Raw genomic sequence first — 57,671 nt, 5'->3', positions numbered from 1 at the left:
TGTTATAAGGAGTTACATCAATATCCATCTCGGCAAGCTTTTTACGTAGAAATTTATGATCTCTCTTTGGAGTTGCAATGATATATCCGCGTATTAATAACTCTTGCGTAATGGATTTAGCTTTTTCTTCTAAAGCCAACTGTCCTATTTTCCCTGCTATTTTTTGTTTCGCAACAGGTCTGAATAGATCTGGAACTGGTGTAACTAATTCGTTGAGCAGATGCTTTTGCTCATCATTCCAAAGATGGATTGTTTGATCTACATAATATTCTTCCCAATCCAAATCTGATTTCCCGTCTTGCTTAGGCAGTGACTTACCAAACTTGCGGAACATAAAGAAGCCGCCAATTCCCATAAGTACCACTAATAGGACAACCCAAAAAAGAATAAACCATAAAAACCAACCTTCTAGCAAACTATTCACCTCATTCTCTAATACTCAGTATAAGTTGTTCCGTAAAATATTTCATCCTCCATGTATCCTTTCTGTTAAAAAAGTTCTATCTACTAATTGAAAGGAGGGGATAGACATGGCAAACCTAGAGTATAAACATGCAGTTTTAAGACTCATTTTTGAAGGAGGAATAACTGAAGAAGGTAAGATGATTTTAAAGTCAAAAACCTATCGTAATGTTCGAGCAAATGTAACAGCAGATCAACTTGATACTGTTGCATTAACACTTAGTTCCTTTTCCGAAAGACCATACATCGGAGCTGAGAAAGTAGAAACTATGCAGGTAATCTAATAATGAGAGAGGAGACTGGAGAAAATGAGTAAAACACTACAACTACAGTTCGAAACAGCGCGTGGAAAAAATGTTACATTAACAATAGATGAACCGAGAAGTAATCTAACAGAAGCAGAAATGCAAACAGGTATGGAAACAATTATTTCAAGTAATGCTTTTCAATCGGATGGTTCTCCTTTGGAGGTTATTAAAAGTGCCAAGATAGTGGACCGAACAGTAACCGAAATTATTTAACTTTTGAAGACTCTCCAGAAATGGAGAGTCTTTTTAAAAGAATAAAATGGATGGGTGTGAATAATATGGAGCAGTGGCTAAGTGTAATTCAAGATGTTGGCTTTCCCATCTTTGTATCATTTTATTTGATGCATAGAGTGGAAACAAAGCTAGAGGAGATTAAAAACGTCCTGTTATCGTTAAATTAATGCATTTATTCACAGAAATGTTGGAATAAATAAGACAATGTAGTTGAAGGTATAAAATTGTTTCGTTAAGATGAGGGTATGAAGAGAAAAGCGAGGTCTCAGGAATGAAGAAGTTATTTATATTATTATGTATTTCGGCAATTGTTCTTGTTGGCTGCGGTAGCAGCGGCAATTTTGAAGCACAGACTAACTGGGAAGTTTCCGAGTTCGATTATGATAATCAGCGTGGGGAAACTGTTTCTTTAGAGGATTTAAAAGGCACAGTCTGGTTATCCACATTTATTTTCACAGATTGTGAAACTGTATGCCCACCAATGACATATAATATGAGCGATATTCAAGCGATGTTGAGTGAAAAGGGTATTGAGGATTACAAAATTGTAGCATTTAGTGTGGACCCAGAAGTAGATACACCCCAAAAGCTCCAAGAATATATCGCAAATTATGATGTAATAGATGAAAGTAAATGGGAACTTTTAACTGGCTATACGCAAGAGCATATTAGTGGCTTTGCAGCAGATTCTTTTAAGACCTTAGTTCGAGATGATCCGAATACAAACCAAGTTATTCATGGAACTTCTTTCTATTTAGTCGACCAAAACGGGATAGTCGTAAAAAATTATAGTGGCAATACAGAAGTGCCAAAAGAAGAAATTGTCATTGATGTGGAAACATTAATTGAAGATGGTAAGTAAAAATCAGCCTTTCCAAATGGAGAGGCTGATTTTTATTTAGGCATTATTTTGCTTTTTTAACAAATCTCTAATCTCTTCCAACAATACCTCTTTCGAGTCAACGGGAGGAGCCTCTTCTGTAATAGCTACAGCATCTTCTTTACGTTTAAATTTAGATATTAATCGAACAAACATGAAAATAGAGAATGCTATTACTAGGAAGTCAAAAACACTTTGTATAAAATTCCCGTATAAAATTTCTGTGTCCTTATACTTAAATGACAAGGAGGTAAATTTAACACCATTTAAAAGTAGGCCAACTAAAGGAGTAATAATATTTTCAACTAATGATGATACAATTTTCCCAAATGCTGCTCCTATCACAACGGCTATAGCTAAATCTAGCACATTTCCTTTAAAAGCAAACTCTTTGAAGTCTTTCCACATATTTTTCACCTCCGTATTGTCATACTACAAAAGAATCGCTTATTTGTATATATCGACAAACTTCGCATTTTTACTATTGTTTGTAGGGATATTGTGCTATTGTTATAATCTATGTAATAATCAGTTAGTTGGGAATACTGGATGAATATGCTCTCTAAAATGGTTAGTAGTAGTCTTTTACAGCAATATAAGTAGAATAGGTGAATAAATAGATGAAGAAACAAAAGGGAATATCTTATAAAACAAAGGTTTGGATGATCGTATTACTTCTTCCAATTACGATAACTATCTATATACTAGCAATTATTGGTTGGCAACAATTGGTGAAAATACCTGTAGTCCAAGAATGGGCAGAAATTATTAATAGTGGCACTGCAAAATTGGATGTGCCTACCGAATATATTGAGTTGTATAAAAAAGCAGAAGACAATTATGGGGTGCCATGGACTTTATTAGCCGCTCATCATCGGATTGAAACTAGATTTTCTACAATGGATCCGTTACTCTCTCCAGCCGGCGCTGAAGGGCATTTGCAATTTATGCCATGTACGTTTGTTGGTTGGTCACACCCAAGCTGTGGGGGACTAGGCAAGGGGGATATCCCGGAAAAAGATAAAATCAGTCCAGCGATTATCGAACAATACGGTGGGTACGGGGTAGATGCTAATAACGATGGGAAAGCAGATCCATATGATCTAGAGGACGCTATATTTAGTGCTGCCAATTATCTCGCAGCAAGTGGGGCGGCGGATGGGGAAATAGAAAAAGCCGTTTTCAACTATAATCACAGTGAGAAATATGTGGAAGACGTTCTTCACTTTTATCATTTGTACGAGAGTCAGGTAAAAAATCTCCAAGCAGCAGCATATTCTTCGCAGTAAAAAAGGAAGCACTCAATTGAGTACTTCCTTTTTTGGATTATTACGCTTTACGCATAGCTTTTAAAATAAAGCTTAAGATCAGTACTAAAATAATTGCACCGATTAATGCTGGAATAATTGCCATATCCCAGATAACTGGACCCATGTCAGGGAATATTAATCCACCGATCCATGCACCAATGATACCTGCGATGATGTTACCAATAATTCCTCCTGGTATATCTTTACCTAAAATAAGTCCTGCTAACCAACCGATGATACCACCGATTATTAAGTATAAAATGAATCCCATCTTTTCCATCTCCTTATGAATGTATTATTGCTTCACACTCTTTATATATCCATCCTACACAACTAATAAACCTAAGTTTATTATTTTTATTTATAATACTGCATATGGATGTTAGAAGTGCCTTAAAAGTCAGTGATATCAAGATATCCAGATGCAAGTAACGCTTCTACAAATTCAACATTTTTACAAATTAAGTCCTTTAAAAAATTAATTTAAATTTTCTAAATGTTTTGCGTTCTACAGGGTTTTGCATTATAATTTAAAAAAGGAGTGGAGATCATGGATATTCGATTAAACAAAAGATTAAACAAGCAAGGGGTAGTCATTGCAATTCTCCATACAATCATAATTTTAAACTTAACAATTGACTTTTTCTTCATCCATTAAACTTATGTAAAGGGTAGTTTGCAGCTGCCCTTTACAATGTACTCTATAGTAGTTTGAACTAAATTTATCAAAAAATGCCTTGCATGTTAAAAAACATGCAAGGCATTTTCTTATTTAACAGATCCACTCATAAACTGTTCATCTTTATAATACATATTCTTCACTAAAATATTTGGCCCTAAGCATTTTACAGCTGGACAATGGCAATTAAGTGATTTAGAAAGAGGCGAAGCAAGCCATTTCTCAAAAATATCAGGAAGCGTATCCGTTTGAATATTCCCTAAAGCTGGTGCGTCTCCAAAATCAGTGACAATCACCTCGCCAGTAAATATGCTTACATTCAACCGGGAACGACCATCAGGATCATTTCTAGTGGAAACATTTTTTGAATGACGCAGTCTCTCTAAAAGCTGAATACTTTTATCATTTTGGCTACATGGATAAAATGGTAAGGTTCCAAATAACATCCACACATTGTCATCACGGAAATCTAAAATCTGTTCAATTGCTTCATGCATTTCTCCTAGAGTTAAGGTAGTTAACGCACTGGCGAAGTCGGATGGGTACATAGGATGTATTTCGTGCCGTGCACATTTCATCTCTTCTACTACTTGTTTATGTATATGCTCTAGATAGGGAAGAGTTTTTTTGTTCAACATCGTTTCTGCTGAAACCATCACTCCCGCTTCTGAAAGCATACGACTATTTTCAATCATTCGTTGAAAAAGTTTAGCTCGCTGTTCATAGGAAGGTTTTCTCTCCATCATGGCAAATCCCGTTTCGACAAATTCATCTACGGTTCCCCAGTTATGAGAAATATGTAATACATCTAAGAAAGGCGCAATCATTAAGTAACGTTCAGGCTCCAGCGTAAGATTTGAATTCATCTGCGTTCGAACGCCTCTACTATGAGCATACTTTAATAGAGGAAGGACATAATTATTAATGGACTTTTTAGACAGCATAGGTTCTCCACCAGTGATGCTTATCGTTTTTAAGTGGGGGATTTCTTCTAAACGTTGGAGGATTAGTTCTATTGGAATTGCTTCGGGATCTTTCGTTTGTAATGTATATCCTACTGCGCAATGGGCACAGCGCATATTACATAAAGTAGTTGTAGTAAATTCAATATTACTTAAAGTTAGCTTTCCAAACTGCTCCATGTCTCGATATGCTTCCCATGGATCATTCATTGGATTCATTATTTTCTTGGTTTTCATTTCAATCATTATTTAAACTTCCTTTCAATAGTGTATTGTCGCATATTTTAAGGAAAAAGAAAATAACGGACGATTGTTGCTTGTTTGTCACTTATAATGGGTATAAAGAAAGTACAACGCAGGGAGTGGAGGAATTATATGTTTATAGAAAAAATTAATGAAATTAGAAAGAACTTATTCAAACAAATCGATTCACTAACAAACGAGCAATTTAACGAAAAACCGGATAAAGACTCATGGTCTCCTAAAGAAATCGTCGATCATTTAGTGAAAATGGAAAAAACCATCATTACAGGCATACAACAAGAGCTTGCAAACCCGACAAGCCCTAAAGCAAAGAAAAAACCAATAAAGCTATCTACATTAAGAATAGTTAAAGTGAAGGCTCCATCCTATACAGTTCCGTCTAGTGACTATAAAAGGACAGAAGAAATGAAATCGCAGCTACATCAAGTGAGAATGGAACTACTAGCTCTCTATAAATCGAACAATTCTACTGTATTAGAAGAAAAATCATTAAAACACCCTATTTTTGGACAAGTTCCACTCATACAGTGGTTTGAATTTACGGGTTTACATGAAAAAAGACATGCAAAGCAATTAGAAAAGACTATTGAAAAAATAAAAGGTCATTAATAATAGTTATGACTTATAATAATTTTAATCTAATTTACTTATCAAGTATATTCTTGTATGATTAGTAGTGGAGAAAAGTCACTTAACAAACACTTTTCAATAGATCTTAGGAGGAATACAAATGGCAAAAAGTAATTTACACAATAGCCGTACTTCGTTTTCTCTAAATGGTAAAGAGTATAACTACTATCGTTTAGCAGCACTAGAAGAAGCTGGCATCGCAAAAGTTTCACGCCTTCCTTATTCAATCAAAGTATTATTAGAATCTGTTTTACGTCAATATGATGGCTATGTTATTAAAGAAGATCATGTAAACCAATTAGCAAAATGGGGTAAAGATGCTAATACAGAAGCAGAAGTACCTTTTAAACCTTCACGCGTTGTACTTCAAGATTTCACAGGAGTACCAGTAGTTGTAGATTTAGCATCACTTCGTTCAGCGATGAATGAAATGGGTGGAAATCCAGACAAAATCAACCCTGCTATTCCAGTAGATCTTGTAATTGATCACTCGGTACAAGTAGATAAATACGGTACTGCATCAGCTTTACAAGCTAATATGGATCTTGAATTTGAGCGTAATGCAGAGCGTTACAACTTCTTGAAATGGGCTCAAACTTCATATGATAATTTCCGTGCTGTACCTCCAGCAACTGGTATCGTTCACCAAGTTAACTTAGAGTACTTAGCACCAATCGTACATGTTAACGAAGGTACTGACGGCACTTTGGAAACCTTCCCAGATTCAGTAGTAGGTACTGACTCCCATACAACAATGATCAATGGTCTTGGCGTACTTGGATGGGGTGTAGGTGGTATTGAAGCGGAAGCAGGAATGCTTGGTCAACCTTCATACTTCCCAATTCCCGAAGTAATCGGCGTTAAATTAGTTGGAGACCTTCCAAACGGAACTACTGCAACTGACTTAGCACTTAAAGTGACGCAAGTATTACGTCAAAAAGGTGTTGTAGGTAAATTTGTTGAGTTCTTCGGACCAGGTGTATCTAAATTACCTTTAGCTGACCGTGCAACAATTGCGAACATGGCTCCTGAATATGGTGCTACATGTGGTTACTTTGCAATTGATGAAGAATCTATCAACTATTTACGTCTAACGGGACGTGATGAAGAGCATATTGCTGTAGTAGAAGCTTACTTAAAAGCAAATGATATGTTCTTTGATCCAACTCTAGAACCTGTTTATACAGACGTTGTAGAGATCGATCTTGGAGATATCGTAGCAAACCTTTCTGGACCAAAACGTCCACAAGATTTAATTCCACTTACAGATATGAAAGTTCGTTACCGTGAATCAGTTGTTGCTCCACAAGGCACACAAGGTTTCGGTCTATCTGAAAAAGAATTTGACAAAACAGCTACTGCTAAATTTGCAGAAGGTGATGTAGAAATTCCAACAGGGGCTGTAGCAATTGCTGCAATCACTTCTTGTACAAATACATCTAACCCATATGTAATGTTAGCTGCTGGTTTAGTTGCTAAAAAAGCAGTAGAAAAAGGACTTACAGTTCCAGCTTACGTTAAAACTTCTCTAGCTCCAGGATCTAAAGTAGTAACTGGTTATTTAGAGGATTCTGGTCTAAACGTGTTCCTTGACAAAATCGGATTCAATACAGTTGGATACGGTTGTACAACTTGTATCGGTAACTCAGGACCATTATTACCTGAAATTGAAAAAGCAATTATTGACGAAGATCTTTTCGTAACATCTGTTCTTTCTGGTAACCGTAACTTTGAAGGTCGTGTACATCCACTTGTGAAAGCAAACTATTTAGCTTCACCACCATTAGTAGTTGCTTATGCACTTGCTGGAACTGTAGATATCGATCTAGAAAAAGATTCATTCGGTACGGACAAAGATGGCAACGAAGTATTCTTTGCTGATATCTGGCCGTCAACAGAAGAAGTAAATGAAGTACTTTCAACAGTTGTTACTCGTGAATTATTCCAAAAAGAATATGCACGTGTATTTGATGAGAACGAAGCTTGGAATGCTATTGAAACGTCAACTGAATCTTTATATTCATTTAATGACAAGTCAACATACATTCAAAACCCACCATTCTTCCAAGGATTATCTAAAGAGCCTGGTGCTATCCAATCACTAGATAAAATGCGCGTAGTAGCTAAATTTGGGGATTCGATTACAACAGACCATATTTCACCAGCTGGTGCAATTGGTAAAGATACTCCAGCAGGTAAATACTTGCGTGAAAATGGTGTTGAAATACGCGACTTTAACTCATACGGCTCACGTCGTGGTAACCATGAAGTAATGATGCGTGGTACATTTGCAAACATACGTATTCGTAACCAAGTAGCTCCAGGTACAGAAGGTGGATATACAACTTACTGGCCAACAGGCGAAATTATGCCTATCTATGATGCAGCTATGAAGTATCAAGAAACGAATACTGGTTTAGTAGTTCTTGGTGGAAAAGATTACGGTATGGGATCTTCTCGTGACTGGGCTGCTAAAGGAACAAACCTATTAGGTATTAAAGCTGTTATTACAGAAAGCTTTGAGCGTATTCACCGTTCTAACTTAGTTATGATGGGTGTATTACCACTTAACTTCTTACCAGGAGAAAACGTTGAGTCATTAGGCTTAACTGGTAAAGAAGAAATCAGTATTAATATTGCAGAAGGTGTTAAACCTCGTGATATTTTACAAGTTACAGCTAAAGCTGAAGACGGAACTGAAAAAGTATTCAACGTACTTGCTCGTTTCGATTCAGAAGTAGAAGTAGACTACTACCGTCATGGTGGTATCCTACAAATGGTATTACGTAACAAAATGTTAGAAGCATAAGAATTACCTTAAAAGAGACTATTCCTTCTTAGGATATAGTCTCTTTTTCTTTTTATAGGGAATTCTTCATCTCACATCTAACGCAATGCCTTACAACCGATTGTGCTTTTACACATTAAACAAGGTTAGAAATTTAGTTTATAATTAAAGAAATGAAGGAGGGGTTATGAATGTTTGGTAATTTGTTTAAAAAGAAAGATCCAATTGAGAAGTTTTGGCAGTACTTTATCGATCATGAGAAAAAACTTTATAATTTAAGGGAGGACGACATAGAGAAAATATACGGAGATTTATATAGATTAATAAATAAAGTAAACAATCAACTAACTTTTTCTACCCCTGTCGCACTGATCAACGGGAAAAGAGAATTTACTATTAAAGCTTCGTCTATTGGAAAAAACTTTCCTGATGTAATTCGGCTAGTAGATGCTGCTCCCGCAATGGAAAAGTTTACAATCATCGCATTTGAGCAACGAAATGATGGGGAAGATGGAACAACAGTAAATGATATTATGCTCACTCGTGATGATGTCTTTTTCAACTATACATATGATCAGGAATATACAGCGTTCTATTTAAAGTTATATATTAAAGGGTTTGAGGAAGAAAATGATGATTATTACCAAGTAACTTTTGATTTGCTTGAGATAGTCATAGGGGAATATGTGCTTGGTACAGAAATTACAGAAATCGAATTTAATAAGTTTTATACAGCAGATGACCTCTTGCCAATTAATGATTTAGCTAAAATATTAGCTAAAATTAAATTAGGAAAGTAATGATTTTTATCTACAAAGTAGTGCGTAACAGTATTTTTATCAGCTATTTAGTATAATTACCACTGAGGTGACTTTAATGTTTTTAAGTGAAAAAGAAATTGAAGTACGATATGCTGAAACCGATCAAATGGGTGTAGTATATCATGCGAATTATGTTATTTGGTTAGAAATAGGGAGAACCCAACTAATCAAAGACTTAGGATTCTCCTATGCTGGACTAGAGCAGGATGGATACCTTTCGCCGGTAACAAATGTGAACGTAAATTATAAAACTCCTGTGAAGTACGGGGAGACTGTAGTGATTAGAACCTGGATTGAAAAACATAGTAAGCTACGAACAACCTATGGTTATGAGATTATACATGAAGACGGTACAGTTGCTTCAAACGCAACATCTGAGCATGTAATAGTGAAGAAAGACAACTTCCGACCCGTATCTCTGAAACGAGTTCATGCGGCATGGGATGCAAAATATGTAGAAATAGCCAAGGAGAATGCTTAATGGCATTTGGTATTAAACGTCATGAGTTAAATGAATGGAAACGAGATGTCCTGGAGGGGAATATAGCTTTCTTAACGCATTATTGGATTGATGAACGATTTCCTGGTTGTAACACGGTCACCAAAGTCGGCTGTAGTGATGTGCCCAAGCTAATTGAATGGGGTAAGAAATACAGCTTAAAGGCCGAATGGATCGACTATAAAGAAGCTTATCCTCACTTTGATTTATTTGGTAAACACGAAATGGATATCATGGTAAAAGAGGGATTGTTGGAGCAGTTAGAGAGATTTAATAGGAATTCGTAAAAACAGCTAGAGATTATTGAAATCTCTAGCTGTTTTTATTTGTAATTCAGTTATAATTAAATGAAAAGTCTGGATATTAGGAGGAGTAATAAATGGTTTACAAGTTAGTAACAGCAAAAAGCCCAATATTCCTGGTTTTACCCTATGGAATGTTCTTTTTTTTCTTAAGTATTGGTGAATCTGGAGTATCTATATTCTGGTCCATTTTTCTCCTGCTTTTTGGTGTTATTAGCTTCTTTATAAAGACTAAATTCATTATTAACCAAGATAACTTGAATTATCAGACCATGATTTTTCGTTTTACAGTTTTTCAAAGGAATTTGTCTCCAACCGATATAAATAAAGTTGTCTTTAAACGCTATGGGTGGGCGACTAAAGGAGCAACACTTAAACTGCATAAAGGATTTAATATAAGAATTGTACAGTTTACCCCCAATGATGTAACAACCCAATTAGAAAAATTTGCTATTAACAACACTATCTCTATTACCAAGTCAAAGGACTATTTGTTGCTGGAAAGAAGAGAAAAATATAGGTAATTGGATTACTCTAAATAAGTAAATCCATTTTTAGTTTGAGTAGATTTAGCAATTGTGGAATTGGCTAGCTTATCCTCATCCATGGGGGAAGTGGAGTTATCTATTATAGGATCACCATATGCAGAAGTATCATCTTTTTTGGTGTCCCGATTAATCCTTCCGCTGCTCATATTTTGAGTACTCTTTGCAATAGGAGAAGTTGCTTTAGTATGCTGATCATTTAGAGAAGGATGCGTATCATTGATAGGGTCCCCATAAGCAGTAAAGGTAGAAGGATCTTTTTTGTCTGACTTAGCGCTTTTATTTTGGTCTGTCATTTATATCAACTCCCTAAGTAGTCTTTAAATATCAACCTTATCATCTCCGATAGAATGCAGATTATACATATACCCGTGAAATACTAAATAATTCTCCAAATAAAAAAAGCGCATCCTAAGTGGATTACGCTTTTTTGTATACATAGGATAATTCATCCCTAGTAGAATCTAGCTCTACGTGCAAATCATGCCCATCAAAATACCATTCATCCGTTTCTTCTATAAAAAATAAGATATCCTCTTTTTTATAGGTTACAGCAGGCTCGAATGGCGTGTCCTTCGTAACTCCTAAAGAAAAGCCTTCATGAATAGGACTTGATCCTCCGTAACGTGCAAAAAAGCGAATGTTATCGCCTTTTACTGCTTCCATTTCCTTGTGAAACCAATGCATTGCATCGGAAGAAATAAGTATTTTCATACGTACCACCATACTTTCATCAGATTAGATCCAAGACACTTTTGGTTCGGTACCAGCTTTAATGCGTTTAATATTTGTACGGTGACGATAAAATATGAATGTTGCCAACAATAGGACAATTACTACAAGTGGCCAGTCCTTATCTACCGTAAAGTAATAAATGACACTGTACACTACAGCAATTATGGCTAAAATCATGGAAGTGAGAGATACCATTTTTGTCATTTTTAAAATGATAAAAAATCCTATTACTAATATGACAAAGATTGGCCAATTATACCCTAGCAATAGCCCACCAGAAGTTGCTACTGCTTTTCCACCTTTAAATCCTGCAAAGATCGGGAACATATGACCTACTACTGCTATAACACCTAGGATTAACGGATGAACATTTACCGTTTCGAATATAGCCAAAGAACCTAGCAGAGTTGCTGCAGTCCCTTTTAGAATATCCAAAATCGTAACAACTAAGCCCGCTTTTTTTCCTAGTGTTCTAAATGTGTTTGTACCGCCTAAATTTCCACTACCATGCTCTCGTATATCGATATTATAGAATAGTTTTCCAACCCATAGTCCAGATGGAAGGGAACCTATTAGATAAGCGAGTAAGAGTAAAAGAATTATGATCATAGTATACTCCTTTGTTATGAATCTAAAATTATATTTATCTTTTTTAAGTGTACCATGTATATTTATAAGTATTCAATGCTCTTGAGAGAAAGGTTTTTCAAATATTTTATTTAGTCGTGATACAATTGAGAAGATAAAAGATCTAAACTTACATAAAATCCGTTTTACTAGTATTATTAGGTTATAATCAATGGAAGTTTCACTTTGTCAAAAGAGGAGCAAATGGAGTAGCCGTTGTGCTAACTCCAGTTTTTTATTCTCCATTTCTTTAAGTCAAGAAGGAATACAGTAACAATATCTAGAATGCTTTAAAAAGGAGTTTGCAATCTAATACATCTTTCCTTACAATTAAATTCTGGCATTAACTACTGAAAAAAATTGACATAATGAGGTTCCATTTGTAGGCTAAAGGAAGAGTAAAGAACAGATGTTTTGTTTTGGAGGGAAAGTATTTGAGTAAAGTTGGAGCAGTAAATAGTTATAGTGATGATGATATTCAGGTCTTAGAAGGCTTAGAAGCCGTTCGTAAAAGACCGGGTATGTATATTGGTTCAACAGATGCAAGAGGTTTGCATCATTTAGTATATGAAATCGTAGATAATGCAGTAGATGAAAGCCTTGCCGGTTTTGGTAATCATATCCTCGTGACTATTCATGCGGACCAAAGTATTACTGTCCGTGATTTTGGTCGGGGGATGCCTACTGGTACACATAAAACAGGAATACCAACTGCCGAAGTTATTTTTACTGTTTTACATGCTGGTGGTAAATTTGGACAAGGTGGTTATAAAACAAGTGGTGGTCTTCATGGTGTAGGTGCATCTGTTGTAAATGCGCTATCTAGCTATGTGGATGTGGAAATTCATCGCGACGGCAAAAAATTCCACCAGAGATTTGAAGATGGCGGAAAAGTTGTTCAATCGTTAACACAAATTGGAACAACAAAAGAAACCGGGACTTCTGTTCGTTTTTTACCGGATGAATCTATCTTCTCCGTAGTTAAATACAATTACGAAACTTTATGTGAGAGATTGAGAGAATCTGCCTTTCTGTTAAAAGGATTAAAAATTGAATTAAAAGATGAGCGGACAGAAGCACACGACATATTCTTCTATGAAACAGGTATAGAAGCATTCGTTTCTTATCTTAATGAGGAAAAAGACGTCTTGCACCCTGTGTTTTACATGGAAGGCATACAAGATGAAATTGAAGTTGAATTTGCTTTTCAGTTTAACGACGGATATTCGGAAACGATTCTGTCTTTCGTAAATAACGTTCGTACACGTGATGGTGGTACGCATGAAACCGGAGCTAAAGCCGCTTTAACACGTGTCTTTAACGAATATGCTCGTAAAACCAATCTTTTAAAAGAAAAAGCCAAAAACTTAGAAGGATCCGATATTAGAGAAGGTATATCTGCCATTATTTCTATTCGAATTCCAGAGAATATATTACAATTCGAAGGACAAACGAAAGGAAAACTGGGTACAAGCGAGGCTAGAAGCGCTGTAGATTCGGTTATTTCTGAGAAATTGCAATATACTTTAGAAGAAAACTCAGAGTTAGCTTCTTCTCTAATAAGAAAAGCACTTCGTGCGCAGCAAGCTCGTGAAGCCGCGAGAAAAGCTCGTGAAGATGCTCGTAACGGGAAAAAACGCAAACCATCTGAATTGTTATCTGGGAAGTTAACACCAGCTCAATCGAGAAATGCTGCGAGAAATGAACTATATTTAGTCGAAGGAGATTCAGCAGGAGGATCTGCTAAACAAGGTAGAGATCGCACGTTCCAAGCAATCCTTCCACTACGTGGTAAAGTTATTAATACAGAAAAAGCAAACCTCGCGGATATTATGAAAAATGTTGAAATTGCAACGATTATTCATGCTATTGGTGGTGGGGTAGGAGCAGAATTCCAAATTGCGGATATTGCATACGACAAAATCGTTATCATGACAGATGCTGATACGGACGGTGCACATATTCAAGTACTATTATTAACATTCTTCTATCGCTATATGAAACCTTTAATTGAAAATGGTAATATATATATCGCTTTACCTCCGCTTTATAAAATTTATAAAGGTGTAGGAAAAAAAGAAGTTTCTGAATATGCATGGACAGAAAAGGAATTAGAAGCTGCTTCCGGACGAATTGGAAAAGGGTACATACTCCAACGCTATAAAGGTCTTGGGGAAATGAATGCTGACCAATTATGGGACACTACGATGAATCCTGAAACTAGAACACTTATTCGAGTGACTATAGAAGATGGTGCCCGTGCAGAAAGACATGTGACCACACTTATGGGAGACAAAGTAGAACCACGTCGTAAATGGATAGAAGCCAACGTAAACTTCGGCTTGGAAGATGACTCAAATATATTAGAAAACGACAGATTACACACGGAGGATGACTTAGCATGACACAAACCGAACGTTATCAAAATTTGCCATTAGAAGAGGTGATCGGTGATCGGTTTGGTCGTTATAGCAAATACATCATCCAAGATCGTGCACTACCTGATGCTAGAGATGGTCTTAAACCAGTTCAACGCCGTATCCTATTTGCCATGTTCCAAGAAGGCAATACAAACGATAAACCATTCAGAAAATCAGCTAAAACTGTTGGTAATGTAATTGGTAACTATCATCCGCATGGTGATAGTTCCGTTTATGAGGCAATGGTGCGTATGAGTCAAGATTGGAAGCTGCGCCATATGACCGTTGAAATGCATGGTAACAACGGTTCGGTGGACGGAGATCCGCCAGCTGCAATGCGTTATACAGAAGCCCGACTTTCTGCTATTTCCCATGAACTTCTACGCGATATCAATAAAAACACAGTAGACTATATTCCAAACTTTGATGATTCAGATTCAGAGCCAGTAGTATTACCAGCTAGATTTCCAAATTTAATCGTCAATGGATCTACAGGTATTTCAGCAGGCTATGCCACTGATATCCCACCTCATGCACTCCATGAAGCACTAGATGCCGTACTGATGAGAATGGAAAATCCAGCTGCCACTGTGGACGAGTTAATGACCGTTATCAAAGGTCCTGATTTCCCGACTGGAGGGATTATTCAAGGTGTAGAAGGTATAAAAAAAGCGTATGAAACCGGAAAAGGAAAAATTATCATTCGTTCCAAGACGGAAATTGAAACGATAAAAGGTGGAAAGCAACAAATTGTCATAACCGAGATTCCTTTTGAAGTGAACAAAGCAAATCTAGTCAAGAAAATTGATGAACAAAGACATGATCGACGTCTTGAAGGAATTGCAGAAGTTCGAGACGAATCTGACCGTACAGGTCTACGTATTGTCATTGAAATGAAAAAAGAAGTAGATGCACATGGTATTCTACAATATTTATTAAAAAACACGGATCTACAAGTGGCTTATAATTTCAATATGATTGCTATTCATAATCGTAGACCGACGATGATGACTCTTCCATTACTTTTAGATTCGTACATTGGCCATCAGAAGGAAGTTGTCACTCGAAGAACGATTTTTGATTTGAAAAAAGCACAAGATCGATTACATATAGTAGCGGGCCTTATGAAAGCTCTCTCTATTCTTGATGAAGTGATCAAAGCAATCAGAGCTTCAAAAGATAAAAGGGATGCGAAAAACAATTTAATTTCTTTGTTTGAATTTTCAGAAGCACAAGCAGAAGCAATTGTTTCTTTGCAACTATATCGTTTAACTAATACAGATATTACGGAGCTTCAAAATGAAGAAGAAACACTCAATAAATTAGTAAAAGAGTTAGAGAATATTTTGGCAAAGGAAACTGCACTATTAAAAGTGATTAAAAAAGAACTTTTAGCAGTGAGAAAACAATTTGCAGAGCCCCGCAAATCAGTATTAGAAGATGAGATTGAAGAGATAAAGGTAACGTTAGATGTTCTTATTCCTAGCGAGGAAGTATATGTAACTGTAACGAAGGACGGCTATATTAAACGGACAAGTACACGTTCCTACACAGCCTCCAATGGGCAGGATTTTGCGATTAAGGATTCGGATTATTTACTGTATAAAGCGCCTATCAATATGCAAAACCATCTACTAATATTTACTTCTAAAGGGAATTATATTTACCAACCAGTACATGAATTACCGGATATACGTTGGAAAGATCTAGGCCAGCATATTTCGAGTATTGTACCACTGGATTCACAGGAAAGAATTATCAAAGTAATGGGAATCGAGTCATTCGACCTGGATTTGAGCGTTTTAACAGCCACGAAAGATGGACAAATTAAACGTTCATTACTTTCCGATTATGTTGTACAACGATACGCAAGACCGATCAAGACGATCAACTTAAAGAAAAATGATGAACTAATCATGGCAGAACTCGTTGCTCCTTCTGACGATGTGTTAATCACGACGTATGCTAGTTATTCTGTTCGCTTCTCTCTAGACGAAGTGCCCATCACTGGTGTGAAAACTGGTGGAGTTAAAGCAATTAATCTAAAAGACGAAGATTATGTTGTTAGCGTCAACCCGATTTCTACACAAAACAAAGAAGATATCTTGTTAATCACCACTAGAGGTGCCATTAAAAAGATGGCTTTAAATGAAATCGAAGCTGGCGTAAGAGCTAAGCGAGGAATACTTACATTAAGAGAGTTAAAAACGAATCCTCATCGTGTATTCGACGTACTATTAGTGGAAAAAAATGACCAACTGATTATAGAAACAGAAAAAGGTCAGGAAACGATACTAGTAAATGCATACCGTCCATCCGATAGATATTCGAATGGTTCGTTTGTAATTGATACAGAAAAAGATGGCGATTTAGTTCGCGTTTGGAAGCAACCAAAAGAAGAGAACTAATACGCGTTACTTTTCAAACTAAAAATAGTCATAATAAAAAGCATTTCCATTAGGTGTTATACCTTCTGTGAAATGCTTTTTATATTTTGTATATTGTTGCTGTAATTTTTCTTTTTTTGATTTAGTCATTCGGACATGGGTACTAAAGTTAACCTCATTTCTAGCTAATGATACATCTTTGCCTATATTACGTATTAGGTGGTCTCTTTTACGTCTTGCAGTGGATTTTGCCATTAAAATCTCTCCTATATATTATATTTGACACATATAGAATATCTCAAAATTACGAAAAATACAAACTTCACACATTCTTCATGGCTTTATGGTATAAGTATAGTGGCATTAATATTTATGCACAAAATTTTGGAGGCTTATTATGAAAAAAATATTATGGATGACAATTGCTTGTGTACTTTTGTTTAGTAATAACGCGCTAGCACACACTGGCTTAGAAAGCTCTACTCCGGCACAAGGGAGTACTGTTACAGAAAAATTAAATGACATTACACTTTCATTTTTAACAAAAATTGAAGAAACTAGCTCCTTTACACTAACGAATTCCTCTGATGAAGAAATAGAAGTAGAAGACATTACTGTAAATGACCATTTACTAACTGGGAATGTTACGGAAAGCTTGGTAAACGGAGCTTACCATATCAATTGGAAAATAATTGGAGCAGATGGTCACCCGATAGAGGGGGTTATTGATTTTGTTTTAGATGCTCCTGAAGAGGTTGAAGCAGTTGAACAAACAACTGAACCCCTTGATGAAGTAGAACCAGTAGAATCTAATACGGAAGAAATAGATATGACAGTTGAAACAGAACAAGAAGAGAAAAGCTCTATTTCAACAGTAGGAATTATTATTGTCTTAATCATTATCGTTGCACTAGCTGCTTGGTGGATGACTCGGAGAAATAAAAAATGATGTTTGTTTTAACCACTATAAGCGAGGCCCTTCTATATGTGTGCTTCGCTTTATTAATGGGGAGCTATATTCTTGCTTTATTCCCAGATGATTTAATACCTACTATTGTTGTTTCTAGAAAGGTAAAACTATTTGCTGTATTAGGTATAGCTATCTTTTCTTTTGTCCCGCTTATTAGCTTAGTCATCTACTTATCCGAAGACTATGGATTATTTCAATCTTTACAGTCCATTTTATTGACCTTCGAGGTAGGGAAATCTTGGTTATTCATGTTCGTTATAACGGTGTTTTTAGGAGTGTATATCCAATTCTTTCACGAAAAGAAAGCACCTTACTATTCAATTATAGGGATAATACTCGTTTTTCTACTTATCTTGGGTGTAAGCTGGTCAAGTCATGCAAACTCTATTGAAAGCTTAAAAGGATTCATCACGCATTTCCTTCACTTTGCATCTGTTGTCATTTGGATAGGGATATTACTTATAGTAGCTTGGTTTTCCAAAAATACGAAGAACTGGCTTTCCTTTTTAAAGTGGTTTCATATCTTGGCGTTGTACTGTTTTGGTATTATAATAATAACTGGTTTATCGTTGATGAGCTTCTCTACACCATTAGAGGCATATCCTGATACTTGGATGGTTTCTTATGGACAAAGCCTACTGATTAAGCATCTATTTATTATTCCACTAATTGCGTATGCTTTTATAAATGGTATTCTCATGAAAAAACGATTACTTAAAAAGGAGAATTTCGATCCTCGTCCTTGGGCAAGAATAGAATTCTTCATACTTCTCCTAATTTTTGCAGCAACGGGGGCTATGAGTCAACAATCACCACCACATAATATGTACGAAACAATAAGTAATGAAGGTTTTTCTTCGTTATTTATACTCTTTCATGATGAAGTTGTATTTTCGGACATAGCTGTTCAATTGGTATTTAGTATAGACGGAGTACTCCTACTATGTATAGCGGTCCTTTTTCTTGTAATGAGCCTATTCTCATTCGTTAAAAAGATGCCGGCCATATTTTCCTTTATCATGAGTCTATTCGTCGTCATAGCGGCTTATTTGGGCTTATTACTAAGTATTCAAATTGTATAATCGGGTTCTTTTAAAAGCATTTCCAACGGTGTATAATCCATCTTGGAAGTGCTTTTATTTATAGGAGAATGGGGAATACAAATGAACCAAGATATAGTGATAACTGAAATGTCCTTCGCTGATTGGAATTCGGTCAGAGAGATATTTGTAGAAGGGATTAGAACTGCGAATGCCACATTTAGAACAGAAGCACCATCATGGGATGAATGGAATGATGATCACCTAACGAATTGCCGATTTGTTGCCAAACAGAATGGTGCAGTAGTGGGGTGGGTAGCATTTACCTCTATTTCTACGATGTGTGCATTTTCAGGAGTTGTAGAAGTAAGTATATATATTGCTTCAACTGCAGCTGGAATGGGGGTGGGTAGTAAATTGCTTCAACATATAATTGATTCTAGTGAGCAAAAGCAAATTTGGACAATCCAAGCCATGATCTTCCCTGAAAACATTGCTAGCCTTAATTTACATAAAAAGTTTGGTTTTGAAGAAGTAGGTACGAGAAAACAAATTGGAAGATTAAATGGAATCTGGCGCGATGTCGTATTACTTGAGCGTAGAAGTAATATGGTCGGTGTCGGTGTTAAATAGCAGCTTGGAATTGGATACGAAAAAAGGGCCATCCCCCTTGAAGGGAACTGGTCTATTCTTCCACTTAGAAGTGATTGCATCTAAGTGGTTTTTTTATTGTTTACAAATTTTAGTATCCCATTTCATTTGTTACTCATTTGAAAAGAACAGGTTAGCCCTTGCTTTTAGCTTCCATAAATATTGGTAAATAATAGGGACTCATTTGTACCATTAGCCATAACATAAGGTACTTAAATAAGAAAAACAAAGGAGGGCCATACCTGAGTAAAAAAGTACTTCTATTCGGTGATATTGGCATCGACGATACGGTTGCATTAATCTATGCAAGTTTAAACAAAGATATAGAAATTGTAGGCATCGTAGCAGATTACGGCAATGTGTCTAGAGAAGATGCTGTATCGAATATATATTATTTAATGAAATTATTTGATTTTCCAAGGGGAATTCCAGTTATCCGCGGGGCGGAGGTACCGTTAACAGGGGAAGAGCCCACTTTCTATCCAGAAATACATGGAGAACATGGACTCGGTCCAATCATTCCGGATGATGAACAAACTGTAATTATCGAAAACTTCCTTGAAATAGTACAAATAATTGAAAATTATAAGGATGAGTTAATAATTGTGAATATTGGTCGACTTACTTCACTTGCCACGATGTTCATACTCTACAGAGACCTTATGACAAATGTGAAAGAATTTTATATTATGGGTGGGGCTTTTTGGATTCCGGGAAATGTCACAACTGTTGCAGAAGCTAATTTTCACGGAGACCCTGTTGCTGTGAATATTGTGCTGACGTACGCAAATAATGTAACGATTATTCCATTAAACGCCACACAGCAGGCAATTGTCACACCTGAGATGGTAGATTATATAGAACAATTCGGGCAAACTAAAATTTTCAAACCATTAATGGAATACTATACACGCTTCTATCAAGAAAGGGACCCGTCCCTACAAGGGAGCCCGGTCCATGATGCTCTCACCCTAATAGCAACGATCTATCCAGAGACTTTCATGTTTGGATCTTATCCAGTTATTATTGTAGATGACCTGGGTGGGCCTTCAAGAGGTCAAAGTATTGCTGATACTCGGCCGTATTCAAACAATAATGGGGAAAAGACTCATCGTATAGCAATTGATATAGATTACGAAAAATTCTTTTATCATTTCTTGTCTGTTATGACAGGTCAGCAAACAAATCGGAATACTAATTTATAAGATTGACTAAGATGAAGTTTTTAAGTCCTCACTCATTCAAAAACGCCACTTCTTAGTATGGTAAGGTCTACTTTAACATTTACTTTCATATTTTTGTATAATTCATGCCATTTTTCCTTTGTTAGTTTAGAGTTTCTTACCGAGCTTCGATACTTATCTCCGAAAGCAAAAATGTCTGATTCCACACTCTGACAGTATGCAATAACCCTAGATATCTCTCTTGACAGGTTTTTACTAATCGCTTCTTCGAGTTTCTTGACAGTTTTGGGATCTCCAATATTTACATCAGGATAAATTTCTGTTAGTCTCGTTTTTATTGTGATATTCAAATCAAATTCTGGCGTATTTTTGTTAATTAATTTCAGCTCTTTCTCAGAAGTAAGAGCATCGAATGCTATAGGAATTTCATCAGGTTTGTTTTTCATCAAATCATTTGGAATTTCCTCCTTTGTCAAAATAGTTTCAAATGTTCCAGATTTATATTTACCTCCAATTAGTTTCACATAAAAAGTATCTTCTGGTCGTAATGAACTTACCATTTTGCCGTTCTTAAAAATAGCAATTCCCGATAATTCCACTAATTCTTCCTCTTTTTTTATGATAGGCATAAATATATCTTCTCCTTCCGAATAAAGATCTCGGCCCACTTCATGGAGAGTAGAGGAAATCATATTTTCTTGTTCAATGTTTTGTTCCAATAACCTAAAAATATGTTGTCCTATATCGTCGATGTTTTGATATTCATATTCCAACAAAGGTGCCACTTCACCCTCCGTTACAGCCATATAAAGACTATTACTGACAGTTGGATTTTCCAGGTGTGCATCAATATAGCGATGAATATCGTCCTTTGCTAACTCTTCTCCAAATAAGACAACTCTCATTTGACCTACTACTACTTTTTTAGATAATTTTCGATTGGTTTTTACTCGATTGCCCTTGCTAGTTGAATTCTCCGTTGTGACCACTTCTACGTTACTTTGAAATTCTGGATTCACTTCACGAACAGCAGAGGTAGTGGCCATCCTTTCTTCTTTTCCGACATCATAGCCAACTAAGGTTACCAACCCAACTCTATCTAATATATTTGTCTCCACACACCCTATAAGGAGACTGGGAAGAAAAAGGATAATGAAATAAAATCTATAGTTTTTCATTGTTTTGCTCCTTTTGTGATGTGAATTTCTTCTTTAGCATCGTAATCAGGTATAACAAAACGGGATAAACAAACACGATATAAAAGGCGGCTTTACCTAGATATGTGTTCATCGTATTTATCTGTGGTCTAGTTTGCACCATCAAAGTACCAAAGAAAGCAAGGACTGAAAAGATCCAAACGAATTTCATGCTACTTACTTTTACTAACCGAATCATCCCGCGATATGCAGCCCATAGATATAAACAAAGATTTGGCAAAATGATTAACATCCAGAAACAAACCGCTACAAACTCAAATCGCTCCATAAAAGGAAAACTGATAAAACTAAACAATGTTAATGTTGCCCAGACAGTTTTAAGGAGCTTGCCTTCCGTGTAGTACGTAATTGAAACCAACATAACGGAAAGATAAATAAATGTGGTAGACAACAATGCTAAGTGCGTATATTTGCTCGTTTTTTTCTTATCTTTAATGAAAGGATAAACTATGTTTAATATTTCGAACCCTATAATGGTAAAGGTCATGGAATGTGCTCCTTTAAGTAAGGAGCTTATATTTGATTCCAAAATAGGAAATAAACTATCAAACGTTGAGAATTTCAGGGGAAACACTAACATTGGAATAATCCAGACAGCGAGTATGACACTAAAAAAAGAGATACCAACCATCACACGCAGTCCACCAGTAAATGCATATATTATTATTAATAGTAGGGTAATCGAAAGAAACCATGTACTAATTCCAGGAAATATCCATGCTTGAATTACTTCAATATAATTTCTCAATACAGAAAAAAACGCTACAAAACAATACAATATATAAATGGCATTCAAAAAATTCCCAATCCATTTTCCATAAACATCTTGCTGGATTCCATAGAGGTCATTAGAGCCATAAACTTCTAAAGTCTTAATCATACAAAAAGCAACTATATGTGTGGCAAATCCTGCAAGGAGAACCGAAATCCATGCATCATGTTTGGCATCTTGATACACAATACGTTGAAAACCATGTACACCAACGCCAATTTGAGCACTGTGAATGACAAAAAACAGCAAATAAGCATTTATCATATCTTTTGGGCTAAGTTGAATTGTATTATTCATTCTGTTCACCTTCAGTTCAGCTGTTTTCAGGTTTAATAGGTTCAGGTTTATATTTTTCTTTATCAACGGGTCTTGCTACCTCAGGCCTCTTAGACGTTAAGGGGTAAGGTAATCGGATAATACTATTTGCCAATCCTTTCAGCCTAGGAGGATAAAATGGCGATAGGTAAGGCGCACCTAGACTAGTTTGGCGCAGAAGATGTATGAGGATAAAACAAAATGCTAGCATAATTCCATAAAAACCCCAAAAGCCAGCAAGTATAATAATAGGAAATCGTATTAGCCTAATAACATTACCCATCATATAACTTGGAGTAGTAAAAGAAGCCAAAGCGCTTAAAGCAACAAATATGAGTAAAATATTACTTGTGATTCCTGCTTGAACAGCTGCTGTTCCAATTACAATACCACCAACAATACCAATAGTTTGTCCAATTTTCGTTGGTAATCTCGCTCCAGCCTCTCTAAGCAATTCAATAATAAATTCAAGTAACAACGCCTCGAATACAGGTGGAAAAGGAACCAATGCTCTCGATTCACTAAGAGGAACCAAAAAAGCCTGTGGAATTACTTCATAATGAAAAGTTAATGCCCCTACATATATAGGTGTCAAAAATACTGATAAAAGAATAGCCGTAAATCTTAAAAGCCGTGAAAATGTAGCAATTTGCCATCTAAGGTTTTGGTCTTCTTGACTTTGAAAAAATTCTATAAATGATTGTGGGCACACAATTGCCATGGAACTACCGTCCACCACTATACCTAATTTGCCGTTTAATAGACCATCACAAAACCGGTCTGGTCTTTCCGTCAGAAGCATTTGTGGGAAAGCTGACATAGAATTGTCGTCAATCATTTCTGATAAAACGGCACTATCGAGTAGTGAATCAACATCGAGATCAGTAATTCTTTGGCGCAACGTGTTAACCATCTGTTCATTTGCAATCCCATTAATATACAGAAGAGCAACGGAAATATTTGTCCTTCTTCCTACTATGAACTTTTCATTACAAAGATCTGGACTCACAATATAGCGACGTATCAAGGAAATGTTAGTAGATAGACTTTCATTGAACCCGACCTGAGCACCAATTACTTGTGATTCGTTTTCAGGTGTAGACAAACTACGAGATTCCAGTTTCGGAATATTAGCCATTATTACTTGAGTGTGCCCTTCCATATGGATAAGCACTGAACCAGTAACAATTGATTTTACGATCACGTCCAAACGAGTGGATGCATTTATCTCTGGTATGGAAAGTGCAGCCTTTATAGCATCTGGCGTATCAACTGATTTTTTTTGGAGATTGGAGATAACATGATCGTTTAACACTTGATCATTTACTAAATTGTCTATATATATGAGAGTAATATTAGGTGGAATGTCTTTCACGATTAAATCAGAAGGATCCTGAGTTGCATCTTTGATCAATTGAACAAAATCCATCTTCAGCGGTGTCATCATACCTATATCTTTTCGCGGAGCAGCTGTTTCTACGGGTGTTTTCTCCTTGTTGTGCTTACTTTTACTGAAAGGTAGTGGAAATTTCATGTTGAAACAAGGCTCCTTCCATTTCTAAACTTACTTTATAGAATGGGCTTTAACAGGCAAAACTATACTTTTTACATTTACTTTTAATAAATAATAAGTAGCTTAGTGAATTTAATTACTAAAAATCTATTTTGCAATAATTTTATAACGTATTTTAATAATTATATATTGATAAACGATAAATTAATGCTATTATGAATGTATATTAAATGTAGGAGGTACTTTTATGAAACGAGGATCAACAATTTTTCTAAAGTTAGCTGTTATTCTTATGGGAATCCCCGTTCTCGCAATGTGTATTTTTTTATTGCCCCAAATAGCTAGGGAAGCCAAGGAGGCAATAGAAAAAGGATCGGAATTAGCGTATGTGGTATACGGACTTTTAACAGTAATATATATTTCCGCAATCCCTTTTTACCTTGCTTTGTACCAATCTTTTAAACTATTAAATTACATTGATAAAAACTTAGCTTTTTCGGACTTTTCTGTTAGAGCCCTAAAGAAAATTAAAACCTATGCGATTATTATAAGTAGCTTATATGCTGTAGCTTTACCATTTGTTTTTATCATGGCAGAGGTGGATGATGCACCAGGTTTAGTAATAGTCGGGATGGTACCTGTTTTTGCATCCTTAGTAATTGCCGTTTTTGCTGCTGTCCTTCAAAGGCTTTTGAAAGAAGCGATAGATATAAAAGAAGAAAATGATTTAATAGTCTAAATCTGAGGTGAATAATATGGCAATTATTATCAATATTGACGTGATGCTCGCAAAACGAAAAATGAGTGTAACGGAACTTTCAGAAAGAGTTGGAATCACAATGGCCAACCTTTCCATATTGAAAAATGGGAAAGCAAAAGCAGTGCGATTATCCACATTAGAAGCTATTTGCAAGGCGTTAGAATGTCAGCCAGGAGATTTATTGGAATACAGAAGCATTGACGAAGATCCGCAAGTAAATAGTTCATTAAACAGGTAGAATATAGTACCAACGAAAGGCATCGAGAAAAATCTTGGTGTCTTTTTTTATTTGTTTGCTAGCGGTAATCATATAGCGATGTGCAACTATACCATACATATGGAGAAATAAAAAAAGTAAAGTTAATTAAACATAAAGTAAAATAAACTATACAAAATGACAAATCAACTATACAATAATTTTAAATGTTAGGAGGGGGAGCCATTTGTTAAAAAATCGGGTTAAGGAATTAAGGGCCAGATTTAATTTGACGCAAGGAGACCTGGCGGAAAAGACTGGCGTAACTAGACAAACCATTGTTTCTTTAGAAAAAGGAAGTTATACCCCTTCGTTACTGCTTGCTATGAATATTGCAGAGGTATTTAAAGAACCAATCGAACAAATTTTCTACAAAGAGGAGAACAAGTCCTAATTGTTTTAGTATATTTATGTATTTTAATGCTTGTAAAAAGAAAGGGGTTATATAATGAGAAACTTGTCCATATCCATTGTTTTACGTATATTACTTATTATTTCATTCGCTCTGGTCGCTTTTATGCAGGTAAAAGACACTCAGCTTTCTGATATGTTTTTAAATGATGAGATTAGTTTCGAATATTATAAGGAAAATGAGATTAATACTAGTATGTATGGTTTAATTTTTGTCATTTTAGCCTTGATAAATTCCTGGTACACTAACTATCTTTCGAAGAAACGGAATAATGGGAGAATTCTTATGAGGGAAATAGTTATTCCCGAAATGAACCTAAATAACGATGAAAGAGAAGCTGAAATTACAGCCAAATCGGCTAAAGCAGCATTCTCCGTAATCATTATAGCCACATTCATAGTGCTAGCATTTTTTGCGTTAGTCATTCCATATTTGGATAACCCTTTGCCATATTCTGTTTTTACTATTGCTGCACTACCGATAATTGGACTTCTCACATACTACATCACATATAGAGTATTGTATTTGAAGTAAGGAGGGAGAGGTTTAACTTAAATGGATAACACTTGGCAAAGGAGAGAGGGCCTTTGGGTTTGGTTATGGAAGGTTAGAAATGATGGAGACTTATCCATATCTAGATCAAAATAATTAAATTAAAAACCTCCATTGCTATCACACTGCAGTAGAGGTTTTATGCTATTCTGAAGTGGGACATAAGTTAATGTGTTGTATTATTCTTTATATCTTAATATTCAGTTTTTATAAATATTTTTAACATATCGGGGGAAGTATTAGTGACTATGGTTTTTAATAAGTTTTGCACAGAAGAGTTAACAATTAAAGATATTCAAAATGCCATGGAGAACGAAGATTTAACATCAAAGGAATTGGTAATCTATTATTTAGATAGAATTGCTAAGTTCGACCAAGATGAACCAAACTTAAACTCTGTACTAGAGATAAATCCAGACGCCATTTTTATAGCTGAAGCATTAGATCAGGAAAGAAAAAGAAAAGGTACTCGAGGACCTCTCCACGGCATTCCGGTATTTTTAAAGGATAATATTGATACGTGTGATTTTATGCATACTAGTGCAGGAACTCTTGCATTAGAGAATAATATTGCAAGCAAAGATGCATTTCTTGTTGAAAAACTGCGTAATGCAGGAGCGGTAATTTTAGGTAAGACAAATATGACAGAGTTGGCTAATGGTATGTCCACTGAAATGTGGGCCGGTTATAGTTCCAGGGGTGGACAAGTATTAAATCCTTATGGGAATCTCGAACTTTTTGTTGGTGGTTCTAGTTCTGGTTCTGCTGTTGCAGTTGCTGCTAACTTCACTGTTTTATCTGTCGGTACAGAAACAGATGCATCCATTCTAAGTCCGGCGATTCAAAATTCTGTGGTGGGTATTAAACCGACTGTAGGTTTAATTAGTCGAAGAGGGATAATTCCTTTTACATACTCTCAAGACACAGCTGGCCCATTTGCAAGGACGGTTACGGATGCTACAATTTTACTTAATGCTTTAACTGGACTAGATAGGTTTGATCCGGCAACATTTAAAAGTAAGGGTAAAATTGAAGAGGACTATTCCATTCATTTAGATTCTGATGGATTAAAAGGAGCTAAAATAGGAGTCTTTAATAACGCATCTAGTGATTTTCTTAACTCGGATGAGTACGATGACAAGTTGTTTAATGATTCCGTTGATTTGATAAGTAGCTTAGGAGCTATATGTAAAGATATTGAGATCCCTTCCGTCCATAGAGATTGGAAGTGGGGGGTAACTTTGTACGAGCTAAAGCACAGTTTAAATAATTACCTTTCTAAACTCCCGTCTAATGTACCAGTACACTCAATTACTGAGTTAATAGAGTTTAATAAAGGTCTGGAAGAAAAGACTCTAAAATATGGACAGAACAAATTGGAGCAAAGAGAATCATTCCCAAACACATTAAGAAACCCGGAGTATTTAGTCGCGAAAATAGAGGATTTATATTATTCACAGGAACAGGGAATTGACCTTGCATTAAAAAAATACGATCTTGATGCGATCCTTTTTCCATCTTATGTAGGTTCAACTATTTGTGCAAAAGCGGGATACCCATCAATTGCCATACCAGCGGGCTATATGAAAAATGGCAAACCTTTTGGTATAACATTCGCAGGGACTGAATTTAGTGAAGGTACATTAATTAAACTTGCATATGCGTTTGAACAGGCTACAAAACATAGACAAAGCCCAGTATTACTATACCCTAACCCATAAGAGGGAAGGGTTAAAGGAGGAAATATTAGTTTATGTAAAATATCATTGTTTGAACAGAATCACAAGGAAAGATAAAAAACTTTTCTTTCACAAGAAAAGTAAAGTGTGTTAAGTAATCAATCAATAAGAATGAGGTTGACGATTTATTTGAAAACCTAATTAACAGAAATATTGAAGTAAGAATACTACCTAATTTCGAGAGATCCGGGGAAAGAAAATTATAAAAACAAATTTTGATTATCCTTAAAAAATCTTTAATAATTCACTACAAGCTATACAGTGAGTTATTGTTGAGTATTAAAATTATTTGTGTCGTAAACAATTTTTCTCTGATATCTCACTATTACTAGTATACTTCAATAATGAAACGTAACTTAGTATAATATATATTATGACCACATCCCTATTTTATAATTTCGATTATGTACTCTTCTTTACTCTTTTTCTATTCTATATCGCCAATTTGCATTTTTTACATCCTCTATATTTATGTAGCTTTCGCTTGCCTCGATTACATCATTTAAATTTAGCTTATTACTCTTAGCAAACAATCGCAAACTCTCCAGTGTTTCCTTATCACAGGTTGTACGAAATTCTATGCGATCTTTCGGTCTGTTTTTCTTGTCGTACATTAATGCACTTTCGTTTAATATATTTTCAAACCCGTTTTCTAATAAATAACCAATATGCGAATTTGACTCTTTTGCCATTACTTTGAGCTTTTTTATTAAACTGGCACTTATACGCGTTTTATATTCAGTTCTCGTTTCATCGACAGTTTGTATTAACTTTCCATTTACTATTTTCCACATATTTTTCACACCTTTTCAAAGTTTGTATTTTATTGTGCTCTATTTCTTTCATAAAGGCCTTCTAAACTATTTTAAGACTTAATAATAAGTTTACCCCTATCCTTCTATTTAAACTGGTCTAAATAGCGATATAAAGTAGATTTACTAATGCCAGTTTCCTCTTTTATTTGCTGCAGTGTATATGCTTTGCTGTCATACATAGCAAAAGCTTTATTTAAATTATCATCTGACTTTTTCGGTCGGCCAATGATTTTCCCTTGCTTTTGGGCTTCACGGACCCCAAAAATGGATTGGTGACGTTTAATTTTCGTTTGTAAATTCGTCAATAACTCTAATAACTCTAGGAGCCTCATCGATAAAATATCTGTATTACTTAGATTTTCATCGATAAATGTGACAGTCACTTCGTCTCTTTCAAATACTCTTAATAAATCTTGGAATTGAGTGAGAGAATCCGCAAGCACTACGAAATTTTGTACATACAATTGATCCCCCTTTGAGAGCTGCATGACTACGTCTTCTAGTACATGTCTTTTTTTCATACAGGGATGTTGCTCTATATAGACTTCTGCATGTTTTATATCCACTAGCTGTAACTTAACATCTTCATCATTTATTAATGGTCTTTTGTATCCGAATTTCATTTTTCTCCTCCAATTTCCCAAAAGCATTCCTATTTAGGAAAAGACATGTTATGATATGACAGATTGTCCTAAAACACAGGTTTTTGGGACATTATAAATTGACTATATCCGAAGGAGAACCTATATGCAAACTATTCAACAACAGTGGTTTGGAAATATTCGAGGCGACATATTATCAGGAATTGTTGTCGCACTTGCACTCATTCCAGAAGCCATTGCTTTTTCAATTATCGCTGGTGTGGACCCTATGGTTGGTCTTTACGCTTCCTTTAGTATAGCTGTCATTATCGCTTTTGTCGGTGGTAGACCGGGTATGATATCTGCTGCTACTGGTGCCATGGCACTTGTTATGGTTAATTTGGTTGCTGATTATGGGTTGAATTATTTATTGGCTGCTACAATTTTGACTGGAGTCATTCAAATTTTCTTAGGGGTCTTGAAAATAGCAAAACTAATGCGTTTTATCCCTAATTCAGTCATGATTGGCTTTGTTAATGCATTGGCTATTTTAATCTTTATGGCACAGGTCCCTCATATCTTAGGGGAAGGCATATTAACGTATGTATTTGTCGCTGTTACATTAATAATTGTCTATACAGTACCACGATTTATAAAAGGGGTTCCTGCCCCACTAATTGCGATCGTTATTTTAACTGCAATAACATTTATATTTGGTATTGAATTAAAAACGATTGGAGATTTAGGTACGATAACGCAAAGTCTACCAAGCTTTTTCTTACCGAACGTACCATTCTCTTTAGAAACTATTCAAATAATACTGCCTTACTCTTTAGCACTAGCTATTGTTGGTTTACTTGAATCGTTGTTAACTTCACAAATAGTTGATGATATGACGGATACAAAATCAGATAAAAACCGGGAAGCACGTGGACAAGGAATCGCTAACTTTATCACAGGATTTTTCGGTGGTATGGCTGGTTGTGCGATGATTGGACAATCGATGATTAATGTGAAGTCTGGCGGACGTGGCCGTCTATCTACATTGGTTGCTGGGGTTTTCTTAATCTTTTTAATCATAGTTTTAGGTGATTTAGTAATTGATATTCCAATGCCCGTGTTAGTTGGAATAATGATTATGGTATGTATTGGTACATTTGATTGGTCTTCGTTTAAATATATTGTGAAAGCACCACGTGCAGATGCAGTTGTGATGATTGCGACTGTTGCAATCGTTGTCTACACGGATAACTTAGCTATCGGTGTGGTAGTAGGTGTTATATTAAGTGCCTTATTCTTTGTTGCTTCGATCTCTAGGGTGAAAATAACGGAACATGATGGCATATATATTATTGAAGGTCCCCTTTTCTTTGCTTCTACTCAACATTTTGTTCAAACAATGGAAAAAACAACAGCAAAAACTATTACAATAGATTTATCGAGTAGCCATTTGTGGGATGAATCATCCGTTGGAGCAATTGTTAAAGTTGTTTCAAAATTAGAAGAACAAGGAAAATCGGTATCAGTAATTGGGTTGAATCCAGCTAGTGAACTGCTATATCAAAAACTTTTAGGGATTACAACTTCACACTAAGGAGGACTAGTTATGTATGTATCCACACATTCTTTTAGCAACAGATGGCTCTGAAAACTCCGTTCGTGCCGCAAAAGAAGCGATTAAACTGGCAATGTGTTCAGCCAATTCTAAAGTCGAAGTAGTGATGGTCACAGATTTTGACAAATCAAAGCAAGATATTCTACATGCACAATCAGCAGAATCTTTGCTGCTAGAGCGCAAACGTAAAATTTCCAATGTAGAACAGTTACTAAAAGATGAACAAGTGAATTATAAAATTACTTTTTTAAAAGGATCCCCTGGTCCAGAAATTGTTCGATATGCAAAGGAACAAAAAGTTGATCTTGTAGTTGTTGGCAGTCGAGGTTTAAACACTTTACAAGAAATGGTGTTAGGTAGCGTCAGCCATAAAGTGATGAAGCGAGTCCACTGCCCTGCATTAATAGTTAAATAAGAATTATTTAACTATATTTTTTAAAAAATTAGTTGTATATAATAAACAAAGTTTGTTCATAATAAGTTTTGTAAGATATTTATAATTCCGTAGTAGCTCAGTGGTAGAGCAATCGGCTGTTAACCGATTGGTCGTAGGTTCGAGTCCTACCTCCGGAGTTCAGAGCTAAAAAAGAATGGTTGATCGTGACTTTAGTTCACGACCAACCATTCTTTTTGTTATCAGTGCCATTTATGTACTTCTTCCCTTTGCCTTAAGTAAATTAAAAAACCCCTTATAAAAGTGGGATATGAGGCAATACTTAGAAGAGCATTTTTGAATGGAGGATAAGGATGAATACTACTAACAGTAAAGTATCTATTTTTGCATTAGGTGGAGTAAATGAAATAGGGAAAAATATGTATGTCATTCAATCAGATGACGATATAGTGGTCATCGACTGTGGTTCCAAGTTTCCCGATGAAACCCTGCTAGGTATAGATTTAATCATTCAGGATATTTCCTACTTATTGGAGAATGAGGATAAAGTAAGAGGGTTAATCATTACACATGGTCATGAAGATCATATTGGTGGTATCCCCTACTTTCTGAAACAACTTAATGTACCGATTTATGCAACCAATTTAACGGTAGGCCTAATCGAAATTAAATTGAAGGAGCATGGGTTATTAAGAAATACACAACTATTTTTAATAGACTCCGACTCCAAACTGAGACTAGGAACCATTAAGACATCTTTCTTTCGAGTTAGTCACAGTATACCTGATTGCCTAGGTGTAGCATTTCATACTTCACAAGGAACAATTGTACATACAGGAGATTTTAAATTTGATTTAACACCTGTAGATGAACAATATCCGGATATTCATAAGATGGCCGAGCTTGGCAACAAGGGCGTGTTACTGCTCCTATCAGAAAGTACGAATGCCGAAAGACCAGGATTTACTGCTTCCGAACAAAAAATTGCTGCACAAGTCGAAGAAGCGTTTCGAAATGCACCAAGGAAGATTTTCATCTCTACCTTTGCCTCCAATGTGCACAGGGTACAGACAATAGTAAATGCTGCTATTAAGACCAATAGGAAGATTGCATTATTAGGCAGAAGTATGGTTAATGTAGTAGCTGTTGCGATGGAACGAGGGTATTTAACTATTCCCGAAGACATGCTAATCGATCAAAACGAAATTAATACGATGAATCCTGAGAATGTTGTGATCTTATGTACAGGGAGCCAAGGAGAACCGATGGCTGCCTTGTCTCGCTTAGCAAGTTCAAGCTACCGTAATGTAGAGGTGCTTCCGGAGGACACGATTATTTTCGCAGCTGGACCAATTCCTGGCAATGAAAAGAGTATTACAAGAATTATAGACAACTTATATACTTTAGGTGCTCATGTTATATACGGCTCCGGTAATGTTACTGGCATGCATGTATCAGGTCATGCTTGCCAAGAAGAACTCAAACTGATGCTTACTTTGATGAAACCAAAATACTTTATTCCTATTCATGGCGAATATCGTATGCTCCATCACCATCAGCTGTTAGCAGAATCTGTTGGTGTGGAACGAAATAATATATTTATCGTTCAAAACGGGGATGTCGTGGACATTGTAGATGAAAAAGCTGTTCAAACGAGAAATATAGAAGCTGGAAATGTATTTGTCGATGGGTTTGGTATTGGAGACGTCGGGGAAATTATATTACGAGATCGAAAATTGCTTTCAGAGGATGGGATGTTAGTAATTGTTACCACTCTAAGCAAAGCAAATAACAAGATTATTTCAGGACCGGATACAATTTCTCGCGGATTTGTCTATGGTCCTGAGTCCGAAGAGCTTATAAAAGATGTGAACCAAAATGTACGATCTACTATTTCGAAAACAAGGGATACAAACAAAAACCAACGTGTTCTAAAACAAAACATTAAAAAATCTCTAGAAAAGCTGTTATATAGTCGAACTAAAAGAAAACCTATGATACTTCCTATAATTATCGAATTGTAAACAAATTGGAGGTAACCCGATGGCAGATACAGAAGAAGATTTAATCAAACTAGGTTATAAAAAATATTACGGAGATGAATTAGATATATACTTTCATCCCATAAAATGTACACATGCTGCAAACTGCATTAAATACCTCCCTTCTGTTTTTGATGTAAACAATAAGCCATGGATTTATCCAAACGGAGCACTTAGAGAAGATGGGAAAAGAGTCGTTCAAAATTGCCCCAGTGATGCGCTACGATTTATCGATAAAAGAACCGTTCATTAGAATAATTTTCTAATGAACGGTTCTTATTTTTCAGAAAAAACATATTATTTTAAGCTGATTCGTTATATATTAATAAAGTGAGTTAATTTCACAATAGTAATAATATCTGGATTAGGTTGATTTTCGCTTTCCACGGCCCTTGGACAGCACTTATATCGACAAGAATATACTATGGATACAAAAGGAGCACTTATGCTAACTACTAAACAATTAGAAGATATCGAGGCACTGCAAAAAGAATGTGAACTACATGATAAACTTCAGCTGAAGTTAAATTGGGATATGCTGAAAACACGTACGGATAATCATTATGACTTCTTCCTGTATGACAACGATGTACTGATAGCTTTTCTAGGTTTATATCCTTTTGGTACGACAGTTGAGGTTTGCGGAATGGTTAAACCGACGGACCGCAGAAAACATCATTTCTCCAATTTATTTGAAGAAGCTATGACTGTTGCAAAAATACAGGGCTTTCATAAAATATTGTTGAACGCTCCTGCTGGTTCTGACGAGGCAAAAGCATTTTTGAAACACTATAAAGCAGTGTATTCCTTTTCAGAACATCAAATGAAATGGGAACCAAGAGAACTGGAAGAAGTATCTGGATTCACCTTACGGAAAGCTGAGCAAAAGGACCTTCCCTTACGTGTTCAGTTAAATATTGAATCATTTGGATTAGATGACAAAAGTTCCTTAGAAATAGAAAACCGAGTTGACTTAGAAATGGATAACAGCGTGTATATTATCGATACACATGAACAATCTGTAGGTAAAATAAGAGTTAAGGTTGAAGACGAGGAAGCTTGGATATACGGTTTTAGTATACTTCCCCACTTCCGTGGCAAAGGAATTGGACGAAAAGTATTACAATCTATCGTTAAGAAATATGCATCGCAAGGTAATTCTCTCCACTTAGAAGTCGAAACGGAAAATATGCATGCGTTAAGTTTATATGAATCTATTGGATTTCAAATAGTCCACGCACAAGATTACTACATATACAAATAATTCAAACCCTGATATAACGTTAACTTAGTTACATCAGGGTTATATTTTACTTTTTCCAATCGTTTGCGAGCATTCCATAAACCACATGATCCACATAATGGTCATATAGCCACTCTGCCTCCCTTACACAGCCTTCTTCCTGAAAACCTATTCTGTCTGGAATAGCCCTACTTTTTTTGTTTTCTACAGCTGCGCGAATTTCTACACGATTTAATTGTAATTCTACTAATGCATAATCCACAAAAGCCTCTACTGATTTTGTCATTAACCCTAATCCCACATAATCCTTTCCTAACCAATACCCAATACTCGTTGATTTGTTATTCCAATCAATTTTATGGAAACCGATTACTCCAGCAAGATTGCCTTCATACCAAATACCCGCTTGAAAGCCGTTATTCTCACTAAACTGCTTCATAGTCGATTGGATGAACATCTTCGTGTCTTCAGAAGTACGAGTAAAATCAATAAATGGTAACCATTCTCTTAACGTATCCTTCGATTGAACAGTTAATGCGAACAAATGTTCAGTGTCCCGTAAATCGAGCATTTTTAGGTAAGTTTGGTCATTAATTTTGTATGAAAACATGAATTTCCTCCTTTTTCACATCTTTTAGTTTACATAATATTATTATGTGAACATTTACACGTGTTTTTTTGTAAGTCGCTAAATATTCTGTCTAAATATAGATCTAGTTTGTAATATAACATATTCTCTTCAAACAAAACCACAGGATTTTTTCAAACAAGATTTCCTATTGAACTACATCTCTGTTTTCATTTTGCTGAATGGTCTCATATTAAATTATTATTGAAATATAATTATTATTTTGTATGTAATTGCATATAATTTAATATTAATAGAGACAATGAGGTGAGAAAAATAAATCATCTAAATACAAACAAGGAAAAGAGGACATTTTTTCAATGGCTTAACTTTTTGATTCCATACTTTTATACAGCGGGAATTACGCTTATAATATCGTGGATGGTTATTGCATCCATACTGATTGGTTTTAATATATTGAATGAAAATCCAAAAGCTTTTTTTCTTCAAAATGAAAATACTAGCCCAACAAATGCAAGTGGAACGGCGTTTTCGATTATTGTCCAGCCCTTTGTGGAATCCAATTTTAATCAAATCATTTTTCGGGGAATCTTTCTTCTTTTCATTTGGTTGCTTTTATTTCTCACAATACCCGTTGCTTTTAAGCGTTTAAAAAGATTTAAGTTCTTAAATCTTGAATTTGAGGTAGATAATATTGAACAGGCTGCTATAGAAACAGTTGAAATCAGCGGTACTAAAGCTAGACTTATGGCGTACTTCACTGGAGATGATGCATCAGGACGGGCCTTAGATTTTTTATCTCAATCTACTATAGATTTTAAGGAAGTACTAGAATATTTCCTAGCTGAAACTCAACTAGGATACAAAAATCATCCGATAAATGGTGTCTTTACGTATAAAATATACAATGGTACAGCACCTGAAAAATTGCATGTGTTAGTAGAAGAATCGAAAGAATCTGGGGAATCTGCGGTTTACAACAAAATCGATGAGGATAATTTATGGAAGAAAAGCTATCTTATTTTGTATTTCCCTTATAATCATACTGAGTACATTACTGTAATAGAAAGTTATTCCTATTCATTTGATATTTTAGACAAATATTTATTTGAACTGCTCCATAAAACTATTAGTAAAAACCTAGAAAATATTGAGTATATGGTCGCCTTAACAAATAATGATGAGGATACGAGCGTAGAAAACTCTTGATCAAAATTATGTATTATCGAGAAAGGACTGATAAATATCGTAAGTGTAAATACTCCGATCAATACCGAAGAAGTTAAAAAACGTGCAACAAAAAATTTAAGCCGATTTAGCGTAAGACAAAAAAATAAGAATATTAAAGCTATAACCGGTGATATAGTAAAACCAATACACATTAGTAAATCAGAGCCATTGGTTAAACGAATGACATGTTATCAAAGAAATAATTAATGATTACCCACTTTATTTAAAGCGGGTAATTTTTTTTATGTTTTAAACTTTTCGAGTGTTTTTTTGCTATTTCTTGCATAATTGGCGAAGATCCTACTAAATCCGCGGCCTGTTTTATCGGCAAGCTTCTTAGATTTAACTCACTAATGCTCTTAAATTTTTCTCCCTTTAAATACCTTTTATAAATTTCTGATATCTTCATGGTGTATATACCCCCTTCTATACCACTAAGTCCGTATGTTTATAGAGTAGTATATTCGGGGCTTTCAAAAAGAGCCTTCATATATTGCCTTTAGTCATAATTAGTTTACATAATATTATTATAAATTGCCTTTTGAATATGTACTGTATATAAATGTATTATTCTACATCCGGGGCAACATCACATGACTGCCTGATAACAAGTGTATGGGGAATTATAATTCGCTTAACAGGATCATTTTCATTTTTTAAGAGTTGGATTAAATTACTTGCTGCCTGGTAGCCAAGTTCTTTTATATTAATATCAATAGAAGTAAGTGGTGGCCTAGACATCTCAGCAAACAACGCATTATTAAAGCTAACAATAGAAACTTCAGTAGGGATTTCTATTTGCATTTCAGTAAGTGTATTCACTACTCCGACTGCCATTAAATCGTCTGTTACAAGTAAAGCTGTTGGTGGAATAGTTCTTCTAAGCAGTGCTTTTACAGCTTCCTGCCCACCTTCACGAAGAAAGTCCCCATGAATAATATAATCCTCATCTATATCCATGTCAGATGCCCTAAGTGCCTCTTTATAGCCATTTAGACGATCTAATGTAACTGTTAAACTCGGACTTCCACCTATAAAGCCAATTTTACGATGACCGAGCCCTATTATATAATCGGTAGCCTCTTTTGCAGCCATATAATTGTCGTTATCCACATGAGTAATCTTATCAACGAGGTCGTAAGGTTTTCCAATGACGACAAACGGAAATTTTCTTTTAGTTAAATACTCCATAATTTTATCGTCAATCATCGAATACAGAAGGATTATTCCATCTACTCTGCCACCTTGAACCATTTGTACGACCCCTTCATAAGAATCGAATTCTGTTTTACCACTGGTCATTTGCAATGCATAGTGATTATCATGTACACCTTCGCTTAATCCCTGTATAACCTCTGAAAAGAATGGATTTTGAAAAAACACGCCAGATGAGTGAGGTAAAACAAGACCTATCACTTTAGTCGACTGACTGGCTAGGCTACGGGCAATAAAATTCGGATGATATTTAAGTTCATCCATCGCGTCCCTTACTCGTGTCTTCGTGTCTTCGCTTATCCGGGGACTATTAGCAATCACCCGGGAAACAGTCGAAGGAGCAACTTTAGCTAGCTTCGCCACATCTTTAATTGTAATCGCCATTAGAAATTCCTCTCTCTCTCTCTTTCGCTAACCTTACATCGGTTATATTACTTGTATAAGTATACTCTTACTTCAAATGGATTAAGAGTTATAGTCTCGGATAGCTGCTCCGGTGCATTCTCATAATTATATAGTATAAGATCTGTGTTACGTTTCGGTAAATGTTTTAACTTAAGTTCCGTAATTTGTTGTCTAAAATTACATAACACAAACGCAAACTGATCTCCTATTGTTCGTGAGTAGACGTATACATCGGGATGCTCTTCTTGTATCACATCATATTCTCCATACACAAATAGAGGATTTTCTTTCCTTACTTGAATCATTTTCTTATAGAAATGATAAATAGAATTCTCATCTCCTAATTGATTTGCAACATTAATCGTTAAATAATTCGGATTGACTTTCATCCACGGCTCACCTACTGAAAATCCGCTATTTAAAGTACTATCCCACTGCATCGGAGTTCTTGAGTTATCACGGCCATTTCGCCAAATAACCTCCATTACCTCTTCATGCGACTTACCGTTCGCTATTTCTAAATCATAAAAATTCTTCATGCCAATATCATCATAGTCATGAATAGATGGAAACTGAACGTTTGTCATGCCAATTTCCTGGCCTTGATAGATAAATGGAGTTCCTTGCATCAAGAAGTAGCAGGCAGCTAGCATTTTGGCACTTTCATTCCAGTACTCTTTGTCATTTCCCCAGCTCGAAACACTCCGTGTCTGATCGTGATTTTCAAGGAATAGAGCATTCCATCCTTTTGAGTGTAATCCTTTTTGCCATTTAGTTAGAACTTGCTTTAAAGCAATAACATCTACGGAGTTATTTAGGTCCTTATTCCAGAGTCCGAGATGTTCAAACTGAAAGATCATATTAAACTTTCCATTTACTTCTCCAACCCACTCGTCTGCCTCATCGATTCCTACTCCATTTGCTTCACCAACAGTCATAATATCGTATTTAGCAAAAGTTTCTTCTTTCAACTCTTTTAAATACTCTTGAATACCTGGTTGGTTCGTATGCATATCAAAAGAGGAAACATATTTTTCAGCATTGGGATTTGGCATATCTGGTAACTCATCTCGTTTCTTAATATGACTGATCGCATCTACACGGTAACCATCGATACCTTTGTCGAGCCACCAATTCACCATATTAAATAGTTCATGACGCATCTCTGTATTTTCCCAATTTAAGTCAGGCTGTTTCGTGGCAAACAGATGGAGATAATATTGGTTCGTAAGTTCATCATGTTGCCATGCGCTTCCAGAGAAAATACTTTCCCAGTTATTCGGTTCTTGATCACCCTTACCATCCTTCCAAATATACCAATCCCTTTTAGGATTATCTTTAGAAGAACGAGATTCAATAAACCAAGGATGTTCATCACTTGTATGATTGATTACTAGATCAAGAATTAGTTTCATCCCTCTTGCATGAATTTCTTCTAATAACTCATCGAAATCATCCATATTGCCATACTGCTTTGAAATACCCTGATAATCGCTAATATCATATCCATTATCTGCATTAGGTGACTTATAGAAGGGACTGACCCATATAACGTCTACTCCTAAGTCCTTCAAGTAATCTAATTTGATAATGATTCCACGTAAATCACCTATTCCGTCACCATTGCTATCCATGAAACTTCTAGGATATACCTGATAACTTACTGCCTCTTTCCACCATTTTTCGTTCATGTCTATAGACTCCTTTCGTGCTGCACATTCTTTCGTAAGTTATGACTACCTTTGGATTAAATTTAATAACAAATTATTGTTTTGTCCGTTTGAAGCGAAGGACCAAAAAAACTAATAATATTACTATTATTCCTATCACAATGCTCAAAACTAAACGATTATCTGACTTTTCATTGACGAACTCATATATTTCGGACTGTCCACTTTCCAACTTGAACGTGTACCCATCCTCATTATTACCTGAGTTAACTAATTCACCAGCTAATAACCCTTTTAGCTGTTTCCCTTTTTCTATACCCTTATCTAAAGCAATCTTTTTAGCTTCTGACGTATTATTGATGGCTACTATTACGGTTTCATCCCCGTAAGTTCTCTTATAAAGAGTAAGTCCTGCATCATCCACTAAAAGTTTCATTTCTCCCCTTGTAAGAGATAACTGCTGCTGCCTAACAGCACCGAGTTTTTTTACAAACGTTGTCAATTCTTCATCTGCTCCAAAATTCATCATTCGACGATTGTCTGGATCGTTTCCTCCGTCTAATGCTATTTCTGTCCCATAGTAGAAGATAGGAATGCCAGGAGCAGTATACATATAAGTTAGCGCTAGCTTTAACTGAGTAACCGGGTCTTGGTTATTTTGGATTGCTAAATTAGCGAACCTTTGCATATCATGATTATCTATGAATTGTCCTAGCAGTTCTGGTCGATCAAACAATTTGTTATTTCGCTCATTATTTGAAAATAACCATCCTAGAGACTGATTTGGTTTTTCAAAAGCTGCACGGAGACTTTCATTTTGCGAAAAATCCATGAAACCATCAATCCCAGTTTCCTCATATCCAGCTACTATATTAGGGTTATCATGCCAAACCTCTCCTATAAGAAAGAAGGATTCTTTCACCGTTTTAAGTTCAGCAGAGAAGTCCTTCCAAAACTCCTTTGGAACATGTTTAACTGTGTCGAGTCTGTAACCATCGATATCTGTTTCTTGAATCCACCATTTTGCTGCATCTATTAGGTACTTACTTACCTCTGGATTTTCTTGATCTAAATCGGGTAAATCATATAACCAACCGTTTTCAACTTCTTCTTGATCATTCCAATTAGAAATAGACTTTTTTTCATGAAACCAATCATTTTTAGTAGAATCATTAAGCCACTCATGATTTGGTCCAACATGATTAACGACAAAATCTAAAATGACTTTTATATCGCGTTTGTGCGCTTCGGTTACAAGTGTTTTAAACTCTTCCATGGAACCAAAATAGGGATTCGTTTGATAGAAATCCTTAATCCAGTATCCATGATAACCGTTATTCATATTTTCAAATATGGGAGTTAACCAAATTGCTGTATAACCCATTTCTTTTATATAATCTAGCTTGTCGGTAATTCCTTTAAAATCCCCACCATGATAAGCAAGTGGATCGTTAATGTTAGCGTCTTTGTCATTACTCATATTTCCATTGTTAAATCGGTCCACCATAATCATGTATATAACCTCATCCTGCATCCGTTTCTCCTCACTTGCTAGAGATTGCTGCGGATTTGATACGGCAATTACAAGAAATAATAAAATGAATAGCACTCTACTTTTAGTCATGGTCATCTTAAGCAACTTCTTTCCTTTGAAGTCATTAACCCTTCGTACCACCAGCAGTTAAACCAGAGATAAAATACTTTTGGAATGATAGGAAAAGTATTGTAATTGGGATTGCGATTAAAACAGACCCCGCTGCAAATGTAGTAAACTCATTCCCAAACTGTTTGGAAACTAGTTCGTATAGACCTACACCCATTGTGAACTTCTCTTCACTACGTAACATAATACGAGCAAGTATGAAGTCTCCAAACGGAGCGATGAATGAAAATAATGCTACTACTGCTAAAATTGGTTTTGATAAAGGCATGATAATTTGCCAAAAAATGCGTAAATGACCCGCTCCATCCATACGTGCAGATTCATCCAGTTCTTTTGGAATCGTATCCAAATAGCCTTTCATTAACCAAGTATTCATTGGTATTTGACCACCAACATAAATAAGTATTAAACCAACATGCGTATCTAGCAGTCCAGTTCGCTGAGCAAGTACAAAGATAGCAATCAGTGCCGCGAAGTTTGGAATCATCTGTAGGACTAAAAAGGTAAGAAGTCCATTTTTTCTTCCGATAAATCTGTAGCGTGAGAAAGCATATCCAGTAAAAGCGACACTTAATACCGCAAATACCATCGTTATTAAACTTATCTTCATCGAATTTAAATACCATAAAACGTAATTAGAGTTTTCTATGTCAAATAAGCTCTTATAGTGCTTAAGTGTAGGATTTTCTGGAAACATTGTTGAACCTGATAGACTTTGTCCCGGGTTAAAGGAAGATCCCAGTACCCATAATAAAGGGTAAACAACAATGACGACAGCAACTAGAAGAATAAGATAAGAAACTGACAATCTGATTATTTTCTCAGTTTTATTAGTCATTACATCATATCCTCCTCTTTGAATGAATTAGTTCGTTTGAATTGCCATAACGCTACCGTAATAACAATAAGTGATAGTAGCATCGTTATTGCAGCTGCTTTCCCATATTGTCCAGAAGTCATCGTCAATTGATAAATCCAAGAGATTAAGATATCTGATCCACCGGCATTTTGACCTGGTAAAGCCGGACCACCACCGTTAAATAAGAAGATGACATTAAAATTATTAAAGTTAAATGTATATTGCGTGATCAGAATTGGCGCCGTTGCATACAGTACCATTGGTAAAGTAATACCTCGAAATTTCTGGAAGATGGAAGCTCCATCTACATTTGCGGCCTCATATAACTCATTTGGAATAGATTGCAGCACCCCAGTTGTCATTGCGAAGATGAATGGGAAACCAAGCCATGATTGTATTAAAATCAGTGCAAATCGAGTCCATAATTCTTCGGTCATCCATGGAATTGCATCAATTCCTAACATACTCAGTATTTGCGTATTAATAACGCCGAACGATTCGTTGAACATCCCTGAAAAAATTAGGATCGATACAAATGCTGGTACTGCCCACGGCAAGATTAATATTGTGCGGAAAAAAGCTTTCCCTTTTAAATCCTTTTGATTGATAACAACGGCTAAAAAGACCCCGATCACAACCTGCAAAGTGGTTGCTCCAAATGTCCAAACAATTGTCCAACCAAGTACACCAAAGAATGTAGACCTCCAAAGGTCTAATTTGAATATATCAATATAGTTTTGAATTCCTACCCAATCTACCAGTTTTGCTGGTGGTGAATGGTATAAATCATAGTTTGTAAATGAGAGAAGAATTACAAAGATTATTGGGAAAATAACTACGAAGATTAATAATAAAAATCCTGGGGAAATCATTAGATAAGGAAAACCGTTATCCAAAAGATTGTGATACTGCTCCCTCACGCTATTTAATAGGAAACCCTCATCTCGTTTTTTTCCATTGTGGTAAGCATCATATATATTGAAAGCATAAATTCCAAGACCTATGATTGCTACCAACAAGGCGATAATTCCATCGATTAATAAGAATATGGAATGATCAAGCTTTGGAATTTCTCCAAGCGTAATAAGACCCCAGAATCCCCAGTTTAGCGTTTGAGAAAAACTACTAAAGAATGCGACTGTTAATACTAAAAAGATAATTCCTTTGACAAACTGTTTATTATAAAATTGTCCAAAACCTGGGATGATGGATAGTAACCCAGCATTTTTTCTATGTTTGGTTGTGACATTACTGTTCATTGTAGTTGTCGCCTCCTTCTTTCCTATGAAAGAGAATACTCTCCTATTTTCACACGGATTTCCTTACAACATTGGCACTCATACATAATAGAGAAGCAAAGGCATATGACCCCTTAAAGGAAACATGCCTTTGCCTTGTTTGAGAATTAGTAAGTTTGCGCTAATACTCGCTGAAGTAGCTCGAGCGCTTATGCTGTTCTAAGTTATTGTGGATGGTTAGTTTCTATATTTGTTTTGATCGTTTTAACTGCATCGTCCATTGCAGCTTTTGGTTCTGCCTTACCAGTTGCAAGAGTTTGTAGTGCAGATGCTGCAGGTCCCCATACTTCCGCCATTTCTGGAATATTAGGCATAGGTATTGCATATTGGGATTGAAGTGCTACTGCTTTTGCCCCTTCATTGTCCGCAATAATCGGATCTTCAATCAATGTTGTAACTGGTGGAATCTCTTGTGTTAATTCAAAACGAATTTTTGCATTTTCTTCATTTGTTAACCATTCTATTAATTTAGTTGACCAATATGGATGTTCTGTAAATGCGGATACATGCCATCCTTTAACTCCCATAAATGTCTTCATATGCTCACCATTTGGTAAGGTTGGCATTGCAGCTACTCCAATATCAATCCCAGCGTCTTTCATCCCTTGGAATGCCCAAGGACCGTCCATTACAGATGCGACTTTCCCTTCATTGAATAGACCATCTTTCGCTGATCCACCGCTATCCCCTATAATTCCTTTAGGGAATAAACCTTCTGCATACCATTTTTGAATATATTCTGCACCAGCTATACCGCCTTCATTGTTTAAACCAACATCATCTCGGTCAAGGGCTCCATCATTCTCTTTGAATACATATCCCCCCATACCTCCAAAGACTCCGTGTGCAAAGTAGAAGTCATCCCATTTTGCTAAGAATCCAAACTTTTTACCATCTGTAAATTCATTTGCAAAAGCATAAACTTCATCCATTGTTTCTGGAGCTTCTTCCATTAAAGCCTTATTGTAAATAAATACTGGTGTCTCTGTAGCTTTTGGTAACCCGTATAATTTTCCATCATATTTCTGTGCAGTAACAGCTGATTCACTGAAAGTAGAAAGGATTTCATCACTTACTTCAATTTCCTGAAGTAACCCTTCTGTCACAACTTGACCAATTTGATCATGAGGTAAAGTAACTACGTCTGCACCAGTTCCCGAAGGACCATCTAAACGTAGCTGATCACGCATTTTATCCGCCATACCTAATTCTTTAAATTCAACCTTAATACCGTATTCCTTTTCGAAAGATTCGATAGCAGGTTTTAGAGCGATAGATTTATCTGTATCCTCCCAAACTATAAGTGTTTCAGGTTTTGCTGGTTCTTCTGAAGATTCAGCCCCAGTTTCTGTTTCTTTTTCATCTGTTTTCGCAGGAGTTGTTTCCTCCCTTTTCGGTCCACATGCAACTAATAATGCCAATGTAATAATGAGCATGAACAACAAAGTTAAAGACTTTTTCATTTGTACCCCTCCTATTTTTTGGTTTAAACCTACGCTAAGTTGGACAAACGCTTGCACAATTCAGTAAAAAGAAAGCGCTATCATTAGTTATTAAAAATAATTTCTTTCAATTACTTATAAGTCTATATATAAGATTGAAAGAATAATATATTAGTAACGAATCTATGAAAACGATTGCACAACTCATAATTTTATTATACATTTATTTGAGAAGGAAACAATCTATTTTTTATAAATATTATAAATATTAAAATTTTTAAATGTTCTTCTCCTTCTATGCTCACTACATTGAGCATCCATATTTAAATTACTTGGAAGTAAAATAATTCGTTTTAAAGGAGATGTATAATGGAGAAAACTGCTATTTTTCACCGTCCCACCGATAACTTTGCTTGTTTACTAGATGATCGAACACTACAATTAAGACTTAAGACAAAAAAAAATGATGTTACTTCTGTTTCGTTAATATTTGGTGATCCTTATATTTGGAGAAATGGCGAATGGCAATTTTCTAAAATGCCTATGAACTTAATAGGAAACGATGGTTTACATGATTATTGGGAAACTGAAGTATTTGCAGCAACCAAACGATTACGCTACGGCTTTCAGTTAACTTCTTTAACGGAGGAAACAATATATACAGAAAAAGGTTTTTTTGACAGTATACCAACTGACAGTGATTATTATTTTTGTTTTCCGTATTTACATGAGAATGAACTGTTCCAAGCACCCCAATGGGTAAAAGACACTGTTTGGTATCAAATATTCCCAGAACGTTTTGGCAACGGAAATCCTTCTATTAATCCCAAAAACACAAAAGCTTGGGGCAGTGAACCCCCTGCAGTTAATAACTTCTTTGGTGGTGACTTCGCCGGCGTAACAGCACATTTAGACCACCTCACGGATATAGGGGTAAATGGTATTTATTTTACTCCAGTATTCGAAGCCTCCTCCAATCATAAATACGATACGATTGACTATATGGAGATAGATCCTCAATTTGGGGATGCAGATGCATTAAAAGAACTAATAACACAATGCCATAGCCGCGGCATTAAGGTAATGCTGGATGCCGTATTTAATCATAGCGGTTATTACTTCCCTCCCTTCCAGGATGTCCTAAAGAACGGAGAAAGCTCACTTTATAAAGATTGGTTCCACATCCACAGCTTCCCCGTTCTAGGAGGAGAAAAGCCAAACTATGAGGCTTTTGGTTTTGTAGATTCTATGCCCAAGCTGAATACTGCTAATCCAGAAGTTAAAAAATACTTACTGGAAGTAGGTACCTATTGGATCAATGAATTTGATATTGACGGTTGGAGACTTGATGTTGCAAACGAAGTAGACCAACCTTTCTGGCGCGAGTTTAGAAAAACTGTTAAAGAAGCAAAACCGGATGTTTATATTCTTGGAGAAATATGGCATGATTCAATGCCATGGCTAAGAGGAGATCAATTTGATGCGGTGATGAATTATCCCTTTAAAACAAATGTATTAAATCTTCTGGCAAAAAACAGCATTAATTCAAAACAATTTGCAGAGAATATGAGTAAGGTATACTACAGTTACCCGAAATCTGTGTTTGATTTCACTTTTAATCTTGTTGGTAGCCATGATACTGCTAGAATTCTTACAGAATGTAATGATAATATTAATATAACGAAACAAGTATTTACTATTCTTTTAACCTTTATGGGAACTCCATGCATCTATTATGGCGATGAAATAGGCCTTACAGGTGGCCAAGATCCTGGCTGTCGTGAGTGTATGGACTGGGATGAAAATAATCACCAGCTAGAGTTAAAAAATCATATCCAGACGCTGATAGCACTACGAACTAAAGAAAAACTACTTGCCAATGAAGGCTCCATAACATTCGTACATCCTACGGAGGCAAATGGTATATTTGGGTATAAAAAGCACAACGCTACCAAAACAATTATCGTCTTACTTAATCCTAGTTCCGAGGAGCAGCAATATGCACTGGATCGGGACCAAAAATATAACATACTGTATAGTTCTGGGTTAGTAATAGAAGGTTCTAATGTCAGTATTTCTACAGAAGGATTTGGAATTATCGAATATAACCTCTAAAAAAACAAAAGTATAAGTGCCTATATCATTCCCGGCGAACACTAAAAAGCAATAAAGGCATAATTTGCCTTTATTGCTTTTCTAAGGTTATTCGTGGGGTCAGGAGCTGAAGACATAAGGAAAAATGGGCAAAAATTACACCCCAATGACTACTGATCAATTTCAGGGATGCTAGTTGGTTGTGACGAAACTCATGACTAACTGGTACCCATTATTTTAGAATAATTTTTAATTAATTCTAGTTTACATAATATTATTATACGTAACCAAAAATATATATTTAACATGGAAAATTTATCCTCATTCTGCAGTAGTATGTTTTGCTTGTTGAAGGAAGTTGAATGGGTTATTCTCCATTACATTTTGTATTTCTTTGTCTTCTACATGCGTATAAATCTGAGTAGTGGAAACGCTCGTATGACCTAGTATTTGCTGAAGACTTCTAATATCTGCTCCATTTTTGTACATGATTGTTGCGGAAGTATGCCTTAACTTATGAGGCGTTATACTTCCTTTGTTTAACCCTGATGCTACGTTGATTTGTTTCACTATTTTAGCTACCGTTTGTCGAGTGAGTCGTGTGCCTTTTTGAGAAAGAAACAAGGAGTTATTTGTACTCGCGCCTTTTATGTATTGTCTTTCCTTTTCTTTATAATGTTGGATGGATTGGAGACAAGTGGAGTTCAAGAATACCGTTCTTTCTTTATTTCCCTTCCCCACAACATGTAATACATTTCCTTGTATGGAGTTTATATTTAAGCTACATAATTCGGAAACACGAATTCCTAAGTTTAAGAAAAACATAATAATACTATAATTACGATAATAATGACTCGTTTTCTTTATACCAGTGATGAACTGTATTGCCTCATGCTGATCCAAATAGATCGGTGTTTTTTTTGCTATCTTAGGTGATTCTAGCTCTTCTGCAGGATTATAATCTAATAATCTTCTTTTCCCTTTTAGGTATTTAAAAAACGATTTAATAGTTGCTGCTTTGCGAGCACGTGATGGGGCGCTATTTTGGCGCTGTACTTCACAATACTCCTGGAAAAGGTAGATATCTTCGAGCGTTATCTTTTGGATAAATTCAGGATCCACTTCCTTAATACTAATGCTTTGTATCTCGGTTATTGGTACATCATTTTCAACTGCTAATAAAAATCGGAAAAACAAAGTTAAATCATATTCATATTCTTTTCTCGTTCGTATTGATTTGCCTTTAATAGTCGTTAAATACACTAAAAAATCTTTCATAATTTTGGGCAATTCCTTTTGCATCAAACCACTTCCTCTACTACTTATATTACCACAAAATAAGGTTCCCAAATATGTATTTGGGAACCTTATTAAAATTCACTATGATTTTTCGTCGAAAATACATTTTTTTACCGTGACAATTACAAATATTAGGATGCTTTACATTAGCTCTGAGAGCGTTTTAACTTTTTCTTTGCTTATCATTGGTCATAACTCATCTCTAATTCGACTTTGCATAATCGGGGTCTTTTTTCAGCTTTTTCTTTCTTAATTGAAAAACAATGGTTGCTAATAGCGGGAAAATTAAGCCAATGACAAAAGTTATGGCAATTGCAATCTCTTCGTCAAATTTATATTGATATAAAATGTTCGGGAAAATGATAATAGAAAAGACTAGGATTATTGCTCCGGCCGGGAAAGTTAATACTCGGTATTCCTTTATATTCAATAGTTTACTTAAAGCCAGCACACCTGTGTAAAAATAAAGTGTAACTTTAAAAAATAGGGCAAGAGTCCATAAAAGAGCCATTAAGCCTTCTATACGTGTTATAAAGTCTCCTACATTTATGACTTTCGCTAATGTATAACTTGGATATACTTGATGCGCGGTAGTATTTGAACCAAGTACGAAAATACAAAGCATCGTAATTGTGATAATTACAGCACCACCAATTAAAGTGCCGATATAGAAATTTTTTCTACACTTTTTAATATCGCTTACAAATGAGGGAAAGATCATGAATAAGACAATGGCGTTAATACTTGAAACTGCCGTAACCTTGAAAGATGAATTTAAAATAGAAGTAATATGAGCCTGAAAAAAGGGTTCTAAATTAGCAAATTGGATTTGAGGTGATATACTCACAACTAGGATCATAAATAATAACAAGAAAAAGAATAAAAATATTTCAGCAGAACGCGCGATAGTTTGAATACCTAGACGAACCGCCAAAATAACAATAAGAACCATTAAAAGATTTATAAATGTTATAGGTGTCTCGGGATACATTTGTGTAATTAAAAAAATACTTGACTGTGCAATAAGTGCCGAAGCATAAAGGAAAGCCATTAACACGAATAAGATAGAAATTAACTTCCCTATCAATTTTCCGAATATTTTTTCATTTACTTCGGTATAGGTTAGTTTAGGAAACCATAAACTAATTGTTGTAAAAAACCAGACAACTAATAGTCCTAAGAGATTACCGATTATTGCTGCGATCCAAGCATCTTGTTTTACTGCAGTTGTAAGTGTAGAAGGAATATAGAGGATACTTGAACCTATCGTAAAAAAAATAACTAATACTAAAAATTGAAATGGCGTTATTTTATCTGTCTGCATCCCTCTCCCCCCCCCTCATGCTTTACTCATTTATTTGACAAGACTTTCGAATGATTTCTCCATAATTGTAAACAGATCAACAGGGCTAGGTATTTTAATACCAACTGCTAATAAAATTAATAAAGTTACTCCTATAGATAGAAGTACTGAATAGACAATCAATTCTTTTTTTTGTTTGTTCTTCCACATAGTTGGCACATCAATCAAGACAACAACAACAATTACCAATAATATTCCAATTACTTTTACCATACTGTTTTACTCACTTTTCTTTCTTCACAATTGGATTTAAAACCGAACCAAAGTGACTAATTTGTACCTTAACTTCTACACTTACTGGTAATTCAGCAAAAATTTCATCCCAATTATCTTTTACTTTTTTCCATTGCTGTGGGTTTGATTTGTATATAGCAGCCCCAAAACCAAAAATGTCTGATTGATATTTTTGTTGAACTACTTTAATTGTTTCTTGAATATCATTTTTTACCACTTTCTCATATTCCTTTTGCAGCATTTCAATAGTTTTTTCCTTCGTTAAATCAATGTCACAACTAACCTCACCTAAATTTGCAACGATGTTCACTTTGATTTCTATTTCAGGATTATTACTCGTTGTTTTACTTTTTATCTTTGAGTTATATTTTTTAGTATGAATAGAGACTTCCCCCCCGTCAGGGCATGAAACTAATCCAATAGTACTTTTTACTTGATTTGTTGCCTCGTTAAAACCTCTACTTTCCTGCTCGTCTAACCACCCAACTAGTTTATCTTTTTTAAAAACAGCTAATTCTTTAAATTTTATCTTAGCATCGGGAATTATCATTTCGACATTTTGTTTACTTGAGCCTTTCTTTGGATCTCCTAGTATCTCGACTCCAGTTAGTACGCCTTCTTTTCCATCACGTTCTAAATTTGTTTTTAGTTCAAAAAAGTTTACAGCAACTGTACTAGAGTAGTTAGCTTCTGATGTGTGTAGAATATTATAGAGTTCATTTGACGGAATTTGTTCCAAGGAGGTTTGTACATTTAATATTTCCTTTGCATCCCTTCCTTTAGAAACAATCATATAAAAGTCAGATCTAATTTCCCATCCACGTGATAAAAAATCTACAGTAGTTGCAATTCCTTCCTTTGCCAATTCTTCACTAATTACCACTACTCTTAGATGTCCCAAGTAGATAATCCGTGGGGACACTTGAGTGAGTTTTCGAATGGCTTCATTGACTGATTTTCCCGATGCTTCATAGAGTGTAACTGGAGAACTTCCCATCCCGCCCTTCATCGATAATTCAGTTGGTAAAACAACTTGAGCCGCAACATGATATTCATCGTCTTTTTTATCAATGGATATTGCAGTTGCAATGGCTAAATCATTAATTTCTCGCTTATCCCAACAACCCGTGAGCAATAAACTGATGAAAATGATACCTATAAGATGTACAATCCTTCTAACCATTTTGAGACCTCTTCGAGTGAGAGCTTTTTTGGAAATTTACTTTTGTACGGCGCTGCCTTACTCTATTCTTAGAAATATAAGGTGGGCGTGTAAGTAAATCCCATATAGGAAATCGAACTATACTATCCTTGAGTCCAGTTAGATTTAACGGAGCTAACGGTGTCATATAAGGAACACCAAAGGAACTAAGGCTACATACATGAAGAACTAATGCGATAAAACCGATAAGGATACCATATAAGCCAAATGATGCTGCTAAAGCCATAAATATAAATCGTAAAATCCGTCCAGCAATAGCAATGTCAAAAGATGGAGAAACAAAACTAGAAATGGCGGTAATAGAAACAACAATTACCATTGCAGCAGAGATAAATCCAGCCTCTACTGCAGCGGTACCAATTACAAATGCACCAACTATGGACATAGCGGATCCAATAGCTCTAGGCATCCTTAATCCGGCCTCTCGCAAAATTTCAAACGTAATTTCCATAATAATTGCCTCTACGAATGCAGGAAATGGGACTCCTTCTCGCTGGGCGGCCAAACTGATTAATAGTGCTGGCGGTATAATTTCATGGTGAAATGTGATTAAAGAAATATAAAGCGCTGGGACAAGTACGGAAACACCAAATGCAACAAATCTAAGTAACCGAATTAAACTAGCCATCACTGTACGTTGATAATAGTCTTCTGAAGACTGAAAGAACTCTGTAAATAGTGCAGGTACCATTAATACGAAAGGTGTCCCATCCACTAAAATAGCAATTCTGCCTTCTAGTAAACCTGCTGCCACAGTATCTGGTCGCTCTGTATTAAATACTGTTGGAAATACAGTTAATTGCGAATCTTGTATAAACTCTTCAATATTCGCACTTTCCATAATGCCATCAATATCAATACGATTCATCCTATTACAAACTTCATCCACTACATTTTGTTCAGCTACACCATTTATGTACATTATGGAAATATTTGTTTTACTACGCCTACCGACTTCCTTACTAATCATCCATAGATTTTCATCTTTGATAATTCGACGAACTAGTGCAGTATTCACGCGTAAGCTTTCAGAAAACCCCTCCCTAGGACCTCTGATAACCGTTTGTGCTGTTGGTTCTGTGACTCCTCGACTTTCCCAGTATTTGTTACCAATGATGAATCCACTTGAAAAGCCATCTATTAAAAGAATTACATCCCCAGATAATAGAGAAGTGAATAATTGATCAAATTCACTTACATCCTTTAATTCTCCTACTGTTAACGCAAAGTCCTTGAACAAAGTTAAAACAGGGGAATCCGCAGTTAAATTATTTTCAATATCTGTCTTTTTTATATCCATCATTAAAGTTTCCATGATAAAATTTTGCAGATTTTCTGAATTACTTAAACCATCTGTATAAATGATTCCAACCTTAATATTTCCTTCAGTACCCATTTTAACTTCACGAACAATAATATCCGCACTCTCGCCAAGTGTTTTTTTTATATATTGTATATTCTCTTTTAAACTTTTTTTTAATGAACTACTTTCTTCAACACTTTTAGGCTCACTTTTACTTGGAGGTGAAGGTTGAATAACGATTTTGCGTTTCTTTTTAAATAAACTCATATTCTTCCTCACTTTCCATTAAATTATGTTCTTACCGGAAAGTGTTCCCAGTGCTGAAATTTTTATTCAACACTTATCTTTCATCATGAAAAAAACGAGAAATTACTTTTAAATACAAAAATACCGAGAGTTGTGATAACTCTCGGCTTTTGATTTATTCTTATACTTTTATATGTTGTTATTTGGATAAGTAACAAGTGTATCTTGTTATCTAATGAATATTTCGTGCAAAATTACCATCTACTTCAATCGTTTGTGTAATATTAATGAATGCTTGCTCATCATGTTTTCTAACGATTTGTTTGATTTGCGCCGTTTCATAACGAGTAACGACCATCAATAAAATATACTTTTTCTCTAGCGTATAGCCACCATAACCTTCTGTCACTGTGACGCCACGATAAATGCTTGCTAACAATTCCTGACGAATTGGTTCAGCGACCGTTGTTATAATTTGCATAGTTATTTTTTCATGATTAGTATAGATTGTATCAATCGCTTTACCAGTTAAATATATAGATAATAAGGTGTAGAGTGCTATTTCCCAGTTGAATATCATTCCTGAAATTAGCACAATCACACTATTCATTCCTGTGAGTAATAGTCCAACACTAAAATTACTTGAGCGAGAAATAATAATAGCTATTATATCCATCCCACCAGAAGTACCCGAGTATTTCATAATAAGTCCTATTCCCACGCCGCCTAAAGCTCCCCCAAATATAGCTGATAGCAATATATTATCTGTAATTGACTCTGCTGGAATTACATAAAGAAATACAGATAACGATAACACACACACGAGTGTGTTGAGCGTAATTTGTTTCCCAAGCTTGTAATACCCTAATATCAAAAGAGGCACATTCATAACAAAATTGAGTATACCTGTATCAAACGGGGTTATCAATCCTACCAAAATAGCAATCCCACTAATTCCACTACTTAAAATTTCATGCGGCACTAAAAATGCATTAAAGGCAAAAGCAATTATAAAGGAGCCTACTACTACAATTAGATTTTTTAACAATAGACTGCTCCTTTCCTTCCATAAAAAAACTCGCCCACTAAGGACGAGTTTTTCTTCTACTAGAATCTTCTCTTCACAAATGATATAAGAAACAATTTAACAAAGATTAGGGTGTACGTCAATATATTGGTTTTTTTTCTTTGTTAATCTCCCTTTATAATAGAAATAACTCCATTATCTGTTCTTAAATCGATTATATTCTTGCCTTTACCAAAAACAGTTTTTTCATTAGCAGAACCAAAAATATTAATTCTTCCATTGTCTATATCCGCCTGAATAGTTGCATTTTTTGGTTCCGTCGTCGTATGAATATTTATAAGGCCATTATCGGTTTTGAAAGAGATGTTCCGCTCTAAATTATCCGTCACCATGGTAATTTGCCCGTTATCTGTTTTGGCTTCTACATCTCCGGATACATGGTGAAAGTCAATTTTTCCATTATCAGTTTTTACATAGACCTTTTTACTTTCCAGGTCCTCTAGCACTATTTTTCCATTATCAGTTTTGATATCGACATTGGCAATTTGAAGATTATTTACGGTAATTTGCCCATTGTCTGTTTCCGTTGTTAACTCTTCGTACTTTTCATCTGGAACAGATACAATAATTTTATTGTGAGAAGTATTTAATCCAATATTAATGCCGCCAAAAAATTTCTTTTTCTTTTCTACATGTAAAGTATTGCCTTTAACATATGCCTTTATTTTACTAGATGTGCCCTTTTTATTTTTAAATTCAACTTTTCCTTTAGAATCCGATGATTGAACTACTTCAATGGCTGTATTGTCGCCTATAATTTCTATTTTCGTGAACTTTTCGGCTATCTCAATTTCTTCTGATTTTTTGTTAGATCCCCCTGAAATATTCATCCCGATATTAATAGCTGCTCCTAAAATTATGACAATAATTGCGATGACACCAATCTTTTTTATACTCATTTCCGCAACCTCCTATTTATTTACCTTATACAGTTCATTATATAGATATGGATACCATTTCCTATGGTCTTCAGATGGGAAGTTCCCTCAGCCTTAAGATGTATTTGTATTAACCTGTTTAAGTTCTATGTAATTTAAAGGCACTTTCTATATGGCAGTGCCTTTAAAAATGAAAATTATGCTCTTACATTTTTTAATACATTTATCGCAAACATAATTACACTAAACACTACTAACACTCCACCAGTCGCTACGAATATAGTCGCTTGCTCATTTTCTGCTAATATTAATACAGTTAGTGCAACCATCATTAAAGGAATCCCTATATTGGCACTCCAAAAGTGAAGTTTTGCATATATATTTTTAGAAATGACAGGAAATAAATGATAGATAACTCCAGCAAGTGCAAACGATGTCCAGCCTAACAGATTAATGTGTACATGAACCCCTGTTAAAGCATAATCATGCGCCATAGACATATACATTCCTAAGCTAACCCCAATTGTAAAATAGACAACCGAAATTTGGATCAACCTTGCTCCCATTTTCTTCTCCCTTCGTATGATAGACTTTTTAAGACTCTATATTCTATGCGTAGTAGGAAGTGATTACGATGAAGGACCTTCTTTGAAAAAGGTATTTCTTCTTTGAAGTCGAATACTATATGGAAAGGAGTGTTATTAGATGGATATAGTTAGTACTCTATTTGGACTTTTCTTTATTGTGTTAATTGCACGCATTACTTACAAAATGATCAAAAAGAATCGTTTTCCTCCTATGAATTATCAACCTTTCGATGATGCAATGTCTGGAATCGATCCGGAGGAAAAGCATAATAATCAAATGTTAAGAGATACGAAGCATGAAAAGAATTATGAAGAACGTACTTCTCGATCCAAATAACGCTTATCTATTTTTTGTAGGCAACGAGCGTATGTTTTACTCCAAATCCAGCGTCCATATAAAGGGCAATTGCTGCTTTATTGCTAGACTCCACACTTAAGGTGATTTCTTCTATTGCATCATATGAAAATAAATGATGTAGTGCAGCTTTCATTAGTTTCTTTGCTACCCCTTGCCCTCTGTAATCTGGAGAAACTGCAATATATTCAATTACTCCTTCTCCGTGAAGTGGAGAAGCTTCCACATACACGTACCCCTTTAACTCCATATCGTGTTGGATGATAAGCAAAAGATTGTCTTTACTTATTCGCAATAGAATCTGCTCACTACTATAATATGTATTTGGAAAAGCCAGATGATGAAGCTCGCTAAATGATTTCTTAAAAGAAGAGTCATATGTTACGACATGTAGATCAATTCTATCTGCTATATAATCTCTTGAGGCCTTTAATATGAGATGGTGGCCGTTTTCTATTCCATCCATACGTCCAACAAATTGTTTCATAAAAGTGTTTTTAGAGTTTATAAAGAATTGGTATTCATCTAATTTAAAAGGAATTGTATTCTCTAAAGTTTTCCATAAGTCATCGGCAATTTGAAGCTTATCTTTCCCATTTCCGACAAATGGTCCCCATACTTCCGCACTTCTTTTTTCTGCATCTATATCAAATCCTAATGCACCAACTAGATGATCTTCTTCGTATGCAACCACAAATGATTTCTCTATGCCTATATCCGAAAAATCATGGGAAAGTGTATCAAAAATCTCTTCTTCTTCTTCTCCACAATAACCAATATGTGAAGCATCAACACTATTCATCTTTTCTAAGAAAGCCGCTAATTGGTGTAAATTATTTGGAGGTCCTACATAAATCATCTACATTTCTCCTTTTTCCCGATACCATTATCAAAATATTTTATCATTTATATAATGGTAATGATATACACAAATGGTAAATTGACCTGCTAATCTCATCGAAAATTTTTGACAACGCTTGTGCATTTCTATATATTTACTAATAGACCAGTTTGTATAATTTGTGAGGTGATTTAAAAGTGTCTGAGAAAAATAATTCAAAAGATGTTCTTATTGAAACTGCCTCTCGCCTTTTTCGATTAAGAGGCTACTACGGAGTAGGGCTTAAAGACATTCTTGCGGAAAGTGGAATTCCCAAAGGATCACTTTATCATTATTTTCCGGATGGAAAGGAACAGCTTGCCATTGCAGCAATTGAATATACAAAAGAAATTGTTATAAATGAAATTCAAGAATTATTTGATGAAATTGAAGATCCTATCAATGCATTTCAAATACATTTAGATCATTTATCAGAAATCATTGTAAATAGTAAAAACATAGGTTTCCCTATTGGCACAATAGCTGGCGAAACCCATTCTACGAGTGAGCCGATTCGTATAGCTTGTCAATTAGCCTTTGCAGAATGGCAAGCAACTTATCAGAAAAAATTGCTTCAGTCTGGATATGACAAAGAACAAGCAACGGACTTGGGGATTACTGTGAATTTAATGATAGAAGGTGCTATTCTTTTATCTTTAACGAGTAAAAGTAATAAACCGCTTGAAGTAGCTAAAAAGCACATAACAATATTATTAAGTAAGGATTAGTTTAAATTCATCCAAATGTATGAAGGTCTATATAGTTATTAATTGGAGGAATTTGTTCATGATTGAAAACGCACCCCAGCAAGAAAAACAAGTATTTAAA

62 protein-coding genes and 1 tRNA gene (2 of these 63 cut by a window edge) are annotated in these 57,671 nt (G+C 35.4%); 33 read left to right on the top strand and 30 right to left on the bottom strand.

What is annotated here, in order from left to right; genetic code table 11:
• Nucleotides 1-415: the 5' portion of a DUF2621 family protein gene (locus tag MKX53_RS08990; protein WP_340910741.1), read on the bottom strand. The gene continues 50 nt to the left of window position 1, outside the view; only the first 415 of its 465 coding nucleotides appear in the window; the start codon lies at nt 413-415; the stop codon falls past the left edge of the window.
• Nucleotides 416-530: 115 nt separating this feature from the next.
• On the opposite strand from MKX53_RS08990, the gene MKX53_RS08985 reads away from it, so the two are divergent.
• From MKX53_RS08985 to MKX53_RS08970, 4 genes are all read left to right on the top strand, one after another.
• Nucleotides 531-746, top strand: a complete 216-nt coding sequence (locus tag MKX53_RS08985; protein WP_093534168.1) for a DUF1659 domain-containing protein — start codon at nt 531-533, stop codon at nt 744-746.
• A gap of 24 nt (nt 747-770) precedes the next feature.
• Nucleotides 771-983, top strand: coding sequence for a DUF2922 domain-containing protein (locus MKX53_RS08980; RefSeq protein WP_340910738.1), 213 nt, complete (start codon nt 771-773; stop codon nt 981-983).
• Nucleotides 984-1,048: 65 nt separating this feature from the next.
• Nucleotides 1,049-1,171 (top strand): YvrJ family protein, encoded by a 123-nt coding sequence (locus tag MKX53_RS08975; protein WP_093535645.1) that lies wholly within the window; start codon nt 1,049-1,051, stop codon nt 1,169-1,171.
• 104 nt (nt 1,172-1,275) lie between these two features.
• Nucleotides 1,276-1,866 (top strand): SCO family protein, encoded by a 591-nt coding sequence (locus MKX53_RS08970; protein WP_340910737.1) that lies wholly within the window; start codon nt 1,276-1,278, stop codon nt 1,864-1,866.
• A gap of 36 nt (nt 1,867-1,902) precedes the next feature.
• Here the strand turns inward: MKX53_RS08970 and mscL are convergent, their stop codons facing one another.
• Nucleotides 1,903-2,292 carry a large conductance mechanosensitive channel protein MscL gene (mscL, locus tag MKX53_RS08965; RefSeq protein ID WP_340910735.1) on the bottom strand — a complete coding sequence of 130 codons (390 nt, stop codon included), beginning with the start codon at nt 2,290-2,292 and terminating at the stop codon, nt 1,903-1,905.
• A gap of 212 nt (nt 2,293-2,504) precedes the next feature.
• Here mscL and MKX53_RS08960 point away from each other — a divergent pair, with 212 nt between their 5' ends.
• A complete protein-coding gene (locus MKX53_RS08960) occupies nt 2,505-3,173 on the top strand; it encodes a lytic transglycosylase domain-containing protein (RefSeq protein ID WP_340910733.1) in 669 nt (222 codons plus the stop codon).
• Nucleotides 3,174-3,213: 40 nt separating this feature from the next.
• On the opposite strand, the gene MKX53_RS08955 is transcribed toward MKX53_RS08960, so the two are convergent.
• Nucleotides 3,214-3,465: a GlsB/YeaQ/YmgE family stress response membrane protein gene (locus MKX53_RS08955; protein ID WP_093534178.1), complete on the bottom strand. Its 252-nt coding sequence runs from the start codon at nt 3,463-3,465 to the stop codon at nt 3,214-3,216.
• A 497-nt stretch (nt 3,466-3,962) separates the two neighbouring features.
• Nucleotides 3,963-5,081: a radical SAM/CxCxxxxC motif protein YfkAB gene (gene yfkAB / locus MKX53_RS08950; RefSeq protein ID WP_445678262.1), complete on the bottom strand. Its 1,119-nt coding sequence runs from the start codon at nt 5,079-5,081 to the stop codon at nt 3,963-3,965.
• 129 nt (nt 5,082-5,210) lie between these two features.
• Here yfkAB and MKX53_RS08945 point away from each other — a divergent pair, with 129 nt between their 5' ends.
• From MKX53_RS08945 to MKX53_RS08920, 6 genes are all read left to right on the top strand, one after another.
• Nucleotides 5,211-5,708: a DinB family protein gene (locus MKX53_RS08945; protein WP_340910731.1), complete on the top strand. Its 498-nt coding sequence runs from the start codon at nt 5,211-5,213 to the stop codon at nt 5,706-5,708.
• Between the two features lie 121 nt (nt 5,709-5,829).
• On the top strand, nt 5,830-8,538 hold the full coding sequence (acnA, locus tag MKX53_RS08940) for an aconitate hydratase AcnA (RefSeq protein ID WP_093534182.1): 2,709 nt from the start codon (nt 5,830-5,832) through the stop codon (nt 8,536-8,538).
• A gap of 170 nt (nt 8,539-8,708) precedes the next feature.
• Nucleotides 8,709-9,317, top strand: coding sequence for a hypothetical protein (locus MKX53_RS08935; RefSeq protein ID WP_340910728.1), 609 nt, complete (start codon nt 8,709-8,711; stop codon nt 9,315-9,317).
• A gap of 76 nt (nt 9,318-9,393) precedes the next feature.
• Nucleotides 9,394-9,819: an acyl-CoA thioesterase gene (locus MKX53_RS08930; RefSeq protein ID WP_093534186.1), complete on the top strand. Its 426-nt coding sequence runs from the start codon at nt 9,394-9,396 to the stop codon at nt 9,817-9,819.
• Nucleotides 9,819-10,124 (top strand): hypothetical protein, encoded by a 306-nt coding sequence (locus tag MKX53_RS08925; RefSeq protein WP_340910727.1) that lies wholly within the window; start codon nt 9,819-9,821, stop codon nt 10,122-10,124. The genes MKX53_RS08930 and MKX53_RS08925 overlap by 1 nt, the downstream gene beginning before the upstream one ends.
• Nucleotides 10,125-10,216: 92 nt before the next feature.
• Complete coding sequence (locus MKX53_RS08920; RefSeq protein ID WP_340910726.1) at nt 10,217-10,663, top strand: hypothetical protein; 447 nt, start codon at nt 10,217-10,219, stop codon at nt 10,661-10,663.
• Between the two features lie 5 nt (nt 10,664-10,668).
• Here MKX53_RS08920 and MKX53_RS08915 read toward each other — a convergent pair whose 3' ends face one another.
• From MKX53_RS08915 to plsY, 3 genes are all read right to left on the bottom strand, one after another.
• Entirely contained in the window at nt 10,669-10,980 is a 312-nt protein-coding gene (locus MKX53_RS08915) for a hypothetical protein (protein ID WP_340910723.1), read from the bottom strand.
• A 124-nt stretch (nt 10,981-11,104) separates the two neighbouring features.
• On the bottom strand, nt 11,105-11,398 hold the full coding sequence (locus MKX53_RS08910) for a HesB/YadR/YfhF family protein (protein ID WP_340830580.1): 294 nt from the start codon (nt 11,396-11,398) through the stop codon (nt 11,105-11,107).
• Between the two features lie 24 nt (nt 11,399-11,422).
• Complete coding sequence (gene plsY / locus MKX53_RS08905; protein ID WP_093534196.1) at nt 11,423-12,028, bottom strand: glycerol-3-phosphate 1-O-acyltransferase PlsY; 606 nt, start codon at nt 12,026-12,028, stop codon at nt 11,423-11,425.
• A gap of 452 nt (nt 12,029-12,480) precedes the next feature.
• On the opposite strand from plsY, the gene parE reads away from it, so the two are divergent.
• Complete coding sequence (parE, locus tag MKX53_RS08900) at nt 12,481-14,451, top strand: DNA topoisomerase IV subunit B (protein ID WP_340910720.1); 1,971 nt, start codon at nt 12,481-12,483, stop codon at nt 14,449-14,451.
• On the top strand, nt 14,448-16,874 hold the full coding sequence (gene parC / locus MKX53_RS08895) for a DNA topoisomerase IV subunit A (RefSeq protein WP_340910718.1): 2,427 nt from the start codon (nt 14,448-14,450) through the stop codon (nt 16,872-16,874). The genes parE and parC overlap by 4 nt, the downstream gene beginning before the upstream one ends.
• 18 nt (nt 16,875-16,892) lie before the next feature.
• Here parC and MKX53_RS08890 read toward each other — a convergent pair whose 3' ends face one another.
• Nucleotides 16,893-17,108: a hypothetical protein gene (locus MKX53_RS08890; RefSeq protein ID WP_340762298.1), complete on the bottom strand. Its 216-nt coding sequence runs from the start codon at nt 17,106-17,108 to the stop codon at nt 16,893-16,895.
• Between the two features lie 142 nt (nt 17,109-17,250).
• Here MKX53_RS08890 and MKX53_RS08885 point away from each other — a divergent pair, with 142 nt between their 5' ends.
• The 4 genes from MKX53_RS08885 (at nt 17,251) to MKX53_RS08870 (ending at nt 20,719) form a co-directional block, all read left to right on the top strand.
• Nucleotides 17,251-17,802 carry a copper resistance CopC family protein gene (locus MKX53_RS08885; RefSeq protein WP_340910716.1) on the top strand — a complete coding sequence of 184 codons (552 nt, stop codon included), beginning with the start codon at nt 17,251-17,253 and terminating at the stop codon, nt 17,800-17,802.
• Complete coding sequence (locus MKX53_RS08880; protein ID WP_340910713.1) at nt 17,799-18,905, top strand: copper resistance D family protein; 1,107 nt, start codon at nt 17,799-17,801, stop codon at nt 18,903-18,905. The genes MKX53_RS08885 and MKX53_RS08880 overlap by 4 nt, the downstream gene beginning before the upstream one ends.
• Before the next feature lie 81 nt (nt 18,906-18,986).
• The gene (locus MKX53_RS08875) at nt 18,987-19,496 is read left to right on the top strand and encodes a GNAT family N-acetyltransferase (RefSeq protein ID WP_340910710.1); all 510 of its coding nucleotides are present in this window, start codon (nt 18,987-18,989) and stop codon (nt 19,494-19,496) included.
• A gap of 260 nt (nt 19,497-19,756) precedes the next feature.
• Complete coding sequence (locus MKX53_RS08870; RefSeq protein ID WP_340913300.1) at nt 19,757-20,719, top strand: nucleoside hydrolase; 963 nt, start codon at nt 19,757-19,759, stop codon at nt 20,717-20,719.
• A gap of 32 nt (nt 20,720-20,751) precedes the next feature.
• Here MKX53_RS08870 and MKX53_RS08865 read toward each other — a convergent pair whose 3' ends face one another.
• The 3 genes from MKX53_RS08865 to MKX53_RS08855 are packed head-to-tail and all read right to left on the bottom strand — an operon-like array spanning nt 20,752 to nt 24,536.
• The gene (locus MKX53_RS08865; protein ID WP_340910708.1) at nt 20,752-21,876 is read right to left on the bottom strand and encodes a Ger(x)C family spore germination protein; all 1,125 of its coding nucleotides are present in this window, start codon (nt 21,874-21,876) and stop codon (nt 20,752-20,754) included.
• A complete protein-coding gene (locus tag MKX53_RS08860; protein WP_340910703.1) occupies nt 21,863-22,984 on the bottom strand; it encodes a GerAB/ArcD/ProY family transporter in 1,122 nt (373 codons plus the stop codon). Before MKX53_RS08860 ends, MKX53_RS08865 begins: the two co-directional genes overlap by 14 nt.
• Before the next feature lie 16 nt (nt 22,985-23,000).
• Complete coding sequence (locus MKX53_RS08855; RefSeq protein ID WP_340910701.1) at nt 23,001-24,536, bottom strand: spore germination protein; 1,536 nt, start codon at nt 24,534-24,536, stop codon at nt 23,001-23,003.
• Nucleotides 24,537-24,762: 226 nt separating this feature from the next.
• Here MKX53_RS08855 and MKX53_RS08850 point away from each other — a divergent pair, with 226 nt between their 5' ends.
• The 5 genes from MKX53_RS08850 (at nt 24,763) to MKX53_RS08830 (ending at nt 28,216) form a co-directional block, all read left to right on the top strand.
• Nucleotides 24,763-25,254: a DUF2975 domain-containing protein gene (locus tag MKX53_RS08850; protein WP_340910699.1), complete on the top strand. Its 492-nt coding sequence runs from the start codon at nt 24,763-24,765 to the stop codon at nt 25,252-25,254.
• Nucleotides 25,255-25,270: 16 nt separating this feature from the next.
• Complete coding sequence (locus MKX53_RS08845) at nt 25,271-25,513, top strand: helix-turn-helix domain-containing protein (RefSeq protein ID WP_340910697.1); 243 nt, start codon at nt 25,271-25,273, stop codon at nt 25,511-25,513.
• 205 nt (nt 25,514-25,718) lie between these two features.
• On the top strand, nt 25,719-25,925 hold the full coding sequence (locus MKX53_RS08840; protein WP_093534220.1) for a helix-turn-helix transcriptional regulator: 207 nt from the start codon (nt 25,719-25,721) through the stop codon (nt 25,923-25,925).
• A 54-nt stretch (nt 25,926-25,979) separates the two neighbouring features.
• Nucleotides 25,980-26,477 carry a hypothetical protein gene (locus tag MKX53_RS08835; RefSeq protein ID WP_340910694.1) on the top strand — a complete coding sequence of 166 codons (498 nt, stop codon included), beginning with the start codon at nt 25,980-25,982 and terminating at the stop codon, nt 26,475-26,477.
• Between the two features lie 266 nt (nt 26,478-26,743).
• Entirely contained in the window at nt 26,744-28,216 is a 1,473-nt protein-coding gene (locus tag MKX53_RS08830; protein WP_093535650.1) for an amidase family protein, read from the top strand.
• A gap of 434 nt (nt 28,217-28,650) precedes the next feature.
• Here the strand turns inward: MKX53_RS08830 and MKX53_RS08825 are convergent, their stop codons facing one another.
• Both MKX53_RS08825 and MKX53_RS08820 read right to left on the bottom strand, forming a co-directional pair.
• Nucleotides 28,651-29,028, bottom strand: coding sequence for an rRNA methyltransferase (locus MKX53_RS08825; protein WP_093534224.1), 378 nt, complete (start codon nt 29,026-29,028; stop codon nt 28,651-28,653).
• A 104-nt stretch (nt 29,029-29,132) separates the two neighbouring features.
• A complete protein-coding gene (locus tag MKX53_RS08820; RefSeq protein ID WP_340910691.1) occupies nt 29,133-29,672 on the bottom strand; it encodes a helix-turn-helix domain-containing protein in 540 nt (179 codons plus the stop codon).
• A gap of 124 nt (nt 29,673-29,796) precedes the next feature.
• Between MKX53_RS08820 and MKX53_RS08815 the strand changes: the two genes are divergently transcribed.
• The 6 genes from MKX53_RS08815 to MKX53_RS08790 all read left to right on the top strand — a co-directional run bounded on the left by MKX53_RS08815 (nt 29,797) and on the right by MKX53_RS08790 (nt 34,945).
• Nucleotides 29,797-31,224 (top strand): SulP family inorganic anion transporter, encoded by a 1,428-nt coding sequence (locus MKX53_RS08815; RefSeq protein ID WP_340910689.1) that lies wholly within the window; start codon nt 29,797-29,799, stop codon nt 31,222-31,224.
• Between the two features lie 16 nt (nt 31,225-31,240).
• Nucleotides 31,241-31,660, top strand: a complete 420-nt coding sequence (locus tag MKX53_RS08810; protein ID WP_340910687.1) for a universal stress protein — start codon at nt 31,241-31,243, stop codon at nt 31,658-31,660.
• Nucleotides 31,661-31,746: 86 nt separating this feature from the next.
• Nucleotides 31,747-31,818, top strand: a tRNA-Asn gene (locus tag MKX53_RS08805).
• 174 nt (nt 31,819-31,992) lie between these two features.
• Nucleotides 31,993-33,663: a ribonuclease J gene (locus MKX53_RS08800; RefSeq protein ID WP_093534232.1), complete on the top strand. Its 1,671-nt coding sequence runs from the start codon at nt 31,993-31,995 to the stop codon at nt 33,661-33,663.
• Nucleotides 33,664-33,682: 19 nt separating this feature from the next.
• Nucleotides 33,683-33,934 carry a (4Fe-4S)-binding protein gene (locus tag MKX53_RS08795; RefSeq protein WP_093534234.1) on the top strand — a complete coding sequence of 84 codons (252 nt, stop codon included), beginning with the start codon at nt 33,683-33,685 and terminating at the stop codon, nt 33,932-33,934.
• A 192-nt stretch (nt 33,935-34,126) separates the two neighbouring features.
• Nucleotides 34,127-34,945 carry a GNAT family N-acetyltransferase gene (locus tag MKX53_RS08790; protein WP_340910685.1) on the top strand — a complete coding sequence of 273 codons (819 nt, stop codon included), beginning with the start codon at nt 34,127-34,129 and terminating at the stop codon, nt 34,943-34,945.
• A gap of 46 nt (nt 34,946-34,991) precedes the next feature.
• Here the strand turns inward: MKX53_RS08790 and MKX53_RS08785 are convergent, their stop codons facing one another.
• Nucleotides 34,992-35,534: a GNAT family N-acetyltransferase gene (locus MKX53_RS08785; protein WP_340910683.1), complete on the bottom strand. Its 543-nt coding sequence runs from the start codon at nt 35,532-35,534 to the stop codon at nt 34,992-34,994.
• A gap of 285 nt (nt 35,535-35,819) precedes the next feature.
• On the opposite strand from MKX53_RS08785, the gene MKX53_RS08780 reads away from it, so the two are divergent.
• Complete coding sequence (locus tag MKX53_RS08780) at nt 35,820-36,722, top strand: hypothetical protein (protein ID WP_340910682.1); 903 nt, start codon at nt 35,820-35,822, stop codon at nt 36,720-36,722.
• A 244-nt stretch (nt 36,723-36,966) separates the two neighbouring features.
• On the opposite strand, the gene MKX53_RS08775 is transcribed toward MKX53_RS08780, so the two are convergent.
• The 7 genes from MKX53_RS08775 to MKX53_RS08745 form a co-directional block, all read right to left on the bottom strand.
• Nucleotides 36,967-37,152 carry a hypothetical protein gene (locus MKX53_RS08775; protein WP_093534240.1) on the bottom strand — a complete coding sequence of 62 codons (186 nt, stop codon included), beginning with the start codon at nt 37,150-37,152 and terminating at the stop codon, nt 36,967-36,969.
• 158 nt (nt 37,153-37,310) lie between these two features.
• A complete protein-coding gene (locus tag MKX53_RS08770; RefSeq protein ID WP_340910681.1) occupies nt 37,311-38,342 on the bottom strand; it encodes a LacI family DNA-binding transcriptional regulator in 1,032 nt (343 codons plus the stop codon).
• Between the two features lie 47 nt (nt 38,343-38,389).
• On the bottom strand, nt 38,390-40,054 hold the full coding sequence (locus MKX53_RS08765; protein ID WP_340910678.1) for a glycoside hydrolase family 13 protein: 1,665 nt from the start codon (nt 40,052-40,054) through the stop codon (nt 38,390-38,392).
• A gap of 73 nt (nt 40,055-40,127) precedes the next feature.
• A complete protein-coding gene (locus tag MKX53_RS08760; RefSeq protein WP_340913298.1) occupies nt 40,128-41,657 on the bottom strand; it encodes an alpha-amylase family glycosyl hydrolase in 1,530 nt (509 codons plus the stop codon).
• Between the two features lie 34 nt (nt 41,658-41,691).
• Entirely contained in the window at nt 41,692-42,534 is an 843-nt protein-coding gene (locus tag MKX53_RS08755; RefSeq protein WP_093534246.1) for a sugar ABC transporter permease, read from the bottom strand.
• Complete coding sequence (locus tag MKX53_RS08750) at nt 42,534-43,814, bottom strand: carbohydrate ABC transporter permease (protein ID WP_093534248.1); 1,281 nt, start codon at nt 43,812-43,814, stop codon at nt 42,534-42,536. The genes MKX53_RS08755 and MKX53_RS08750 overlap by 1 nt, the downstream gene beginning before the upstream one ends.
• A gap of 203 nt (nt 43,815-44,017) precedes the next feature.
• Complete coding sequence (locus MKX53_RS08745; RefSeq protein ID WP_340830552.1) at nt 44,018-45,316, bottom strand: extracellular solute-binding protein; 1,299 nt, start codon at nt 45,314-45,316, stop codon at nt 44,018-44,020.
• A gap of 348 nt (nt 45,317-45,664) precedes the next feature.
• On the opposite strand from MKX53_RS08745, the gene MKX53_RS08740 reads away from it, so the two are divergent.
• Nucleotides 45,665-47,410, top strand: coding sequence for a glycoside hydrolase family 13 protein (locus MKX53_RS08740; RefSeq protein ID WP_340910677.1), 1,746 nt, complete (start codon nt 45,665-45,667; stop codon nt 47,408-47,410).
• A 300-nt stretch (nt 47,411-47,710) separates the two neighbouring features.
• On the opposite strand, the gene MKX53_RS08735 is transcribed toward MKX53_RS08740, so the two are convergent.
• The 8 genes from MKX53_RS08735 to MKX53_RS08700 form a co-directional block, all read right to left on the bottom strand.
• The gene (locus MKX53_RS08735; protein WP_340910675.1) at nt 47,711-48,691 is read right to left on the bottom strand and encodes a tyrosine recombinase XerC; all 981 of its coding nucleotides are present in this window, start codon (nt 48,689-48,691) and stop codon (nt 47,711-47,713) included.
• A gap of 199 nt (nt 48,692-48,890) precedes the next feature.
• Complete coding sequence (locus tag MKX53_RS08730) at nt 48,891-50,012, bottom strand: GerAB/ArcD/ProY family transporter (protein ID WP_340910673.1); 1,122 nt, start codon at nt 50,010-50,012, stop codon at nt 48,891-48,893.
• 30 nt (nt 50,013-50,042) lie between these two features.
• Nucleotides 50,043-50,264, bottom strand: coding sequence for a hypothetical protein (locus MKX53_RS08725; RefSeq protein ID WP_340910671.1), 222 nt, complete (start codon nt 50,262-50,264; stop codon nt 50,043-50,045).
• 10 nt (nt 50,265-50,274) lie between these two features.
• The gene (locus MKX53_RS08720) at nt 50,275-51,468 is read right to left on the bottom strand and encodes a Ger(x)C family spore germination protein (RefSeq protein WP_340910669.1); all 1,194 of its coding nucleotides are present in this window, start codon (nt 51,466-51,468) and stop codon (nt 50,275-50,277) included.
• Nucleotides 51,461-53,077 carry a spore germination protein gene (locus MKX53_RS08715; RefSeq protein WP_340910666.1) on the bottom strand — a complete coding sequence of 539 codons (1,617 nt, stop codon included), beginning with the start codon at nt 53,075-53,077 and terminating at the stop codon, nt 51,461-51,463. The genes MKX53_RS08720 and MKX53_RS08715 overlap by 8 nt, the downstream gene beginning before the upstream one ends.
• A 211-nt stretch (nt 53,078-53,288) precedes the next feature.
• A complete protein-coding gene (locus tag MKX53_RS08710; RefSeq protein ID WP_340910665.1) occupies nt 53,289-54,104 on the bottom strand; it encodes a YitT family protein in 816 nt (271 codons plus the stop codon).
• A gap of 143 nt (nt 54,105-54,247) precedes the next feature.
• Entirely contained in the window at nt 54,248-55,042 is a 795-nt protein-coding gene (locus MKX53_RS08705) for a DUF4097 family beta strand repeat-containing protein (protein WP_340910664.1), read from the bottom strand.
• 176 nt (nt 55,043-55,218) lie between these two features.
• Entirely contained in the window at nt 55,219-55,587 is a 369-nt protein-coding gene (locus MKX53_RS08700; protein ID WP_340910662.1) for a cytochrome-c oxidase, read from the bottom strand.
• Between the two features lie 139 nt (nt 55,588-55,726).
• Here MKX53_RS08700 and MKX53_RS08695 point away from each other — a divergent pair, with 139 nt between their 5' ends.
• Nucleotides 55,727-55,945 (top strand): hypothetical protein, encoded by a 219-nt coding sequence (locus MKX53_RS08695; protein WP_093534264.1) that lies wholly within the window; start codon nt 55,727-55,729, stop codon nt 55,943-55,945.
• 7 nt (nt 55,946-55,952) lie between these two features.
• Here the strand turns inward: MKX53_RS08695 and MKX53_RS08690 are convergent, their stop codons facing one another.
• The gene (locus tag MKX53_RS08690) at nt 55,953-56,822 is read right to left on the bottom strand and encodes a GNAT family N-acetyltransferase (RefSeq protein WP_340910661.1); all 870 of its coding nucleotides are present in this window, start codon (nt 56,820-56,822) and stop codon (nt 55,953-55,955) included.
• Between the two features lie 179 nt (nt 56,823-57,001).
• Between MKX53_RS08690 and MKX53_RS08685 the strand changes: the two genes are divergently transcribed.
• Both MKX53_RS08685 and MKX53_RS08680 read left to right on the top strand, forming a co-directional pair.
• Nucleotides 57,002-57,571: a TetR/AcrR family transcriptional regulator gene (locus tag MKX53_RS08685; RefSeq protein ID WP_340910660.1), complete on the top strand. Its 570-nt coding sequence runs from the start codon at nt 57,002-57,004 to the stop codon at nt 57,569-57,571.
• A gap of 58 nt (nt 57,572-57,629) precedes the next feature.
• Nucleotides 57,630-57,671, top strand: the 5' end (the start) of a protein-coding gene (locus MKX53_RS08680; RefSeq protein ID WP_340910659.1) for a DHA2 family efflux MFS transporter permease subunit. Its footprint extends 1,380 nt past the window's final position; 42 of the gene's 1,422 nt are visible here — the first part of the coding sequence; its start codon is at nt 57,630-57,632; its stop codon lies off the right edge, out of view.

This window comes from Psychrobacillus sp. FSL K6-4615, assembly GCF_038008225.1.
GTDB classification, from domain to species: Bacteria; Bacillota; Bacilli; order Bacillales_A; family Planococcaceae; genus Psychrobacillus; species Psychrobacillus psychrotolerans.
The sequence above is the reverse complement of the archived record's forward strand: the minus strand, read 5'-3'. Positions and strand labels throughout refer to the sequence as shown.

Coding starts and splice junctions, on each gene's coding strand:
- MKX53_RS08985 (WP_093534168.1), top strand. CDS start 531: ATGGCAAACCTAGAGTATAAACATGCAGTTTTAAGACTCATTTTTGAA.
- MKX53_RS08980 (WP_340910738.1), top strand. CDS start 771: ATGAGTAAAACACTACAACTACAGTTCGAAACAGCGCGTGGAAAAAAT.
- MKX53_RS08975 (WP_093535645.1), top strand. CDS start 1,049: ATGGAGCAGTGGCTAAGTGTAATTCAAGATGTTGGCTTTCCCATCTTT.
- MKX53_RS08970 (WP_340910737.1), top strand. CDS start 1,276: ATGAAGAAGTTATTTATATTATTATGTATTTCGGCAATTGTTCTTGTT.
- mscL (WP_340910735.1), bottom strand. CDS start 2,292: ATGTGGAAAGACTTCAAAGAGTTTGCTTTTAAAGGAAATGTGCTAGAT.
- MKX53_RS08960 (WP_340910733.1), top strand. CDS start 2,505: ATGAAGAAACAAAAGGGAATATCTTATAAAACAAAGGTTTGGATGATC.
- MKX53_RS08955 (WP_093534178.1), bottom strand. CDS start 3,465: ATGGGATTCATTTTATACTTAATAATCGGTGGTATCATCGGTTGGTTA.
- yfkAB (WP_445678262.1), bottom strand. CDS start 5,081: ATGATTGAAATGAAAACCAAGAAAATAATGAATCCAATGAATGATCCA.
- MKX53_RS08945 (WP_340910731.1), top strand. CDS start 5,211: ATGTTTATAGAAAAAATTAATGAAATTAGAAAGAACTTATTCAAACAA.
- acnA (WP_093534182.1), top strand. CDS start 5,830: ATGGCAAAAAGTAATTTACACAATAGCCGTACTTCGTTTTCTCTAAAT.
- MKX53_RS08935 (WP_340910728.1), top strand. CDS start 8,709: ATGTTTGGTAATTTGTTTAAAAAGAAAGATCCAATTGAGAAGTTTTGG.
- MKX53_RS08930 (WP_093534186.1), top strand. CDS start 9,394: ATGTTTTTAAGTGAAAAAGAAATTGAAGTACGATATGCTGAAACCGAT.
- MKX53_RS08925 (WP_340910727.1), top strand. CDS start 9,819: ATGGCATTTGGTATTAAACGTCATGAGTTAAATGAATGGAAACGAGAT.
- MKX53_RS08920 (WP_340910726.1), top strand. CDS start 10,217: ATGGTTTACAAGTTAGTAACAGCAAAAAGCCCAATATTCCTGGTTTTA.
- MKX53_RS08915 (WP_340910723.1), bottom strand. CDS start 10,980: ATGACAGACCAAAATAAAAGCGCTAAGTCAGACAAAAAAGATCCTTCT.
- MKX53_RS08910 (WP_340830580.1), bottom strand. CDS start 11,398: ATGAAAATACTTATTTCTTCCGATGCAATGCATTGGTTTCACAAGGAA.
- plsY (WP_093534196.1), bottom strand. CDS start 12,028: ATGATCATAATTCTTTTACTCTTACTCGCTTATCTAATAGGTTCCCTT.
- parC (WP_340910718.1), top strand. CDS start 14,448: ATGACACAAACCGAACGTTATCAAAATTTGCCATTAGAAGAGGTGATC.
- MKX53_RS08890 (WP_340762298.1), bottom strand. CDS start 17,108: ATGGCAAAATCCACTGCAAGACGTAAAAGAGACCACCTAATACGTAAT.
- MKX53_RS08885 (WP_340910716.1), top strand. CDS start 17,251: ATGAAAAAAATATTATGGATGACAATTGCTTGTGTACTTTTGTTTAGT.
- MKX53_RS08880 (WP_340910713.1), top strand. CDS start 17,799: ATGATGTTTGTTTTAACCACTATAAGCGAGGCCCTTCTATATGTGTGC.
- MKX53_RS08875 (WP_340910710.1), top strand. CDS start 18,987: ATGAACCAAGATATAGTGATAACTGAAATGTCCTTCGCTGATTGGAAT.
- MKX53_RS08865 (WP_340910708.1), bottom strand. CDS start 21,876: ATGAAAAACTATAGATTTTATTTCATTATCCTTTTTCTTCCCAGTCTC.
- MKX53_RS08860 (WP_340910703.1), bottom strand. CDS start 22,984: ATGAATAATACAATTCAACTTAGCCCAAAAGATATGATAAATGCTTAT.
- MKX53_RS08855 (WP_340910701.1), bottom strand. CDS start 24,536: ATGAAATTTCCACTACCTTTCAGTAAAAGTAAGCACAACAAGGAGAAA.
- MKX53_RS08850 (WP_340910699.1), top strand. CDS start 24,763: ATGAAACGAGGATCAACAATTTTTCTAAAGTTAGCTGTTATTCTTATG.
- MKX53_RS08845 (WP_340910697.1), top strand. CDS start 25,271: ATGGCAATTATTATCAATATTGACGTGATGCTCGCAAAACGAAAAATG.
- MKX53_RS08835 (WP_340910694.1), top strand. CDS start 25,980: ATGAGAAACTTGTCCATATCCATTGTTTTACGTATATTACTTATTATT.
- MKX53_RS08830 (WP_093535650.1), top strand. CDS start 26,744: ATGGTTTTTAATAAGTTTTGCACAGAAGAGTTAACAATTAAAGATATT.
- MKX53_RS08825 (WP_093534224.1), bottom strand. CDS start 29,028: ATGTGGAAAATAGTAAATGGAAAGTTAATACAAACTGTCGATGAAACG.
- MKX53_RS08820 (WP_340910691.1), bottom strand. CDS start 29,672: ATGAAATTCGGATACAAAAGACCATTAATAAATGATGAAGATGTTAAG.
- MKX53_RS08815 (WP_340910689.1), top strand. CDS start 29,797: ATGCAAACTATTCAACAACAGTGGTTTGGAAATATTCGAGGCGACATA.
- MKX53_RS08810 (WP_340910687.1), top strand. CDS start 31,241: ATGTATCCACACATTCTTTTAGCAACAGATGGCTCTGAAAACTCCGTT.
- MKX53_RS08800 (WP_093534232.1), top strand. CDS start 31,993: ATGAATACTACTAACAGTAAAGTATCTATTTTTGCATTAGGTGGAGTA.
- MKX53_RS08795 (WP_093534234.1), top strand. CDS start 33,683: ATGGCAGATACAGAAGAAGATTTAATCAAACTAGGTTATAAAAAATAT.
- MKX53_RS08790 (WP_340910685.1), top strand. CDS start 34,127: ATGCTAACTACTAAACAATTAGAAGATATCGAGGCACTGCAAAAAGAA.
- MKX53_RS08785 (WP_340910683.1), bottom strand. CDS start 35,534: ATGTTTTCATACAAAATTAATGACCAAACTTACCTAAAAATGCTCGAT.
- MKX53_RS08775 (WP_093534240.1), bottom strand. CDS start 37,152: ATGAAGATATCAGAAATTTATAAAAGGTATTTAAAGGGAGAAAAATTT.
- MKX53_RS08770 (WP_340910681.1), bottom strand. CDS start 38,342: ATGGCGATTACAATTAAAGATGTGGCGAAGCTAGCTAAAGTTGCTCCT.
- MKX53_RS08765 (WP_340910678.1), bottom strand. CDS start 40,054: ATGAACGAAAAATGGTGGAAAGAGGCAGTAAGTTATCAGGTATATCCT.
- MKX53_RS08760 (WP_340913298.1), bottom strand. CDS start 41,657: ATGACTAAAAGTAGAGTGCTATTCATTTTATTATTTCTTGTAATTGCC.
- MKX53_RS08755 (WP_093534246.1), bottom strand. CDS start 42,534: ATGACTAATAAAACTGAGAAAATAATCAGATTGTCAGTTTCTTATCTT.
- MKX53_RS08750 (WP_093534248.1), bottom strand. CDS start 43,814: ATGAACAGTAATGTCACAACCAAACATAGAAAAAATGCTGGGTTACTA.
- MKX53_RS08745 (WP_340830552.1), bottom strand. CDS start 45,316: ATGAAAAAGTCTTTAACTTTGTTGTTCATGCTCATTATTACATTGGCA.
- MKX53_RS08740 (WP_340910677.1), top strand. CDS start 45,665: ATGGAGAAAACTGCTATTTTTCACCGTCCCACCGATAACTTTGCTTGT.
- MKX53_RS08735 (WP_340910675.1), bottom strand. CDS start 48,691: ATGCAAAAGGAATTGCCCAAAATTATGAAAGATTTTTTAGTGTATTTA.
- MKX53_RS08730 (WP_340910673.1), bottom strand. CDS start 50,012: ATGCAGACAGATAAAATAACGCCATTTCAATTTTTAGTATTAGTTATT.
- MKX53_RS08725 (WP_340910671.1), bottom strand. CDS start 50,264: ATGGTAAAAGTAATTGGAATATTATTGGTAATTGTTGTTGTTGTCTTG.
- MKX53_RS08720 (WP_340910669.1), bottom strand. CDS start 51,468: ATGGTTAGAAGGATTGTACATCTTATAGGTATCATTTTCATCAGTTTA.
- MKX53_RS08715 (WP_340910666.1), bottom strand. CDS start 53,077: ATGAGTTTATTTAAAAAGAAACGCAAAATCGTTATTCAACCTTCACCT.
- MKX53_RS08705 (WP_340910664.1), bottom strand. CDS start 55,042: ATGAGTATAAAAAAGATTGGTGTCATCGCAATTATTGTCATAATTTTA.
- MKX53_RS08700 (WP_340910662.1), bottom strand. CDS start 55,587: ATGGGAGCAAGGTTGATCCAAATTTCGGTTGTCTATTTTACAATTGGG.
- MKX53_RS08695 (WP_093534264.1), top strand. CDS start 55,727: ATGGATATAGTTAGTACTCTATTTGGACTTTTCTTTATTGTGTTAATT.
- MKX53_RS08690 (WP_340910661.1), bottom strand. CDS start 56,822: ATGATTTATGTAGGACCTCCAAATAATTTACACCAATTAGCGGCTTTC.